At 54.9% G+C, this 56264-nt stretch carries 57 protein-coding genes (2 of these 57 cut by a window edge); 29 read left to right on the forward strand and 28 right to left on the reverse strand.

All coding sequences use genetic code 11. The annotated features are described in order from the left end of the window. Both yhjD and NQ230_RS01585 read right to left on the reverse strand, forming a co-directional pair. Nucleotides 1–769 carry the 5' portion of an inner membrane protein YhjD gene (gene yhjD / locus NQ230_RS01580; protein ID WP_257259665.1) on the reverse strand. Its footprint begins 254 nt before the window's first position, so 769 of the gene's 1023 nt are visible here — the first part of the coding sequence; it begins with the start codon at nucleotides 767–769; the stop codon falls past the left edge of the window. A 52-nt stretch (nucleotides 770–821) separates the two neighbouring features. Next, nucleotides 822–1721, reverse strand: coding sequence for a LysR family transcriptional regulator (locus NQ230_RS01585; RefSeq protein WP_257259666.1), 900 nt, complete (start codon nucleotides 1719–1721; stop codon nucleotides 822–824). A gap of 119 nt (nucleotides 1722–1840) precedes the next feature. On the opposite strand from NQ230_RS01585, the gene NQ230_RS01590 reads away from it, so the two are divergent. Next, nucleotides 1841–2599, forward strand: a complete 759-nt coding sequence (locus NQ230_RS01590) for an SDR family NAD(P)-dependent oxidoreductase (protein WP_257261298.1) — start codon at nucleotides 1841–1843, stop codon at nucleotides 2597–2599. 154 nt (nucleotides 2600–2753) lie between these two features. Further along, the gene (locus tag NQ230_RS01595; RefSeq protein WP_257259668.1) at nucleotides 2754–3353 is read left to right on the forward strand and encodes a helix-turn-helix transcriptional regulator; all 600 of its coding nucleotides are present in this window, start codon (nucleotides 2754–2756) and stop codon (nucleotides 3351–3353) included. Here NQ230_RS01595 and NQ230_RS01600 read toward each other — a convergent pair. After that, nucleotides 3332–3670, reverse strand: coding sequence for a lysozyme (locus NQ230_RS01600; RefSeq protein ID WP_121426172.1), 339 nt, complete (start codon nucleotides 3668–3670; stop codon nucleotides 3332–3334). The two genes, NQ230_RS01595 and NQ230_RS01600, sit on opposite strands and share 22 nt — an antisense overlap. Before the next feature lie 71 nt (nucleotides 3671–3741). Next, nucleotides 3742–4281 (reverse strand): GNAT family N-acetyltransferase, encoded by a 540-nt coding sequence (locus NQ230_RS01605; protein ID WP_257259671.1) that lies wholly within the window; start codon nucleotides 4279–4281, stop codon nucleotides 3742–3744. Between the two features lie 148 nt (nucleotides 4282–4429). On the opposite strand from NQ230_RS01605, the gene NQ230_RS01610 reads away from it, so the two are divergent. After that, nucleotides 4430–6019 carry an STY4199 family HEPN domain-containing protein gene (locus tag NQ230_RS01610; RefSeq protein ID WP_121426170.1) on the forward strand — a complete coding sequence of 530 codons (1590 nt, stop codon included), beginning with the start codon at nucleotides 4430–4432 and terminating at the stop codon, nucleotides 6017–6019. Nucleotides 6020–6126: 107 nt separating this feature from the next. Here NQ230_RS01610 and NQ230_RS01615 read toward each other — a convergent pair whose 3' ends face one another. Further along, nucleotides 6127–7776, reverse strand: a complete 1650-nt coding sequence (locus tag NQ230_RS01615) for an alpha,alpha-trehalase (protein WP_193941759.1) — start codon at nucleotides 7774–7776, stop codon at nucleotides 6127–6129. A 301-nt stretch (nucleotides 7777–8077) separates the two neighbouring features. Then, nucleotides 8078–8758 (reverse strand): helix-turn-helix domain-containing protein, encoded by a 681-nt coding sequence (locus NQ230_RS01620; protein ID WP_257259672.1) that lies wholly within the window; start codon nucleotides 8756–8758, stop codon nucleotides 8078–8080. A 706-nt stretch (nucleotides 8759–9464) separates the two neighbouring features. Here NQ230_RS01620 and NQ230_RS01625 point away from each other — a divergent pair. The 10 genes from NQ230_RS01625 to NQ230_RS01670 all read left to right on the forward strand — a co-directional run bounded on the left by NQ230_RS01625 (nucleotide 9465) and on the right by NQ230_RS01670 (nucleotide 19058). Next, nucleotides 9465–9992, forward strand: a complete 528-nt coding sequence (locus NQ230_RS01625; protein WP_257259673.1) for a fimbrial protein — start codon at nucleotides 9465–9467, stop codon at nucleotides 9990–9992. A 111-nt stretch (nucleotides 9993–10103) separates the two neighbouring features. After that, nucleotides 10104–10640 carry a fimbrial protein gene (locus NQ230_RS01630; protein ID WP_257259675.1) on the forward strand — a complete coding sequence of 179 codons (537 nt, stop codon included), beginning with the start codon at nucleotides 10104–10106 and terminating at the stop codon, nucleotides 10638–10640. A 17-nt stretch (nucleotides 10641–10657) separates the two neighbouring features. Beyond that, a complete protein-coding gene (locus tag NQ230_RS01635) occupies nucleotides 10658–13177 on the forward strand; it encodes an outer membrane usher protein (protein WP_371745450.1) in 2520 nt (839 codons plus the stop codon). Between the two features lie 78 nt (nucleotides 13178–13255). Next, a complete protein-coding gene (locus NQ230_RS01640) occupies nucleotides 13256–14008 on the forward strand; it encodes a fimbria/pilus periplasmic chaperone (protein WP_257259678.1) in 753 nt (250 codons plus the stop codon). Nucleotides 14009–14043: 35 nt separating this feature from the next. Then, entirely contained in the window at nucleotides 14044–14646 is a 603-nt protein-coding gene (locus NQ230_RS01645) for a fimbrial protein (protein WP_257259679.1), read from the forward strand. A gap of 17 nt (nucleotides 14647–14663) precedes the next feature. Next, entirely contained in the window at nucleotides 14664–15218 is a 555-nt protein-coding gene (locus tag NQ230_RS01650; protein WP_257259680.1) for a fimbrial protein, read from the forward strand. A gap of 9 nt (nucleotides 15219–15227) precedes the next feature. Continuing rightward, complete coding sequence (locus NQ230_RS01655) at nucleotides 15228–15740, forward strand: fimbrial protein (protein ID WP_257259681.1); 513 nt, start codon at nucleotides 15228–15230, stop codon at nucleotides 15738–15740. 14 nt (nucleotides 15741–15754) lie between these two features. Then, nucleotides 15755–16300 (forward strand): fimbrial protein, encoded by a 546-nt coding sequence (locus NQ230_RS01660; RefSeq protein ID WP_257259682.1) that lies wholly within the window; start codon nucleotides 15755–15757, stop codon nucleotides 16298–16300. 65 nt (nucleotides 16301–16365) lie between these two features. Beyond that, nucleotides 16366–17301: a fimbrial protein gene (locus tag NQ230_RS01665; protein WP_257259683.1), complete on the forward strand. Its 936-nt coding sequence runs from the start codon at nucleotides 16366–16368 to the stop codon at nucleotides 17299–17301. Nucleotides 17302–17381: 80 nt separating this feature from the next. After that, nucleotides 17382–19058, forward strand: a complete 1677-nt coding sequence (locus tag NQ230_RS01670) for a PglL family O-oligosaccharyltransferase (protein WP_257259684.1) — start codon at nucleotides 17382–17384, stop codon at nucleotides 19056–19058. A 79-nt stretch (nucleotides 19059–19137) separates the two neighbouring features. Here the strand turns inward: NQ230_RS01670 and gorA are convergent, their stop codons facing one another. Next, nucleotides 19138–20490 carry a glutathione-disulfide reductase gene (gene gorA, locus NQ230_RS01675; RefSeq protein ID WP_257259685.1) on the reverse strand — a complete coding sequence of 451 codons (1353 nt, stop codon included), beginning with the start codon at nucleotides 20488–20490 and terminating at the stop codon, nucleotides 19138–19140. A gap of 71 nt (nucleotides 20491–20561) precedes the next feature. Further along, nucleotides 20562–21404 (reverse strand): 23S rRNA (adenine(2030)-N(6))-methyltransferase RlmJ, encoded by an 843-nt coding sequence (locus NQ230_RS01680; RefSeq protein WP_023333753.1) that lies wholly within the window; start codon nucleotides 21402–21404, stop codon nucleotides 20562–20564. A 207-nt stretch (nucleotides 21405–21611) separates the two neighbouring features. On the opposite strand from NQ230_RS01680, the gene prlC reads away from it, so the two are divergent. Continuing rightward, entirely contained in the window at nucleotides 21612–23654 is a 2043-nt protein-coding gene (prlC, locus tag NQ230_RS01685) for an oligopeptidase A (protein WP_257259686.1), read from the forward strand. A 7-nt stretch (nucleotides 23655–23661) separates the two neighbouring features. Beyond that, the gene (rsmJ, locus tag NQ230_RS01690; protein ID WP_032640378.1) at nucleotides 23662–24414 is read left to right on the forward strand and encodes a 16S rRNA (guanine(1516)-N(2))-methyltransferase RsmJ; all 753 of its coding nucleotides are present in this window, start codon (nucleotides 23662–23664) and stop codon (nucleotides 24412–24414) included. A 91-nt stretch (nucleotides 24415–24505) separates the two neighbouring features. Here rsmJ and uspA read toward each other — a convergent pair whose 3' ends face one another. Continuing rightward, nucleotides 24506–24943, reverse strand: coding sequence for a universal stress protein UspA (gene uspA / locus NQ230_RS01695; protein WP_003861223.1), 438 nt, complete (start codon nucleotides 24941–24943; stop codon nucleotides 24506–24508). Between the two features lie 283 nt (nucleotides 24944–25226). Between uspA and uspB the strand changes: the two genes are divergently transcribed. Further along, the gene (uspB, locus tag NQ230_RS01700; protein ID WP_003861224.1) at nucleotides 25227–25562 is read left to right on the forward strand and encodes a universal stress protein UspB; all 336 of its coding nucleotides are present in this window, start codon (nucleotides 25227–25229) and stop codon (nucleotides 25560–25562) included. A gap of 53 nt (nucleotides 25563–25615) precedes the next feature. On the opposite strand, the gene pitA is transcribed toward uspB, so the two are convergent. Then, nucleotides 25616–27115: an inorganic phosphate transporter PitA gene (gene pitA, locus NQ230_RS01705; protein WP_159515083.1), complete on the reverse strand. Its 1500-nt coding sequence runs from the start codon at nucleotides 27113–27115 to the stop codon at nucleotides 25616–25618. Between the two features lie 228 nt (nucleotides 27116–27343). Here pitA and NQ230_RS01710 point away from each other — a divergent pair, with 228 nt between their 5' ends. Next, complete coding sequence (locus NQ230_RS01710; RefSeq protein ID WP_257259688.1) at nucleotides 27344–28540, forward strand: BaiN/RdsA family NAD(P)/FAD-dependent oxidoreductase; 1197 nt, start codon at nucleotides 27344–27346, stop codon at nucleotides 28538–28540. Nucleotides 28541–28572: 32 nt separating this feature from the next. Here NQ230_RS01710 and NQ230_RS01715 read toward each other — a convergent pair whose 3' ends face one another. Together NQ230_RS01715 and NQ230_RS01720 are read right to left on the reverse strand one after the other, a co-directional pair. Then, the gene (locus NQ230_RS01715) at nucleotides 28573–29511 is read right to left on the reverse strand and encodes an NAD(P)-dependent oxidoreductase (protein WP_257261299.1); all 939 of its coding nucleotides are present in this window, start codon (nucleotides 29509–29511) and stop codon (nucleotides 28573–28575) included. Next, nucleotides 29511–30203 carry an RraA family protein gene (locus NQ230_RS01720; RefSeq protein WP_121426163.1) on the reverse strand — a complete coding sequence of 231 codons (693 nt, stop codon included), beginning with the start codon at nucleotides 30201–30203 and terminating at the stop codon, nucleotides 29511–29513. Before NQ230_RS01720 ends, NQ230_RS01715 begins: the two co-directional genes overlap by 1 nt. 169 nt (nucleotides 30204–30372) lie before the next feature. Between NQ230_RS01720 and NQ230_RS01725 the strand changes: the two genes are divergently transcribed. Then, a complete protein-coding gene (locus tag NQ230_RS01725; RefSeq protein ID WP_121426162.1) occupies nucleotides 30373–31110 on the forward strand; it encodes an IclR family transcriptional regulator in 738 nt (245 codons plus the stop codon). Between the two features lie 37 nt (nucleotides 31111–31147). Here NQ230_RS01725 and NQ230_RS01730 read toward each other — a convergent pair whose 3' ends face one another. Beyond that, a complete protein-coding gene (locus tag NQ230_RS01730) occupies nucleotides 31148–32482 on the reverse strand; it encodes an MFS transporter (protein WP_121426161.1) in 1335 nt (444 codons plus the stop codon). 317 nt (nucleotides 32483–32799) lie between these two features. Here NQ230_RS01730 and NQ230_RS01735 point away from each other — a divergent pair, with 317 nt between their 5' ends. After that, nucleotides 32800–33198 (forward strand): potassium channel family protein, encoded by a 399-nt coding sequence (locus NQ230_RS01735; RefSeq protein ID WP_257259691.1) that lies wholly within the window; start codon nucleotides 32800–32802, stop codon nucleotides 33196–33198. 167 nt (nucleotides 33199–33365) lie between these two features. Continuing rightward, nucleotides 33366–34391, forward strand: a complete 1026-nt coding sequence (locus NQ230_RS01740) for a TerC/Alx family metal homeostasis membrane protein (protein ID WP_121426160.1) — start codon at nucleotides 33366–33368, stop codon at nucleotides 34389–34391. An 84-nt stretch (nucleotides 34392–34475) separates the two neighbouring features. On the opposite strand, the gene NQ230_RS01745 is transcribed toward NQ230_RS01740, so the two are convergent. After that, the gene (locus NQ230_RS01745; protein ID WP_023333743.1) at nucleotides 34476–35135 is read right to left on the reverse strand and encodes an HAD family hydrolase; all 660 of its coding nucleotides are present in this window, start codon (nucleotides 35133–35135) and stop codon (nucleotides 34476–34478) included. A gap of 239 nt (nucleotides 35136–35374) precedes the next feature. Here NQ230_RS01745 and NQ230_RS01750 point away from each other — a divergent pair, with 239 nt between their 5' ends. Beyond that, on the forward strand, nucleotides 35375–35902 hold the full coding sequence (locus NQ230_RS01750) for an NlpC/P60 family protein (protein ID WP_121426159.1): 528 nt from the start codon (nucleotides 35375–35377) through the stop codon (nucleotides 35900–35902). Between the two features lie 5 nt (nucleotides 35903–35907). On the opposite strand, the gene NQ230_RS01755 is transcribed toward NQ230_RS01750, so the two are convergent. Together NQ230_RS01755 and NQ230_RS01760 are read right to left on the reverse strand one after the other, a co-directional pair. Then, nucleotides 35908–36702 carry an SDR family NAD(P)-dependent oxidoreductase gene (locus NQ230_RS01755; protein ID WP_047646797.1) on the reverse strand — a complete coding sequence of 265 codons (795 nt, stop codon included), beginning with the start codon at nucleotides 36700–36702 and terminating at the stop codon, nucleotides 35908–35910. 32 nt (nucleotides 36703–36734) lie between these two features. Next, nucleotides 36735–37616: a LysR family transcriptional regulator gene (locus NQ230_RS01760; protein WP_257259703.1), complete on the reverse strand. Its 882-nt coding sequence runs from the start codon at nucleotides 37614–37616 to the stop codon at nucleotides 36735–36737. 99 nt (nucleotides 37617–37715) lie between these two features. Here NQ230_RS01760 and NQ230_RS01765 point away from each other — a divergent pair, with 99 nt between their 5' ends. The 8 genes from NQ230_RS01765 (at nucleotide 37716) to arnF (ending at nucleotide 45921) form a co-directional block, all read left to right on the forward strand. Continuing rightward, nucleotides 37716–38219: a phenolic acid decarboxylase gene (locus tag NQ230_RS01765; RefSeq protein ID WP_008503103.1), complete on the forward strand. Its 504-nt coding sequence runs from the start codon at nucleotides 37716–37718 to the stop codon at nucleotides 38217–38219. A gap of 326 nt (nucleotides 38220–38545) precedes the next feature. After that, nucleotides 38546–39685 (forward strand): UDP-4-amino-4-deoxy-L-arabinose aminotransferase, encoded by a 1140-nt coding sequence (arnB, locus tag NQ230_RS01770; RefSeq protein WP_257259705.1) that lies wholly within the window; start codon nucleotides 38546–38548, stop codon nucleotides 39683–39685. Nucleotide 39686: 1 nt separating this feature from the next. After that, nucleotides 39687–40670: an undecaprenyl-phosphate 4-deoxy-4-formamido-L-arabinose transferase gene (gene arnC, locus NQ230_RS01775; RefSeq protein ID WP_023333737.1), complete on the forward strand. Its 984-nt coding sequence runs from the start codon at nucleotides 39687–39689 to the stop codon at nucleotides 40668–40670. After that, a complete protein-coding gene (gene arnA, locus NQ230_RS01780; protein WP_257259707.1) occupies nucleotides 40667–42649 on the forward strand; it encodes a bifunctional UDP-4-amino-4-deoxy-L-arabinose formyltransferase/UDP-glucuronic acid oxidase ArnA in 1983 nt (660 codons plus the stop codon). The genes arnC and arnA overlap by 4 nt, the downstream gene beginning before the upstream one ends. After that, a complete protein-coding gene (gene arnD, locus NQ230_RS01785) occupies nucleotides 42646–43548 on the forward strand; it encodes a 4-deoxy-4-formamido-L-arabinose-phosphoundecaprenol deformylase (protein ID WP_257259709.1) in 903 nt (300 codons plus the stop codon). Before arnA ends, arnD begins: the two co-directional genes overlap by 4 nt. Further along, complete coding sequence (arnT, locus tag NQ230_RS01790; RefSeq protein ID WP_257259712.1) at nucleotides 43545–45200, forward strand: lipid IV(A) 4-amino-4-deoxy-L-arabinosyltransferase; 1656 nt, start codon at nucleotides 43545–43547, stop codon at nucleotides 45198–45200. Before arnD ends, arnT begins: the two co-directional genes overlap by 4 nt. Then, on the forward strand, nucleotides 45200–45535 hold the full coding sequence (gene arnE, locus NQ230_RS01795; RefSeq protein WP_193941805.1) for a 4-amino-4-deoxy-L-arabinose-phosphoundecaprenol flippase subunit ArnE: 336 nt from the start codon (nucleotides 45200–45202) through the stop codon (nucleotides 45533–45535). Before arnT ends, arnE begins: the two co-directional genes overlap by 1 nt. Beyond that, nucleotides 45532–45921, forward strand: coding sequence for a 4-amino-4-deoxy-L-arabinose-phosphoundecaprenol flippase subunit ArnF (arnF, locus tag NQ230_RS01800; RefSeq protein ID WP_159515079.1), 390 nt, complete (start codon nucleotides 45532–45534; stop codon nucleotides 45919–45921). Before arnE ends, arnF begins: the two co-directional genes overlap by 4 nt. Here arnF and acpT read toward each other — a convergent pair. The 12 genes in view from acpT to NQ230_RS01860 are tightly spaced (at most 3 nt apart) and all read right to left on the reverse strand, a layout consistent with a single transcriptional unit that may run on beyond the window. Then, a complete protein-coding gene (gene acpT, locus NQ230_RS01805; protein WP_257259714.1) occupies nucleotides 45869–46486 on the reverse strand; it encodes a 4'-phosphopantetheinyl transferase AcpT in 618 nt (205 codons plus the stop codon). The genes arnF and acpT overlap by 53 nt on opposite strands. A 2-nt stretch (nucleotides 46487–46488) precedes the next feature. Further along, complete coding sequence (locus NQ230_RS01810; protein WP_121426151.1) at nucleotides 46489–47718, reverse strand: beta-ketoacyl-ACP synthase; 1230 nt, start codon at nucleotides 47716–47718, stop codon at nucleotides 46489–46491. Next, nucleotides 47715–48446, reverse strand: coding sequence for a 3-ketoacyl-ACP reductase FabG2 (locus tag NQ230_RS01815; protein WP_159515077.1), 732 nt, complete (start codon nucleotides 48444–48446; stop codon nucleotides 47715–47717). The genes NQ230_RS01810 and NQ230_RS01815 overlap by 4 nt, the downstream gene beginning before the upstream one ends. Continuing rightward, nucleotides 48443–48916: a hotdog family protein gene (locus NQ230_RS01820; protein WP_193941781.1), complete on the reverse strand. Its 474-nt coding sequence runs from the start codon at nucleotides 48914–48916 to the stop codon at nucleotides 48443–48445. The genes NQ230_RS01815 and NQ230_RS01820 overlap by 4 nt, the downstream gene beginning before the upstream one ends. Then, the gene (locus NQ230_RS01825; RefSeq protein WP_257259719.1) at nucleotides 48913–50082 is read right to left on the reverse strand and encodes a beta-ketoacyl-[acyl-carrier-protein] synthase family protein; all 1170 of its coding nucleotides are present in this window, start codon (nucleotides 50080–50082) and stop codon (nucleotides 48913–48915) included. The genes NQ230_RS01820 and NQ230_RS01825 overlap by 4 nt, the downstream gene beginning before the upstream one ends. Nucleotide 50083: 1 nt before the next feature. Beyond that, the gene (locus tag NQ230_RS01830) at nucleotides 50084–50662 is read right to left on the reverse strand and encodes a DUF3261 domain-containing protein (RefSeq protein WP_193941785.1); all 579 of its coding nucleotides are present in this window, start codon (nucleotides 50660–50662) and stop codon (nucleotides 50084–50086) included. Next, nucleotides 50659–52983, reverse strand: a complete 2325-nt coding sequence (locus NQ230_RS01835; RefSeq protein WP_257259723.1) for an MMPL family transporter — start codon at nucleotides 52981–52983, stop codon at nucleotides 50659–50661. Before NQ230_RS01835 ends, NQ230_RS01830 begins: the two co-directional genes overlap by 4 nt. Then, complete coding sequence (locus tag NQ230_RS01840) at nucleotides 52952–53557, reverse strand: LolA family protein (RefSeq protein ID WP_008503088.1); 606 nt, start codon at nucleotides 53555–53557, stop codon at nucleotides 52952–52954. Before NQ230_RS01840 ends, NQ230_RS01835 begins: the two co-directional genes overlap by 32 nt. Next, nucleotides 53554–53976, reverse strand: a complete 423-nt coding sequence (locus NQ230_RS01845; protein WP_023309526.1) for an acyl-CoA thioesterase — start codon at nucleotides 53974–53976, stop codon at nucleotides 53554–53556. The genes NQ230_RS01840 and NQ230_RS01845 overlap by 4 nt, the downstream gene beginning before the upstream one ends. A 3-nt stretch (nucleotides 53977–53979) precedes the next feature. Next, a complete protein-coding gene (locus NQ230_RS01850) occupies nucleotides 53980–55677 on the reverse strand; it encodes a glycosyltransferase family 2 protein (RefSeq protein ID WP_257259724.1) in 1698 nt (565 codons plus the stop codon). Beyond that, nucleotides 55668–56021 (reverse strand): ApeI family dehydratase, encoded by a 354-nt coding sequence (locus NQ230_RS01855; protein WP_257259726.1) that lies wholly within the window; start codon nucleotides 56019–56021, stop codon nucleotides 55668–55670. Before NQ230_RS01855 ends, NQ230_RS01850 begins: the two co-directional genes overlap by 10 nt. After that, on the reverse strand, nucleotides 56008–56264 hold the final stretch of the coding sequence (locus NQ230_RS01860) for a class I adenylate-forming enzyme family protein (protein ID WP_257259727.1). The gene runs 1105 nt beyond the window's last position; only the last 257 of its 1362 coding nucleotides appear in the window; the start codon falls outside the window, past its right edge; the stop codon is at nucleotides 56008–56010. Before NQ230_RS01860 ends, NQ230_RS01855 begins: the two co-directional genes overlap by 14 nt.

A 56264-nucleotide genomic window follows, 5' to 3' on the forward strand; every position in this document is an offset into this window, starting at 1 on the left:
GCAAGCGCCAGAAGATCCAGAAGAACAGCAGGTAGTTGGCGAAGATGGAAATGGCCAGACCAATGCCGCGCCAGGCGGGCTTCAGCCATTCGATGTAATCAAGGTAAAGCGCGGAGATGATCATCTGCTGCGCCGAGCCCGCCACGGAGGTAATGGAAAGCGTCACGATGAGCGCGACAAGCAGGCCAATCAGCGAAACAAAATCGCGGAGATACTTAACCCAAATTTTCTCCTGGTCCTGCGGCTTACGCTCCCAGACATCGCGCGACTGGGCGCGAATGGCCTCGCGCAGGTTGCCCATCCAGTTAACGCCGGAGTAAAGGGCAATCAGCAAACCGACGATGCCGACGGTGGTACGCTGCTGGACGGCGGTATTAATGGTGCTTTTGAGCGTGCTGGCCAGGGTCGGGTCACTGACGTTATTCAGGATCTTATTGAAGATATCCTGCAGCAGCGTCGGGTGCGACGCGAGCACAAAACCTGCCGCCGCAAACGACACCATCAGGATCGGTATCATCGACAGGAAGGAAAAATAGGTGATGGCGGCACCAAACTGGTTTCCCATGCGGTCATTAAAGCGCTCGGTCGCGCGGATCAGATGCGCAACCATGGGAAACTGCTGAATTCTTGCGGCGATGCCGGTGACGGTCCCCAGCGCTTTGCTGGCGGCACCTGGCGATGTGGCCTCTTCAGGCCCGGTTTCCATCTTTTTGACGGGCTCGTACTCTAAATGTTGGGTGGGTCGTTGCGGGTTGTTTTCCGGCGTCACGCGTTTTTTCCTTTTCGTTGAGCTGGATATGTTTTTGAATTATAGCTTGCGACTAGTCCACGTAAGCTTTTGTGAGTGCAGTTAGCCACTCCATGAACAGATGGACCCGTCGGGAGAGGTTGCGGCGGTGGGGATAAATCAGGGAGACAGGCATCGGTTCGGCCCGGTATTGCGGGAGGATCTCAATCAGTTTCTTCGCGCGCAGCAAATCGCGCACCCCAACCCGCGGAACCTGAATAATGCCCAGCCCGGCGAGGCAGGCGGCCTGGTAAGTTTCCGTGCTGTTGACGGTTAACACCCCGCCCGTTTTTATCCACTGCGTCGCACTGCCGTTATAAAACTCAAAGCCCTGCGGGCGGGTTCCCAGCATCGCGGCGTAGTGGATCACCGCGTGTGAGCCTAAATCGTCCAGGGTCTCCGGGTAGCCAAATCGCTCCAGATAATCCGGGCTGGCGCAGTTAATCACCGACAGCTTGCCCAGCGGACGGGCAATCAGCCCTGAATCCTTGAGCGTGCCGACGCGGACGACGCAATCAAACCCTTCACGGATCACATCCACCAGGCGATCGCTGCTGCTGAGCTCCAGCTCGATACCCGGATACTGCTGTAAAAAAGCAGGCAGTTTAGGGATGACTAAATTTCGAGCAACACTGACGGGCATATCCACGCGCAGACGGCCGCTGATGCTGGAGGGATCGTGCTGAAACATGCCGTCGAGTTCATCAAGGTTTGCCAGCAGATCTTTTGCCCGCTCGTAATAGACCATGCCGTCCTGCGTCAGGCTGACGCGTCGCGTGGTGCGGTGCAATAGCTGGGTGCCAAGCCGGTTTTCCAGAGCCTGAATTTGTCGTGAAACGCTGCCTTTCGGCAGGGTTAATGTTTCGGCCGCGCGGGAAAAACTCTCCAGTTCCGCGACGCGGACGAATAGCTGCATTGCGTGAATTTTATCCATAGAGGAAGCTCATTGTTGTCGCTGCTGAAACAGTGAAGCGCTTTAACCCATCTTTATTGATTTTCTATCACCTAATAAGCTCTTTCTCAATCTCCTTAACAGCCAAAACGAGGTATATGATGAGTGAACGTATCGCATTAGTGACGGGTGGTAGCCGCGGTCTGGGTAAAAACGCTGCGTTAAAGCTGGCGGCAGACGGCACGGGAATCGTCCTGACATATAACCGTAGCCAGCAGGAAGCGCTGGACGTTGTGCATGAAATTCAGCAAAAAGGCGTCAACGCAGCGGCATTACAGCTCAACGTCGGGGATATCACGGGTTTTGATACTTTTGCCCAACAGCTTCAGCAAACCCTTAGGACCGTCTGGCAGCGTGAAACCTTTGACTATTTATTGAACAATGCCGGAACGGGTTTATATGCGCCCTATACCGACACGACGGAAGCCCAGTTTGATGAGGCGCTGAACATTCATTTCAAAGGACCTTTCTTCCTGACCCAGCGCCTGCTGCCGCTGCTTAACGACGGGGGACGGATCCTCAACGTCTCCAGCGGGCTGGCCCGTTTTACCCAGCCGGGCTCAGGAACCTACGCGGCCATGAAGGGGGCGATGGAAGTGCTGACTCGCTATCAGGCGAAGGAGCTGGGCGCGCGCGGGATCGCCGTCAATATCATTGCGCCGGGCGCGATTGAAACCGACTTTGGTGGCGGACGCGTGCGCGACAACGCGGATCTGAATCAGCTGCTGGCCTCGCAGACGGCGCTGGGACGGGTGGGGCTGCCGGACGATATTGGCGATGCCATTGCGGCACTGCTCAGCGATAAACTGGGCTGGATGAATGCGCAACGTATTGAAGTATCAGGCGGTATGTTCCTGTAACGTACGTGCTTAAGGAAATCCTTAAGGCGAATGTGTCCAAATACTGACAGATATAAAGAACACGGGGGATTTGTAACGTCTCCATTCGTTGAGTTTTTTCTTAAACAACCCCTCTGTAGAATCGCCCTTCGCTATTCTCAGAGGGAGAAAAACGATGCGAGTAATCATGTTTGACAGGCATTCACTCTTTATTCACGGAGCGATACACAGCCTTCAGGCGTTAATTCCTGAAATAGATATGACAGGGACCTGTCAGGCGGACGATTTATGGACCCAGGTTTCCGCTTCGCCGTCAGCTATCGTCATGATTGACGGGAATGTCATCCAGGACGACGGGATCGCTTTGCTGGAAGAGATGCTGCAACGCTTTCCGGCGATACGCGTGATTCTGGTTCTGGCGAAAAAAGAGGCCAGATGGGTTGAACAATTGCGGCAGCGAAACATCATGGCCATTATTCCCCGAAATGCCCACCCGGAGCGGTTTTCCGCCGTGCTGGATTCGGTGTCCAGAGGGATGGTCTGTTTTCCCGGAGAGTGGGTCAGACAGCCGTCGTCGCAGGCGTTATCATCCCTGAGCGAGCGTCAGCGCGACGTGCTGAAATTGCTGGCGGCGGGGGAGTCAAACAAAGAGATTGGACGCAATCTCAACATCAGCGCGGCCACGGTAAAAGCGCACCTCGAGGCGCTTTTCCGGCGGCTGGACGTGAAAAACAGAACGCAGGCTGCCCTGTTCTATACCCGTGCAACGGCCTGAAAAATCGCGTTTGGGAGCGAAGGCATCTCGCCGAAGCTGAATATCATCATAACCAGCGCATCATGCTGCTGTTGGGTTAATGGGCGTGTCACGCTTTCCCGCAGCAGCGCCTCACACCGCTGAATATCGTCATGCAGCAAATCTTCTGCCTCGGCAGGCGTGATGGGACCGCGAAAATGCGCCCGATCGCGGAGCACGTGACCATAGCCGATAACCCATAATCCGTTTTCGTCACGATATTTTTCCAGAGAAAGACCCTGATATTTTTTTATTAACGCAATGGCGGCAGAAGATATTTTCAGCGCATGACCTTTCATATTCGTTTCCTCTTAATAGCGATACTGTAGAGGAAACGACGTTCGAGAAATATCCGCCAAATGGCTGTTGATCAGGAATTATTATTCAGGTATTCCTGCTGTAATAAACCAAATAACCAGTCATTTTGCCAGCGACCCGCGAGGTAATAGCTTTCGCGTAATTCACCTTCCAGGCGAAAGCGGGCTTTTTCCAGCAGGCGTCTTGACGCGGTATTCCCCGCGGTGACGGTAGCGGTGAGTCGACGTAAACCGCCCTGATGAAAAGCATAATCGCAAAGCGAGTTCAGGGATTCAAAGCCGTAACCTTTCCCCTGCGCCTCGGGTGCGAAAAGGAAGCCCACTTCGGCACAGTCCTCCTCCCGATGAATATACCCGGTAACGCCCAGCGGGGCCTGGGAGGCGGCGTCACGTACGACGAGACAAAGCCAATGCGCGCTGCCCGGTGACCAGGGCGTCAGGCGCGAATCAAACGCCTCGCGGATGGCTTCGACGGGGCGGTCTTCCGCCACAAAGCGCATGACGTCGGGATGCTGCTGCAGGGACAGAAAAAAGGGCCAGTCTTGTTCCTGCAGGGGCGAACAGGTAAGGCGAGGGGTAATTAAAACCGGCATTCAGATTCTCCTGAAACATTTTAAATGATTTTAGGGTTGTCACTTTATTTCAACAGAAAGTCAGGTATGGTTAACCGCGTATAAATAAAAAGAAAAAGGGCCGTCTCGTGCCCATTCCGGATGTCTTCGTTGTCGCTTAAGGAAAACAATGACTCTCAGCACATCACACCATATTCGCGAACAGTTCGAACACTGTCTGGCGGTCATTCGCCATGCGTCGGTGGAAATTTTGCTTCTTCTGAATGTACATGCTTCTGAGGGCAAAGATCCACGCTGGTTCCTGGAACAACTCGACAGCGCGCGATTAGCTCTGGGCGGCTGGGGAGCCGTTGCGAAAAAACTCAACCTGAATGATGCCGAGATGTCGGAATTTACGCTCCAGCTGCGTCTGCTGCAGCAGCGCGTTCCGCAGTATGAAAGCGGACAGGATGTGAGTGAAAACCAGCTTATTGCGGCGATGCGGTTTGTCACCGCGCTGGAACATCTTCGCCTGCAGCAGCCGCTGTTGACCTACAGCACGGACCTGGCGCCGGGAAGCGAACTTCAGCAGCAGCAGGCGCAAAAGCAAGTACGCGCGATTGAGCTGATGATTAAAGGGCTCATCCAGCAGGCCTGGCCCGATCAGGTGCGGCTGAACAACCATCTTAAGACCCTGTTTAACGCTGACCGCGTGCGGCGCTGGCTGAAGCTTGGCGAGATCAACGATGTCCTGAGCGGCATGATGTTCAGCGAGCTGGCGCAGATGCTGGTGGATAAAAAAGAGTTCAGCCGCTATTACGCCTCGCTGTTCAGCGACCCGTCTATGCTGACGCTGCTGGTTGAACCGCGCAAAACGCTGCAAACCTTCCTCGACGACATTCGACAAATCCGCAACAGCATCACCGTTCAGAAAACGCTAAGCTCGGCGCAAATTCAGCTGTTGGATAACTACTACGCGCAGATCGCGCGGCCCGTTCAGCGCGCGTTTGAAGAGGGGAGAACGCGCGTCAATCCGGCCGGATTTATGGCGGTAGATGCCAGCGAACTGCATACCTTCTGGGAAAAGGCGCAGAAAATGGATCGGGTCACCGGTGGGGATCTATTTGAAGTCCGTGACACCATTGAAAAGCCGACCCAGCGCGCGCCGCGCAGCCCCGAACAACGCGAACAGCTTATTTCCGGTGCGCTATGGGGGGCGGTTGGCGTTATGGTGATTGCCATCGTGGCGGGGGGATTCTGGCTGGTGACCAGCAGCAAACCGCAGCCTGCGACCGCCAGCGCGGCTGAAGCGGCCCCTCCGCAGGAAATGCGCGAGACGCCTTCCTCGCGTGAAACGCTCACGCGCATGGGGGTGACCTGGGACGAGAATAATTTCCGCTCGGCCATCAACCGCAACGATACCCGCGTGACCCTGCTGTTTTTGCAGGGCGGTATGGACTGGAAGCTCTCCTGGACCGAAGAGGCGATGTCGGCAGGCTATGACGATGTGCTGGAGCTGATGTTACGCTACCGGCAGAACATGGTGGAAGAGAAGCCGTGCCGTCGCTTCATCAACACGCTCAGCCACGCCATGTCGAACGGCGAGTCTCTGACCTCGGTACGTAAAGAGTATCTCAAAGCATTCTGCACCGTGCCTGCCGTGGTGAAACGCCAGCAGCACGATCTCGACATGGCCACACGCCGCGCGCAGTCGCAGCCGGATGCCGCTTCGAAAAAATGGCAGTCCATTCAGACTGCCATTTATGAGGTGATTCGCTAAAATTTTTCACCCCTCACCCTAACCCTCTCCCCAAAGGGGAGAGGGAACGTGAACACCCTCGCCCCTTTGGGGAGAGGGCCGGGGTGAGGGGCCAGACCGCACCCCACTTAAGGCTCCCCATACAGCCCAATCAGCCGCCGCACCACGCCGTTCGTCCAGCCGAAACCATCCTGCAGCGGATACTCGCCCCCGCCACCTTCTCGCGGCGTACTGCTGGCGATGTGGTACTTCTCAATCAGCTTGTGATGCGTCTGATAAAAATGGTTCACCGTATGCAGCCAGCTCCAGGCGATCTCATCCCCCAGCGAGTCGTTGCCGTACTGCTTGAACCCCTGAATCGCCATCCACTGCAGCGGCGCCCAGCCGTTGGGTTTATCCCACTGCTCGCCGGTTTCGTACTCGGTGGCCAGAATCCCGCCTGGCGTCAGCAGCCGCGCTTTGACCGCATCAGACAGGCGCTCCGCCTGCTCGTGCGTCGCCATGCCCACGTACAGCGGCACAATGCTGGCTGCCGAGAACAGCGCCAGCTCTTCGCGCCGCCAGTCGTAATCGCGGTAACAGCCGCTCTCCTCGTCCCACAGATAGCGGTTCACCGCCGCGCGGCGATCGTTGGCTTTCTGGCGGAACGTCTCTGCCGTCTCTTTATCCCCTTTCGACGCCGAGATATTGGCAATAGCGCTTTCCAGCTTGAACAGGAAGGCGTTCAGATCGATGGGGATAAACTGCGTCGTACGGATACTGGCGAGCCGCGACGGATCGCGCAGCCAGCGGGACGAATAATCCCAGCCGGACGCCGCACCCGCGCGCAGATCGCGATACACCTCATTAGGTGGACGACCCGAGTGGCGGGCCGTTTCCACGTCCTCAATCCACGATTCGTCGCGCGGGGTATCACGGTCGTCCCAGTAGCGGTTGAGCAGTGAACCGTCCGGCATGCGCACGGCGCTGCGGTACGCCTGGTTAAGCAGCAGCGACTCCGCGCCGTCCATCCAGAAGGCGTACTCCATTTTGAGGTGGTCCAGATAACGTTTCGCACCGCGCACGCCGTCCTCCTCGAACAGCTCCACCATCAGGGCAAAGACCGGCGGCTGCGAGCGGCTGAGATAATAGGTGCGGTTGCCGTTGGGGATATGGCCGTAGCGTTCAATCAGCCAGGCGAAGTTGTCCGCCATACATTTGAGCAGATCGTTACGGCCACTCTCCGCCAGCCCCAGCATGGAGAAATAGGAATCCCAGTAGTAGGTCTCGCTGAATCGCCCGCCGGGGACGATATAGGCCTGCGGCAGCGCCAGCAGAGAAGACCAGGGAATATGATCCTGCGGCTCGCGCGTCAGCACCGGCCACAGGTTATCAATGTGCTCTTTCAGGGAAAGGCCCGGGTCGGAGACATATTCTGTGCCGTACGTTTCCGGCATCCAGAAGTGGTTCTCCACAAACTGGCGCAGGTCGAAATCCCGGTGGCGTCTGACCTTGCGGTAGCGGATCAGGATATCCAGCGGATCCATCTTCGGCGCGCAGTCGGGGAAGGTTTTACTGTCCGCAAACAGCCGGGTCGACTGTACGTGCTCGAACAGTTCAAGATAGCGGTCTGCGGGCGTCAACGCATCGGAGGCAGGTAGCCCCTCGATCATTTCGGGTTCCGGCTCCGCCTCAATCATTTCATCCAGTTTCAACTCGCAGGGATCGGTCTCGTAGCGCAGCTCTTCTGCAATCTCGAACTCGATGTTCTCGGTAGCCTGTAGTTTCTGGTTGAACATGGTGATAGGGACCTCCGGTTGTGTGTTCAAAAGACAGGTTTATCCGGGCGTCTTATAAGCGTAGACATTCGCTTCGGTAGTTGGGGAGGGATATGTGCGGTAGATCACACTAACCGGATGCGATTGAGCATAGAAAAGTAATGCAACTGTATATATTACAATGGCTTAATGATGTATTAACATATGGAAAATTCAGAGTATTCATTACTATTCAAAAAGCCACTGCTTGAGTGGCTCATGAAAAGTGGTTTCACGATGTGATTAATGAAAATATATCAATACGAAACGTTGTTAATCCAACCTAGAATTTTTCCGGCAAACGATGTATCTCCGATAAGAAACCGTAACGCTTCAAGGTAATATAGTTTCCCCGAGAAAGTTCAGAGAGAATGTGCATTACGGTACTCCTTGATAATTTTGTCCGCTCAAGAATGAATCGTGATGCAGAAATGCTTTCGCGCACTTTGTCAGGCTGGTTCATCAAGTCCTGCAGAAGATTGCGAACAATTTGATAAGCGTTTCCAGCGATAATCTGGCTATCTCTTATCATAAGCCTATGCATGACGTAGGAAAAAATGATCACAAGATTACGCCATTGATCTGGATTAGCAGCCATATAAGCTTCAAGATCATCACCTGTAATCCGAATCGCCTCAACGGGAATCTCTGCATAAAAATGCACAGAACTGAAGTTTGAAAAAATCTCTCCCAAACCGATAAACATAGGTGGGTAGACATTTGTTATTGTCGTTCCGTCACCTTTACGTTGGCATGAAAAGTAGCCCGAAGTAATGATGTAACAGACTTTCTGACCCTTATGAATCATGCTCAGTCTCTCTCTGGCTTTTAACTTGACAGGAACGCCTAGCGGAGAGAGATTGTCGAGGAGATGCTTAATCTTTTCGTCAGGATGCTCGAGTGTTTCATCATAAAGGGTGAAAACCTCTACTTTTCTTTTTATTTGTTTCTCTTGATTAGTCATGATGGTGTCCCTGAAGCCAGAGTAGAAATCTTAACTATGCTTAATTCTTGTAAGTATATGTGATAGTTGTCGTTAAGATGAACTAATTGGAGGTCAATATTAACTCTTTTTATATCAATGGCTTATGTTGAATGTTTTGATGCTAAAGAATACGTTTTGATATATAAAAGCAGCTTAAGGCATAGTATGGAACCCATCTATAGAAAACAGTACATGCGAAAAAATGTTGCATTTTCTGTGAAAAAAATTATTCTTTAAAATTAACTAAAACGTCCCCCCAGGGCGTTAATGCTATAAGAAATTATTTTAGTAATCTCAACAAGTTCCGTCAATTAGAACTTCTTTTGTTTTTTGTATTTTAATTCATGTGCATTCATTTTGTATTAAATAAAATGTTAAATTTTTAGCGCAAAACAGTCTTGTCACTCTAATCTACAATGAAATTGTGTATCTACTATCCGAAATCGGACACGCTTTCATTTGCCCTCAATTCTTTCCAGTCATTATAATCCCCCCACTCAAGAATACTTTAATTGAGAAAGAAAATAAGTTGGTAACACTTCGTTGGAGCCAATTTATTTGCTTAATGTGAATCTTACTGTTTCGTACTAAGCATGAGCTTTTGCTTGTTATATTTCAGTGGATTAACTTATAAAGATATTGTTTTTTCAAACAAGATTTTAACGGTAAATTAGGAATTATATACATGAACATGAATAAGATTGTTCTGGCGGTAGCTATGGCTTCTACTTTTGCAATGGGCGCAGTTCAAGCAAAAGATGAGGGGCATGGTACTGTGACCTTCACGGGTTCAATTATTGATGCACCATGCTCCATCACGCCTGATAGTAGCGATCAGACGGTTGATCTGGGCGAAGTGTCTAATGTTGCCCTTAAGGATGGTGGGACGTCTAATCCGCAGCCATTCGCGATCAAATTAGAGCAGTGTGATACCACCACTTTAAAATCTGTTAAGGCAACCTTTACCGGTGCTCCGTCTGCAGGTAACCCAAAACTGCTGGGTATTACGGGTACTGCAAAAGGCGCTTCCATTGCGATTACAAACGGCTCCGGTCAGATCATCACACTGGGAACTGCCTCTCCAGCTCAGACTCTGCAGGACGGAAATAACACTCTGGAATTCTCTGCGTATCTCCAGGGTGATGGTGCATCAGCAACAATTGTCCCAGGCAGCTTCCAGTCTGTTGCGGACTTCACCCTGTCTTACCAGTAATCAGTTGATGTTTTTTTAATTTCCTGATTGTTGCCTGATACCGTCCTGAAGTCATGTGAATGAAATGAGGGACGGTTTATTACAAAAATCACTGTTGCGGCAGGAAAAAACATGAATAAGAACCGCAATTTCACTTCTTCCTTTCGCAGTACTTTGGGTATTTTTTTTCTTTCATTTTTATTCTCTGCCCAGGCTGAGGCAAATCTCCCTACGCAGGAATATGGAAGAATTAGCGTTGAAGGCAGCATTATCGATTCGTCTTGTGCAATAGCCACTGAAGATCGTGAGCAAACCATTGATATGAATGCATCAACGCTTGGAGAAATTATTCATCAAGGTAGTGGGCAGCCATTCCCTTTTTCGCTTCATCTTGTGAATTGTAATTTTACAAATAGAGAGTTGTTCCAAACGACTTTTGAGGGTGATTCGGAGGATGGATTATTTACAGTTAAAGGAGCGTCTGGAATTGGTATACAAATTTCTGATACGCAAGGCCATATTGCTAAGCCGGGGGAACCGCTACCTGAAGGAACATTAGTGTCTGGTGCACAAACGCTTGATTATACACTCCGTGTGGTCGGGAACCATCATCAGCTAGACGTCGGTGAGTACTATTCCGTTTTGCGTTTTAAAGTGGATTATTTCTGAAGATGGCTCGTTTAAAAATGACCAACATACGTCGTAATAAATGTTGTAATACATTTGTATTAACACCTAAACCTGTTGCAGTTTGCATTCTGCTGGCGGTGTCTTTTTTTCGCCCGGTTTTCGCTGAAGATACGATTGAATTTAATACGGACGTTCTGGATGTAAAAGAACGCTCCCGTATTGATTTAACCCAATTTTCCCAGGCAGGTTACCTGATGCCAGGGCAATATCAGTTAACTGTACGACTAAATAAATCTGAGCTTCCTGAGCAGAGTATTGAATTCCTCGCGCCAGAAAACGATCCAAAAGGGAGCGTGGCGTGTTTGACACCAGAACTGATCAAGCAGTTCGGTCTTAAAAGTTCTGTGCTGAGTGAGGTCAAATGGTGGCATAACAATCAATGCCTTGATATTTCAACCCTGGAAGGGCTGACGATCCGCCCAGATCTGGGTAGCAGTACGTTATATATAAACATGCCACAGGCTTATCTCGAATATACCTCTGAAAATTGGGACCCGCCTTCCAGTTGGGATAATGGGATCCCGGGCGTATTATTTGACTATAACCTGAACGCAATGTCCTCAAAAGGACAAGATGTCGGTCGCGACAATAACGTAAGCGGTAACGGAACGACGGGTGCGAACCTGGGTCCATGGCGTGTTCGCGCTGACTGGCAGGCTCGTTATGATCAAACGGGAGGCCAAACCGGCGGTACGCAGCAAAGTTGGGACTGGAGCCGCTATTATGCCTATCGTGCAATTACGGCTTTAAGGGCAAAGTTGACTCTCGGTGAAAGCTATCTGGATTCATCAATGTTCGACAGCTTTCGCTTTAACGGTGCCAGCCTGTCGACGGATGATAATCAGCTGCCACCCAATCTCAGGGGATATGCACCGGAAGTCACTGGCATTGCCAAAACCAATGCTAAGGTCACTGTCAGTCAGCAGGGCCGGGTGATCTATGAGACAACTGTTGCGGCGGGGCCGTTTCGTATTCAGGATTTGAATGCCGCTGTTTCGGGTAAGCTGGACGTTAAAGTCGAAGAACAAGATGGCAGCGTGCGAATGTTTCAGGTTGAGACCGCAAGTATACCTTACCTGACTCGCCCTGGCCTCGTTCGCTACAAAGTTTCAGCGGGCAAGCCGTTGGATTATGAGCATCATCAGGAAGGTCCAGAATTTGCTACAGGGGAATTCTCTTGGGGTATTAATAACGGATGGTCCATGTATGGGGGGAGCCTACTTGCGGGGGATTATAATTCCCTGGCTGTAGGCCTCGGTCGTGACCTGTTGGCATTGGGGGCGTTATCTTTTGATATTACGCAATCCAGAGCGGTACTGCCGGGACAGGAGACCAAAAGCGGTGCGTCATATCGCTTGAGTTATTCAAAACGTTTTGATGAATACGATAGTGAGGTGACATTCGCGGGGTATCGGTTCTCGCAGCGTAATTATATGAGTATGTCGCAGTATTTAGACGAGCGTTATCACGATGGTCTAAACTCGGGACTTAATAAAGAGCTGTATACCATTACGTTTAACAAGCAGATTCGTCCGATCAACCTTAGCGCTTATCTCAATTATAGCCATCAGACGTATTGGGACCGTGAAGCAAGTGATACCTGGAATCTGTCATTATCAGACTATTTTGACGTAGGTAACTTTAAGAATGTGAGTGTAAGCCTGTCGGCGTATAGAACGGTTTATGACGGTTCGAAAGATGATGGTATGTACTTAAGCCTGTCACTACCGTGGGGAGAGCACGGTACGATCAGTTATAATGGTCAATCCAGCGGTGGGGAAAATACTCATACGGTTGGCTATTATGACCGTATTGACAGTAATAATACCTATCGTATGAATGTAGGAACATCTTCGAATGGTACGGGAACCGGAAACGGTTATTTTACGCATGACGGTGACCTGGCCAGCATGACCATGAACGCGAGCGTAACCGGAAACAGCGACAGCGCATTTGGCCTTTCCCTTCAGGGAGGGGTGACCGGAACGTCTCAGGGAGTGGCGCTTCATCGTGTAAATGTGATCGGTGGAACGCGAATGATGGTCGACACGGACGGCGTGAGTGACGTGCCTGTAAGCGGATATGGTGCGATCACCCACTCAAATCATTTCGGTAAAGCCGTCGTGAGTGATATTAGCAGTTATTATCGCAGCACAATTAACGTTGATATGGATAATCTTCCTGATGATATAGATGCAACCCGCTCTGTTGTTCAGGGAACACTCACGGAAGGGGCGATTGGCTATCGCAAGTTTGGCATTTTGGCCGGACAGAAAGCGATGGCGATTATTAAATTAGCGGATGGCTCAACTCCACCGTTTGGCGCAGAAGTCCGTAATAAGGGCGGTGCACAAACGGGCATTATCGGAGATGATGGCAGCGTTTGGCTGTCCGGGATCCGCCCTGAAGAAATAATGGATGTAAGTTGGGATGGTGGGGTTCAATGTAAAATAACACTACCTTCCCGGCTTCCAGCGTTAGACAAGAAGTTATTACTTCCGTGTCAACGGCGATAAATGGAATAGTCGCAGGGGAAATATTCTCCATAAAATCTTAACTATCTCATTATCCATTTTAAAATAAGTGAATTATCCATGAAAATGAACAAACATTGTCTGACGCTCATGATGAGTGCTCTTTCTCTGATTATGCTGGTACAGGAGGCTAATGCCGCGATTGCATTAGACCGTACACGTGTAATATTTAATGGTGATAAATCATCAATGGTTGTCACTATTACTAATCAAAATAAATCATTGCCTTATTTGGCCCAGGCCTGGGTAGAAGATGCTGAGGGTAATAAAATAGAATCCCCTCTTATGGCACTCCCTCCTTTACAGCGAGTGGAGCCAGGAGCAAAAGGTCAGGTAAAAATTCAGTCAATGGGTGATGCTGTTAAATTACCGCAAGATCGTGAATCATTGTTTTATTTTAACGTGCGTGAAATTCCTCCAAAAAGCTCAAAGCCTAACACGCTTCAGCTTGCGTTGCAGACGCGAGTTAAGCTGTTTTATCGTCCGAGCGCTATTGTTATTGAACACGGTACTGAAAATGATGCCTTCAAAAAAATTACGTTAACAAAAAGCGGTAATGGATATCAAATCAACAACCCCTCCACCCATTTCGTGACTATTGTCGCGGCATCAGCAACCGAAAATGGAAAAGACGTCAGTAGTTTTAAACCGATTATGGTATCGCCAAAAGATAACGCCCAGATGAGCGTTAATGCTGCCGAACTCGGAACGCACCCTGTCTTGTCGTTTATCAACGATTTTGGTGGTCGACCTCAGGCTACATTCAGCTGCAATGGCAATACCTGCAGCGTGTCAGCTGTAAAAGCTGGATAACTTCAAAAGCGCCCGTTTCAGCCATGGAGGAAAGGATGACAAAAGAACGATACCGTAAAGGATGCATGGATGCATTTATACAGGGGGTGCTGATTGTTGTATTCGTCATGCTGTGGTCTCAGCACTGTAAGGCTGAAAACAATAACATGGCTGGCGAATTACATATTCATGGTTTTCTTTTGGTCGGGGCCTGTCATCTTGATATGCAATCTCTTTTCCAGGAGGTGAATCTGGGCACTATCTCGAAAGGTATATTGCAGAAACCGGGTGATGCCGGGGAACCCGTGCATTTCAGCTTGGGTTTTAGAAATTGTGATCAGACGGGAGGGCGGCAAACAAACCGTTATACCGGCGTGACAAAAAGGGATGAGACTCATCCTGTCGTTAGCGTGAGTTTTGTGGCCCCAACAGACCCGGATACGGCGCACTTGATTGCCGTTCAGGGAATCAAAGGGATCGCGTTGATGATTAACGATAACACTGGACGGCAAATTGTTCCGGGCATTGCAGGCGTTCCTGTTTTTCTGGCTCCCGCAGATAATGCGCTAAATTACACTGTCAAGATTGTGCGTACATCTTCGCCGCTTGAGACCGGTGATTTTCGGGCAGTAGCCGATTTTAAAGTGAGCTATAACTGACGGTCGAAATAAAAAATATGTTCAATACATTGAAAGTGAACGTCTCTCTTTGGATTGCGGCTTTAGCCTTTATTATGTTATCGCCAGCCGCTTTCAGTGCAAGTGGAGATAAGGCTCAGATTAATATTGATATCACGGGCACATTAGTCGCGACCGGTTCATGTACTTTTGATCAAGGCGGCACGCTCAGCATTAACTTTGGTAGCATAGAGCTCAAAAAGAACCGAGACAATACGTTGACATTATTTGGCGATTATAAAAAACCTCTCACAAGTGACTTTTCATGCACTGGTGATTCATCTGGCTTATTGCAGATGAAATTTGACTCATCATCCGGGAGCTATGAGACTTATAACGGAAAAAATGTTCTGGGTACGGACAAAGGTGTGATTGGGATTGAATTATTGGTAAATGGCAATCCACAAAGTATGGCTGAATGGTTTGATGTTGATACGGAGAACCAACCCACGCTTCAGGCCCAAATTGTACAGGTCAGCGCTGAAAACACGTCAAATGTGAAAACCGATGATACCTTCTCCGCATCGGGTACGTTAACGTTGGCCTTTAATTAAGAGTTTGTCATGAAAAATTACCTGTTTACGTCAAAAATTGCTTGTGCATCTATTTTATGTTTCCTGCAGGCAAACACTTTCGCTGCGCAGACAGGTGATAGTGTGGAGTTTAAGTTTAGCGGCACGTTTATAGTCAGTACATCCTGCTCAATTAATAATGATAAAACGATCTCCGTTCCATTTGGTAACGTCGGTATAAAAAAAGTCGATGGAACACATTATGAAATGCCAATACCCTTTTCAGCTGAATGTGAGGGGGCCGCTGATAGTGATTCTGTCCGATTTACGATATCGGGGACGCCTGAGAACTTTGATAATGCAGCGGTTACAACAAATGTTTCAGGCCTCGGTATACAGATTCGATCAAATGGCACACCGGTGCAGCTAAATAAAACAGTCAATACCACTCTAGGCGCGTTGTCGACTTTGTCGTTAACAGCGGTGCCTGTAAAAGACCCTTCCGTAGAGTTGAGCGAACAAAGCTTTACGGCTACAGCGACGATAACTGCAGAGTACCTGTGAAAGGTATTTTAATTATGAACGACCATAAAATGGTATTTCCAAAAATACAAAGTGTAGTAGTAATACTTACTTTGTTTATTATCTCTTTTTATAACTCTGCTTCAGAAAATAATCTGCAATTTGATGGTGCTTTGGTGAGTGAACCTTGTAATCTTGATCCAAACACAACGGATATTGTTGTTGACTTCAAGAGCATTGTTGCAAAATCGCTATATAAATATAACAGAAGCTCGAGTGAAGTCTTCACCATCAATCTGACTGATTGCGATACGTCAATGAGCAACATGGTGAGCTTTACATTTAAGGGGGCAGAAGATCAGGCTCTGCCAGGCTTGCTTGCCGTTAACGGTACCGCCAAAGGCATTGCTATTGGTCTGGAATATGAAGATGGAACAATGTTATCGCTCAATCAACCGACGACTCAACAAGCGTTATCCGATGGTGTGAGCCAGTTTACCTTTAGGGCCTATGTTGCAGGTGAACCCGAAGCGGTTCAGAAGGAAAGCATGATTATGGGGCAGTTCAATGCAACGGCTACTTTTGAAATGGAATATCAATAAACGAGTAGCAGGAATATTTTTCTCGCTAAATCACTTTTAATGTTACAGATTCCAGGACCGTTGAAATGCGACTCTTATCTTTTGTGTTTTTATTCTTACTCTCTTCCTTAAGTGCTCACGCAGGTATGATGGGTATTATTGGTTTAACAAAAATACCCAGTGGATCGCCAGGTTGGGTTACTGATTCAAGTGGGTGCAGCGTACCTGAAACCACGAGCACAATGCCTAATGTTGAGCCATCGGTTAACCCAACGCTTTGTACCTTCAATCAGCCTGTGCCCTGGGCGGACAATCTTTATATATTACGCACGGATCTCCCATTCAAAATAAATATGGTCGTTTGTGATTTGGTGGCTTGTACACGCGCAGGTAGCGGAACGTATGTTTATACAAACAGCTCGTATTATTTCACCCAGGACAAAACCATAGGAGCCCAGAACCCTAATTTTGGTGGGACCTCCGCACGCTATAATCTAGGTTATCATACTACACTTTGCTATATCATTGAGGATCCAGGAAAAGCAACGGTTGGTGGTCCTGCAAGTACCGGCCCTTGGTGTCCGGATGTTACTCCGCTTCCTCCGAATCCACCCACTGCATCATGCACGCTAAATGATGGAAATAATCTCAGTGTAAGTTTAGGTACTATCGAGAGAGATACATTGCCAACGGTGCCGGGAACCGGGAAAAACAAGCATTATCAGATTCCGGTCGAGTGCAAAAATGCCGATCAAGTCATGATGAATATGCAGGTAACCTACACACCTATTACCATCGGAGGAAGTGATGTTATATCTTCCAGCGCAAACGGCTTAGGCGTTTATGTGACATACAATAATTCAACAATATCCCCCAGAGATGTTATACCGGTAACATTTACGTCCGGTTCTAATATACTGGATTTGGCATTCGGTGCAGTACGCGATCCTGATGTCGAGACCAAGAATATACCAACAGGTACATTTTCTGCCAGTGCGGTGTTGGTTTTGACAATGCTCTGATGTTATCTGATTTATTATAAGAGTAGCTTGTTAGTAAATGGCTGCTTTATGAGATATTTTAATTATTGATGTGTAACTAAATGAACCTGTATCGGCCTGGCTTATCCCGCGTCAGCGGTGTGACATTCTTTTTTATTTTGCTTAATGTGATTGTTTTAATCCCTCTCCCTAACATGGGGGGGCAAGGGTTAAAATTGCCTATAAATCTTTTATGCTGGTCATTTATTGGGGTTATTATCTTTTGGGTAATGCTAACAAGTAAATCGGAGAGAATAAATCTGCCTAAAGGTTTTTATCTGATCTTTTTTGGTACGACATTTTGGTCAATTCCTTTGGTCTTCACTCCTCATCGCGCATGGCGGATTGATTCTGCGCCACATGTTATGGCCCTCTGGGGATTAATATTTTTATGGCTAATGTTGAGTCAAATAAAATTGACCAGACAGCAGGGGCGGCGATGGTTAAAGGTAATTGTTATATCGGCCTTTGCCCAGGCCGGGTATGGCTTACTGCAAGCATTTCACCAGTTGGACAGTGTATTTGTTGGAGTCAGACCTTACGGCAGTTTCCAGCAGGTTAATGTTTTATCCTCCTTTTTAGCTACTGGCGCATCAGCCCTCTTTTGGCTAATAATAACAGCGGATAATAAGCGCCGGCATTTGACTATTTTTTCATCATTGATGCTTTTTACTTTAGCGTTTGTTCTATATCTTGCACAGAGTAGAGCCGGGATGATAGGCTTTGTCAGCGCCATTATCATTTTAACCGTTACTAATAAAAAACCCATCCGAACATACTTTGTTCCATTGTTTGTGATTTTTTCTGGCTTTATCATTGCTTATTTATGGCAACATAATTATTTCCAGTTTTTAGGCGTGACTGTGCCCGATGGTTTGGATATTTTTGATAAAACTGGCAGTAATAATCAACGCGCGGCTATATTAAAAAATACTCTCTTAATGATTATCGCCCATCCTCTTATGGGAGTTGGCTATGGTGGTTTTGAAAAAAGTTTCGCTGACATGGCCTTATTACAGGGTGGGCCATTTATTAGTGAGTCTCTGACACATCCTCATAATGAGTTGCTTTATGCATGGTCAGAGGGCGGTCTGCTTGCAATCTTAGGCATTGTAATTATTATTTTTGCCATGATTTCACTGCGTTATAAATCCAGTAAGAATGGAAAATGGGCTGGTATTGCACTACTTACACCGATTGCAGTACATATGAATCTGGAATATCCCCTTTATCAGTCTGTTTTCCATTCAATAATTATCATTTTTATTTTTTGTATATTTACTGTAAATGAGGGAGATGAAGCTAAGTTTAACTCTTCTCCGCAAAGCCTATGGCGATACGTTGGCGCATTGTATGGGTGTTTTCTGATTTTGTTCATGGTAAGTGGACTGATTACAGAGATCCGTATGACGAAAATAGAGCAACTCAATCTTCAGCCATTTATATTTTCGTCTGATTCACTGGATAGTCTTCCAAATACATTGAGTCAGCGTTCAAGGTTGGACTATGATGAACATATCTCATTACTTTTAAAGTACAATATCACGCATGATAAAGCGTATTTACTCGACTTTATGACGTGGTCCGACGAATACCTTAATATTCATAATGACGCAAATGTCTATGCAAGTAAAATTGCTATTTCCTACGCCTTAAATCAACATGACAAGACAAATGAAATATGTAACAGAGCGGTAGTGTTGTTTCCTTCCCATCACTTTGAACAGTGCAAAAAGTAGCTTTCAGTTGAAAGAAAGTATTGTACTGCCTAAATAAAAAAAGCTGGCTTAAAGCCAGCTTTTTTATGTTCATCGCGTATTAACGCATGGTCACAAATTCTTCCGCGGCCGTCGGGTGGATTGCCACCGTATTGTCGAAGTCTTTCTTCGTTGCGCCCATCTTCAGCGCCACGGCGAAGCCCTGCAGGATCTCATCCATGCCGAAGCCGATGCCGTGGATACCGACAATCTTCTCGTCCGGGCCCACGCAGACCAGCTTCATGCGGCACGGCTGGCGGTGAGAGGTGACGGCGGTGTACATCGCGGTGAATGCTGATTTATACACTTTCACCTGGTCGTCGCCATACTGCTCGCGCGCCTGCGGCTCGGTTAAGCCGACGGTGCCGATTGGCGGGTGGCTGAAGACTACGGTTGGGATAAGGTTGTAATCCAGATGCTCGTCCGGCTTGTTGTTGAACAGGCGCTCAGAGAGACGACGACCTGCCGCAACGGCCACCGGCGTCAGCTCAACCGCTCCGGTATTATCGCCGACCGCATAAATGCCCGGTACGCTGGTGTTCTGGAATTTATCGACGACGATATAGCCTTTTTCGTCGGTTTTCACGCCGGTCACGCCGAGGTTGAAGTTATCGTTCGCTGGTTCACGACCAATCGCCCAGATCAGGCAGTCGACGGTCTGGCTGCGGCCATCTTCCAGCTCAAGCGTCAGGCTGCCGTCCGCATTTTTCACCACCGATTTTGGTACGGCGTTGGTGTGCAGGGTCGGGCCTTCGGTGTTCATCACTTCAACCAACGTGTCGACGATCAGCGGGTCAAAGCTGCGCAGCGGCGCATGTTTACGCACGAACAGGTGCGCTTCTGCGCCCAGGCCGTTAATCACGCCAGCCAGTTCTACGGCAATGTAACCCGCGCCCACGATGGCGACGCGTTTAGGCAGGGCAGGCAGCTCAAAGAAACCGTCGGAGTCGATACCGTATTCTGCACCTGGAATATTAGGGTGGCTCGGACGGCCGCCGGTGGCGATCAGGATGTGATCGGCGGTGATCGTCTCACCGTTCACTTCGATCGTTTTCGCGTCCACAAAGCGGGCGAAGCCGTGGATGACGTCAACGTTATTTTTACCCAGCACGTTGTCGTACGAGGTGTGAATACGGTCGATGTAGGCGGTACGGCTGGCGATCAGCTTGTCCCAGTCGAAGTGGTTGATGGTGGTGTCAAAGCCGTAGTCCGGGCCATACATATGGATAGCTTCACGGATCTGCGCCGCATGCCACATCACTTTCTTCGGTACACAACCCACGTTCACGCAGGTGCCGCCCAGCGCTTTGGCTTCAATCAGCGCGCACTTCTGGCCGTACATGGCCGCACGGTTGATGGAGGCGATGCCGCCGCTGCCGCCGCCGATTGCGATGTAGTCATAATGCTTAGTCATAGCTTTTGTCCTTAATCGTGAATTGCCGCGATTGTATACCTGAAATCAATAGTTTCCACCGATGGCTGCGATTACTCCGGCACGATCCAACTGACGGTGGCGTGGCCTGTACCCGCTGGCACCAGCGTTTTATGCAGCCACGGCAGCACGTTGTTCATCTGCGCTTCGAGCTTCCACGGCGGGTTGATCACAATCATCCCGGAGGCGGTCATACCGCGCTGATCGCTGTCCGGACGAACTGCCAGCTCAATCTGCAGGATTTTGCGGATGCCGGTCGCTTCCAGGTCTTTGATCATGCGTTTGATTTGCGCGCGCAGCACCACCGGATACCACAGGGCGTATGTCCCGGTGGCGAAGCGTTTGTAGCCTTCGTGGATACCGGTCACCACCGCCTGATAGTCGGTTTTGATTTCGTACGGCGGGTCGATCAGCACCAGGCCGCGACGGGAAACCGGCGGCAGCTTGGCTTTCAGCTGCTGGTATCCGTCGGATTTTTCCACGCGGGCGCGGCTGTCTTTCTGGAATTCAGAACGCAGCAGCGGGAAGTCGCTCGGATGCAGCTCGGTCAGCTGGAGGCTGTCCTGCTCGCGCAGCAGCTGGCGTGCAATCAGCGGCGAGCCCGGGTAGTAGCGCAGCTGGCCGTTGCGGTTGAAGTGATTCACCACGCCGATGTACGGCTCCAGCTCGGCAGGCAGATCGTCCTGCTGCCAGATGCGGGCAATCCCTTCCAGATATTCACCGGTACGCTCGGCATGCTCGCCGCTCAGCTGATAACGGCCCGCGCCCGCGTGCGTGTCCAGATAGAGAAACGGCTTCTCTTTCTCTTTGAGCGATTCGATGATCAGGCTCTGAACGGTGTGTTTAAGGACGTCGGCGTGGTTGCCTGCGTGGAAGCTGTGGCGATAACTGAGCATGGGTAATGATATTCCGCTGAATTGACGATTTGCCACAGTTTACAGCAGAACGGCGCAGATTACCCGTAGGCCCGGCAAGCGCAGCGCCACCGGGCGCTTTTCCGCCACGTCTGGCATTGAAATCCTCTACACTTAACCCCATTCTAGATCCCATATGCACAGCGCCGGATGCGCGCTTCATTCACCTATTTCAACAGGACAGCGTTTATGACCAATCCATTACTGACGCCTTTTTCGTTGCCGCCGTTTTCTAAAATCCTCCCTGAGCATGTGGTTCCAGCCGTTACGCAATCGCTGGACAACTGCCGCGCGGCGGTAGAAAGCGTGGTAGCGCAGGGCGCGCCGTACACCTGGGAAAATCTGTGTCAGCCGCTGGCCGAAGTGGACGACGTGCTGGGGCGTATCTTCTCCCCGGTGAGCCACCTGAACTCGGTAAAAAACAGTCCGGAACTGCGCGAAGCCTACGAACAGACCCTGCCGCTGCTCTCTGAGTACAGCACCTGGGTCGGCCAGCACGAAGGTCTCTACAAAGCCTACCGCGACCTGCGCGACGGCGACCATTATGCCGAACTGAACACGGCGCAGAAAAAATCGGTCGATAACGCCCTGCGTGACTTTGAGCTGTCCGGTATCGGTTTGCCAAAAGAGAAGCAGACCCGCTACGGTGAAATTGCCGCGCGCCTGTCCGAACTGGGCAACCAGTACAGCAACAACGTGCTCGACGCCACCATGGGCTGGACGAAGCTGATTACCGACGAAGCGGAGCTGGCGGGTATGCCGGAAAGCGCGCTGGCAGCGGCAAAAGCCCAGGCCGAGGCGAAAGAGCAGGACGGTTTCCTGTTAACGCTGGATATCCCGAGCTATCTGCCGGTGATGACCTACTGCGACAACCAGGCCCTGCGCGAAGAGATGTACCGCGCGTACAGCACCCGCGCCTCCGATCAGGGGCCGAATGCCGGTAAGTGGGACAACAGCCCGGTGATGGCGGAAATCCTTGCTCTGCGTCACGAGCTGGCACAGCTGCTGGGCTTCGAAAACTACGCCGATAAATCCCTCGCCACCAAAATGGCGGAAAACCCGCAGCAGGTACTCGACTTCCTGACCGATCTGGCGAAACGCGCCCGTCCTCAGGGGGAGAAAGAGCTGGCCCAGCTGCGCGCCTTCGCAAAAGCGGAGTTCGGCGTGGACGAGCTGCAGCCGTGGGATATCGCGTACTACAGCGAAAAACAGAAGCAGCACCTTTACAGCATCAGCGACGAGCAGCTGCGCCCGTACTTCCCGGAAAACAAAGCCGTTAACGGCCTGTTCGAGGTGGTAAAACGCATCTATGGCATCACCGCCAAAGAGCGTACCGATATCGACGTCTGGCATCCGGACGTGCGCTTCTTCGAGCTGTATGACGAGAAAAACGAACTGCGCGGCAGCTTCTACCTCGATCTTTACGCGCGTGAGAACAAGCGCGGCGGGGCGTGGATGGATGACTGCGTTGGCCAGATGCGTAAAGCCGACGGTTCTCTGCAGAAGCCGGTCGCCTACCTGACCTGTAACTTTAACCGTCCGGTGAACGGCAAACCGGCGCTGTTCACCCACGACGAGGTGATCACCCTGTTCCACGAGTTCGGTCACGGTCTGCACCATATGCTGACCTGCATCGAAACCGCAGGCGTGGCCGGTATCAGCGGGGTGCCGTGGGATGCGGTCGAGCTGCCAAGCCAGTTTATGGAAAACTGGTGCTGGGAGCCGGACGCGCTGGCGTTTATCTCCGGCCACTATGAGACCGGCGAACCGCTGCCGAAAGCGCTGCTGGATAAAATGCTGGCGGCGAAAAACTACCAGGCGGCGATGTTCATCCTGCGTCAGCTGGAGTTCGGCCTGTTCGACTTCCGTCTGCACGCGGAGTTTAGCCCGGAGCAGGGTGCGAAAATCCTTGAAACCCTCGCCGAGATTAAAAAGCAGGTTGCCGTTATTCCAGGACCAACCTGGGGCCGCTTCCCGCATGCGTTCAGCCATATCTTCGCAGGCGGCTACGCGGCGGGTTACTACAGCTACCTGTGGGCCGACGTGCTGGCGGCAGATGCCTTCTCTCGCTTCGAAGAAGAGGGGATCTTCAACCGCGAAACCGGCCAGTCGTTCCTCGATAACATCCTGACCCGCGGCGGGTCTGAAGAGCCAATGGTGCTGTTCAAACGCTTCCGCGGCCGCGAGCCGCAACTGGATGCGATGCTTGAGCATTACGGGATCAAAGGCTGATTGTTACGTGAAGATCTGCTTAGTAGATGAAACAGGCGCCGGAGACGGCGCCTTATCTGTTCTGGCGGCCCGCTGGGGGCTGGAGCACGATGAAGAAAACCTGATGGCGCTGGTGATGACGACAGCGCACCTTGAATTACGCAAGCGCGACGAACCGAAGCTCGGCGGGATTTTTGTCGATTTTGTCGGCGGCGCGATGGCGCACCGGCGCAAGTTCGGCGGCGGTCGCGGCGAGGCGGTGGCTAAAGCGGTCGGCATCAAGGGGAGCTACCTCCCGGACGTGGTCGATGCCACGGCGGGGCTGGGGCGTGATGCCTTTGTGCTGGCGTCTGTCGGCTGTCACGTGCGAATGCTGGAGCGTAATCCGGTGGTCGCTGCGCTGCTCGACGACGGGCTAGCGCGGGGCTATGCGGACCCGGAAATCGGCCCGTGGCTGCAGGAACGACTACAGCTGATCCACGCCTCTAGCCTGACGGCGCTGACCGACATCACCCCGCGTCCGCAGGTGGTCTATCTCGACCCTATGTTCCCGCATAAGCAGAAAAGCGCGCTGGTGAAGAAAGAGATGCGGGTGTTTCAGTCGCTGGTGGGGCCGGATTTAGATGCCGATGGCCTGCTGGAGCCGGCTCGTCAGCTCGCGACGAAGCGGGTGGTGGTAAAGCGCCCGGACTATGCGCCGCCGCTGGCGGACGTTGCCACGACCAATGCGGTGACCACTAAAGGGCACCGGTTTGATATTTATTCGGGAACGCCAGAATAAAAAAGCCGGGTGGCGGCTTCGCCTTACCCGGCCTACGTTCAGTGCCATTTGTAGGCCCGGTAAGCGTTAGCGTCACCGGGCTTTTTTGCACTTACTCGTCTTCTTCGTCACGCAGTGGAACAATCAGCATATCCACGTGAACGGTGTTAATCAGCTGGCGCGCTGAAGACATCAGCTTGCTCCAGAAGTCCTGATGGTGACCGCACACCACCAGGTCCATGTCGTATTTCTTGATCGCATCAACCAGTACCTGACCCAGGTCGCCGCTGCCGCTCAGGGTTTCGGTGATCGGATAACCCGCGTTGGTGGAGAGCTCGCTCAGAGCGTGGTGAGTCTCTTCGGAAATGCGTTTCTGCATATCGCCAAGATTCACGTCGATCAGACCGGTGTAGAGGTCGGAGTAATTCACGTCAACGTGGATCAGCGAAACTTTCGCGTTGTAGGGACGTGCCATGGATACCGCTTTATCAACCAGCACTTTGCTCTCCGGGGAGAGGTCTACCGCGATGAGAATGTGTTTGTAAGCCATAGTGTTACTCCTTCCTTAAGTTATCGATGACTAAATGGGAAAGCCGTCGTCTGATGCTTTCATTACGGCCCAGTTAAACATATTTTTCAAGCTTTGGTGTTGATAACGATTAACCTTGTGGCAAAAAAATTAACGGATCTCCTACACTATTAAATGAGCCGTTCGGATATTAAAACGCGAACCGGATCGACTTTTGGTCATTCTTTCACTGAACTGTCTGTCAGGGCATTGGGGTGCGGTAGCTCAGGAGCCTTGCTTCGTGGGCGGACGCCGGGGAGGATGTATGATTAGCACCGTCGCATTGTTTTGGGCGTTATGCGTGGTTTGCATAGTGAATATGGCGCGCTACTTCTCATCGTTACGTGCGCTGTTAGTGGTACTTCGTGGTTGCGATCCGTTGCTTTATCAGTATGTGGACGGTGGAGGGTTCTTCACCTCGCATGGACAGCCCAGCAAGCAGATGCGTCTGGTGGGATACATCTACTACCAGCGCTACCGCGATCATCACGATGAAGAGTTTATTCGTCGCTGCGAGCGCCTGCGTCGTCAGTTCATTTTGACCAGCGCCCTGTGCGGGCTGGTCGTAGTCAGTATGATTGCATTGATGATTTGGCACTGAGCATAAAAAAAGCGGGTCAGTTTCCTGACCCGCTTTTTGTCGCCTTCAACCGATTAAATCAGCTTCAGCGAAATCCAGTACAAACCGCCAGACAGCAGGATAGAGGCCGGAAGGGTGAACACCCAGGCCATCAGAATGTTGGTCACGGTTTTGCGCTGCAGACCGCCGCCGTCAACAATCATGGTACCTGCCACGGACGAGGAGAGTACGTGGGTAGTTGAGACCGGCATACCGGTATAGCTTGCCAGACCGATAGAAACCGCCGCCGTCATCTGCGCGGACATACCCTGCGCATAGGTCATGCCTTTCTTACCGATCTTCTCGCCGATGGTGGTCGCCACACGACGCCAGCCAATCATTGTACCGATACCCAGTGCCAGCGCGACGGCCATGATGATCCAGATTGGCGCGTACTCGATGGTGTTGAGCATATCGCCTTTCAGTTTCTTCAGGAGACGCTGGTCGTCAGCATTCACGTCAGGCAGCTTCGCCACTTTATCCGTCACATCAGAAATGCACAGCATGATGCGACGCAGCTGACCACGCTGCTCAACGGTCAGTTTGTCATAGCTTTCGATATTGCCCAGCATGCCTTTCGCACGTTCCAGCGCGTTAATCGCGTTTGCCGGATGGCAGTGGAACTCGCCAGGCGCAGTCGCGGCACCGGCTTCCGGAGAAGGGATTAGCTGGTCAACGCCGGTCGCCTTCTTCAGCAGTTCGGGATGCTGCTGGAAGTAGGTTTCGACGTTGTTGACCGCATCGCGGGTACGGGTGATTTCGTAGCCAGAGGCATTCATGTTGACCACGAACCCTGCCGGTGCAACGCCAATCAGTACCAGCATTACCAGACCAATGCCTTTCTGACCATCGTTCGCGCCGTGTGAGAAAGCCACGCCGATAGCGGAAATGATCAGGGCAATACGCGTCCAGAATGGCGGCTTTTTCTTGCCGTCTTTCTTTTCACGCTCTGCCGGCGTCAGGTGAATACGGGAGCGTTTTTTGGTATTGCTCCAGTAACGACGCAGGATGAAGATCAGCCCGCCAGCCACCACCAGACCCACGATAGGGGAGACGATGAGTGAGGCGAAGATCCCCAGTACTTTCGGGATATTTAACGCATCAACAACCGAGGTACCGGTCATGAGGGCATTCGTTAACCCGATACCGATAATCGCGCCGATGAGTGTGTGAGAACTGGATGCAGGCAGACCGAAATACCAGGTACCGAGGTTCCAGATAATCGCAGCAAGCAGCATTGAGAACACCATAGCAAGGCCATGGCCAGAACTAACGTTAAGCAGCAGATCCGTTGGCAGCATATGCACAATGGCATACGCAACGCTCAGTCCGCCCAGGAGGACACCAAAAAAGTTAAATACCGCCGCCATAACAACCGCAAGCTGCGATCGCATTGCGCGAGTGTAAATAACCGTCGCTACTGCGTTTGCAGTGTCGTGGAAGCCGTTGATCGCTTCGTAAAACAGTACAAAAACCAGAGCAAGCAATAATAAAAGCCCGGTATGTAAATCCAGGCCGGCAAACAAATGTAGCATAGGACGTTACGCCATTTTGAGGACATGAACGCGGCGCATTATCCAGGACAAATGCACGGCGGGCAAAGTGAAATATAGACTTTTTTTGACATACCACCTGATTTGAGAAAAGTGCCTGAAAGGATATTCTTTAAATTTCAATGGAATGGCTTTGTAATATCTTTTTACGCTGGTGTGACCACAGAGGAAACTTTACAATCCGCGGCAGTTAACAAAGAGGGTTTTGACGTGGAAAGGTTTGATGCCGTGGTAATTGGCGCCGGTGCGGCGGGTATGTTTTGTGCGGCAATGGCCGGACAGGCGGGTCGTCGCGTGCTGCTGCTGGATAACGGTAAAAAGCCAGGCCGTAAGATCCTGATGTCCGGCGGCGGGCGCTGCAACTTCACTAATCTGTATGTTGAACCCGCGGCCTATTTGAGCCAAAACCGTCATTTTTGTAAATCTGCGCTGGCGCGTTACACCCAGTGGGATTTTATCGACCTGGTGGGTAAGCACGGCATCGCATGGCATGAAAAGACGCTGGGGCAGCTGTTCTGCGACGACTCCGCGCAGCAGATTGTCGATATGCTGGTGGCCGAGTGCGAGAAGGGCGGCGTCGTCATGCGCCTGCGCACGGAAGTGCTGGAGGTCGCCCGCGACGACCAGGGCTACACGCTGCAGCTCAACGGTGAAACCGTCAGCGCAGACAGCCTGGTGATCGCCAGCGGCGGCCTGTCCATGCCCGGGCTGGGCGCCTCCCCGTTTGGCTATAAGATTGCCGAACAGTTTGGCCTGAAAGTCTTGCCCACGCGCGCCGGTCTGGTGCCGTTTACGCTGCATAAACCGCTTCTGGAACAGCTTCAGACGCTGTCTGGTGTGTCCGTTCCCTCGGTCATTACCGCCGAAGACGGCACGGTGTTCCGTGAAAATCTGCTCTTTACCCATCGCGGCCTCTCCGGCCCGGCGGTACTGCAAATCTCCAGCTACTGGCAGCCGGGGGAATTCGTCACGGTTAACCTGCTCCCGGACTGCGATCTCGACGCGTTTCTTAACGAGCAGCGTAACGCGCACCCGAATCAAAGCCTGAAAAATACCCTGGCAATGCAGCTGCCAAAACGTCTGGTGGAATGTTTGCAGGTGCTGGGGCAGATCCCGGATGTGTCGCTCAAGCAGCTTAACAGCCGCGAGCAGGAGGTGCTGGTTGAGACGCTGACAGCCTGGCGCGTTCAGCCAAACGGAACCGAAGGCTACCGCACGGCGGAGGTGACGCTGGGCGGGGTCGACACGAATGAGCTCTCGTCCCGCACCATGGAAGCGCGCAACGTGCCGGGGCTCTATTTTATTGGCGAAGTGATGGATGTGACCGGCTGGCTCGGCGGGTACAACTTCCAGTGGGCATGGGCAAGTGCCTGGGCGTGTGCTCAGGCGCTGGCAGAAGACAAGTGACATAAGATTGCTGCCACTCGTCGCGGCTGGCTTTACGGACCGACGGTGGTGACGTCCGTCACGGCCAGAATATTGCTCGCGGCCACGGTCCCCATCTTGATATATGACGCTGCGGTAACGCCGCCAATATGCGGTGAAATAACCACGTTTTCTACGGACTGCCAGAGGTGCGGCGCCGTCAGCGGCTCGTGGGTAAAGCTGTCCAGCGCGGCGCTGTGCAGCGTGCCATCCCTGAGCGCCGCCAGTAACGACTCATTGTGGATCAGTCCGCCGCGTGCCGTATTCACCAGAATGGCGTTCCGCTTGCAGTGTGCGAGCGTCTGGCTATTGATCATCCCCCGATTCTCATCGGTCAGCGGACAATGCAAAGAGATGACATCAGAACGGGAAAGAAGGCCGGTTAGCGTTTCTGTGCGCTCGCACAGGGCAGGCATGGACTTCGCGTAAGGATCGTAAGCCAGCACCTTCATGCCGAAGGCGTGACCAATATGTGCCACGCGCGAGCCGATAGCACCCAATCCGATGAGACCTAGCGTTAAGCCCTCCAGTTCAATAGATTTATGCGTCGCCTTATCCCAGTGCCCATCCCGCAGCCGCTTGTCCAGAGGCACCACGGACTTTGCGCAGGCGAGGATCAGCGCCCAGGTATGTTCAGCCACTGCTGCCGCGTTTGCGCCTGGCGCAGCCCGGACGGCGATGTTGCGCTCGGCTGCTGCCGTCTGGTCTATCACATCGATCCCGCTTCCGTGCTTGGAAATAACCTGCAGAGCCGGGGCGGCATCCATGACTTTCGCGGTGATCTTGCCGTAACGAACCAGAATCGCCACAGGATTGTGTCGTTCACACAGCGCGATCAATTCATCTTCTGTGGGCTGGCGGCCCGCAAATACCACTTCAAAGCCCTGCAACATCACCATGGCCTGCTCTGCCAGGTCGCTACCGGTAACCAGAACGACGTCTTTGCCTCCCATCACAGCGTCTCCCCGTCAGCTAACATGCCTGCCTTACGAAGCGCGTCATCAAGCCAGTGTGGACGTAAATCGCCCTCACGGATGGCGGCAAGACGTCGGGTCTCCATCTCCAGCTTTCCTTTTGCCAGAGCGATAACCTCCTGAACCTCATCGCGCGGGATGACGACCACGCCGTCGATATCCGCGACAACCAGGTCTCCGGCCTGAACCGTCGCCCCGGCGACTGAAATGGGATGATTCACCCGGCCAGAAATTAACTTTGTCGGGCCGCAGGGGTTCAGACCGGCAGAAAAAACGGGGTAGTGACCTTTGCTCAGGGTGTCGGCGTCACGTACAGCCCCGTCAATAATGATGCCCGCAATGCCGCTCGCCTGAGCCTGAGTGGCCATGATTTCCCCAAGCAGCGCGCAGCTCAGGTCGCCTTTGCCATCGACGACCAGGACATCGCCGGGCTGCGCCACCGCCATCGCGGCATGGATCGCCAGATTATCCCCCGGACGGACTTCAACGGTGATGGCCGGACCCGCAACGGACATGTGTGGGGCCAGCGGTTTGATGCGGCCATGAAGCGTACCGCGGCGACCGGCCACGTCGGCCAGAATAGCTGCCTGATACTCGGCAGCCCGACGAACGTCCTCGGCAGAAACGCGCTCGAAATGGCGATTAATCGGTTTTTTATCAGTAACGGACATAAATGCCTCCATATTGTTTTACTAAGTACAATGCAGGTGTACAGTGCAAAACAACTATAGCGGTGTTGCTTTCCTTTTAGCCAGATCCGAGGTGGCGTTTGTGATGTAAACACGAAGTGACTCACAAAATTTGAGGTACACTCACTGCCGGGCTAACAAGGAGATAACGATGGGGAATGAAGGCGTTGTAGCGGTTGAAAAAGCGCTGGCTTTACTGGATTGCTTCCGTCCTGGGGATGAGAGCCTGACGCTGACCGCGCTGGCACAGCTATCGGGTTATCACAAAACCACGGTTTACCGCTTGATGAATTCTCTTGAACGGATGAATTACGTCGTCAGGCATGAAGACGGCAATTATGCGCTGGGCCCACGTCTGCTTTACCTCGGCAAGCTGTATGAACAATCTTTCCATCTTTCCCGGGTGGTTCAGCCAGAGCTTCAGGCCTTGTCCCTGGCGTCTCAGGAGAGTGCCAGCTGGTATGTACTGGAGGGAGGGCAGCGGCTTTGCCTGTTTCGCGCTGAAGCGTCGCATGGCCTGCGACACAGCAATCTTCCCGGCAGCCAGTTCCCGCTCGATAGTTCGGCCATCAGTAAGGTATTACGCCATTGGGGGCTCAATGAGAGCCTGCCGGAGGGAGACGCTGAACTTCCATTCTACACGTCAGGCGCGCGCGATCCCCACACCGCTGCGTTTGCGATGCCTGTCTTCGGCGTTCACGACAAGCTGGTTGCGGCGTTAGCCCTGACCGGCCCCATCTCACGGCTGACGGAAGATCGCCGTGAGAAGGAGATAGGTCAGTTGATGAAGGCAGCTGCAAGCCGCCTGTCTCAGAAAATGGGAGCCAGTAAGCCCTTCTGTCAGCAGTTCTTTGGTGAAACGAGCGATACGGCGGAAGAAAATCTTTAAACGCAGAAGCGGGACAAATGTCCCGCTTCTGTCATCGTTAATGCGTGACCTGTTTTTCGTGTAGCTGAGCGCGGCGGGCCTGCCGTCCCATAATGAGCACCGCGATACCCCCGGCCACGCACAGCGCGGCCAGCGGAAGCATAGCCAGCGTGTAGCTGCCCGTCCGCTCATTGATAATGCCGTACGCGTTTACCATCACCGCCCCGCCAATCAGGTTTGCGATGGCGCCAATCGCGGCCAGTCCCGCCGCCGCTGAGGTACTGCTCATCCAACCGGACGCCAGCGCCCAGAAAGGCCCTTTCATTGAATAAGCGCCTATCAGCATAATGCTGAGGATAACGATCGTGGCAGACAGCGAGACGCTTACAAAGGCGGCGAATACGCCTGCGGCAATCATGAATAGCGTGAGTGCGGTATGCCAGCGGCGTTCATTGGTACGATCGGAATTCCGTCCCCATACAATCATAAGAACAGATGCCAGACCGTAAGGAATAGCGTTAAGCAGACCTGTCTCAAGGTTATCGAGATGGAAGGATTTCAGCAGTTGAGGAGACCAGACGCTGATGGTGGTGCCCGCGGACGACGCGCCCGCGTAAATCAGCGCCATCAGCCAGATCTGGCGATGCTTCAGCAGCTGCCACGTGGTCTGGTGTCCAATGTTCTTTTGCTGGCTACGCTCGGTTTCCAGCGTGGTTTCCAGCCATTGTTTCTGTTCTCTGCTAAGCCAGTTCGCCTGATGAGGGCGATCCCGGAGAATAAACCAGGCCGCAATACCCAGCAGTACAGCAGGTAAGCCTTCAATAATGAACAGCAGATGCCAGCCGCGAAGACCCAGCCAGCCATCCAGTGACAGTATCAACCCGGAAAGCGGGGAGCCGATGAAGTTAGCGAGCGGGATGGCGACCATAAAGGACGCAATAATGCGTGCGCGGTAGCGGGAGGGGATCCACCAGGTCAGATACAGCACGACGCCCGGGAAGAAGCCCGCCTCTGCAGCACCGAGAAGAAAACGGACGATATAGAGCGACGTAGTGTTCTGCACCAGGGCCATACACATGGAGACGATGCCCCAACTGATCATAATGCGCGGGATCCACAGCCGGGCGCCGACTTTCTGCATGGCCAGGTTGCTGGGTACCTCAAACAAAAAATAGGCCACGAAATAAAGACTACTGGCGAAGCCAAACGCGGCTTTGCTGAGGCCAAGGTCCTCATTCATCTGCAGCGAAGCCATGCCGATATTCCCGCGATCGATAATGGAGACCAGGTAACTGACAATCAGAAACGGGAGAATACGCCAGATCACCTTCCGCATCGTCTCTCTTTCTATGTCCTCGGTGGCGGTCGCGTCGTTACGTAAATGTTCTGTCATTGTGTCCTCGCAGGGTTTGTTCTTTGTTTTATTAGGTACAACTTAGTTTTATTAAACAAAACCACTATAGCGACGGCGCGTGATTTTTATCCAGTTAATGGAAGGTTTAAATGATGTAAATAAGAGGTGACTCACAGATAGTGCGCTTCAGATATATTGCTCACAGCAGGCGAACCAGCCGCTAAGAGGGGATTCTGTAAAGGAAATAATCACGCAGCGCAATTATTGCACCAACTTTTCCACTCCGTTCAACTAAGCTTCGACCTGGCGCTCCGCCGCGTTCGCGGGGCCTTATTCCTTTTGGTCGAGCACGCTTCATGCAGCTACTCAGTATTATTATTTTGCTTACCCTCACCGTGGTGGTCCATTCGCTGTGGATGTTTGGCGTTTTAAAATTCATTAAATTAGAAGTCGATTCTGCGGTACGCATCGTGTTACGCAACGTCGGTATCGTCATCTCCATGATCTTCGCCCACCTCCTTGAGGCCGGACTGTTTGCTGCGTTTTATTTTGTCATCGACGCGTTTAATGACTGGAACACCAGCTTCTACTTTTCGCTGGTGAGCTACGCGACGGTAGGATACGGCGACGTCACGCTACCCCAGCACTGGCGGCTCATCGGGGGCGTAGAAGGGCTGGTAGGCGCGTTGATGGTGGGCTGGTCCGTGGCGGTTCTGGTGGCGGTGTTGCAGCGTTTGCGCGGCATGAGCGCCTAAAACGGCAGATGCACAATCCCCGTCGGGTAAGGTAAAGTACCCCTCCTTGCGCGGCCAGAAGGCTGCGATTTTGAGGGCGAAGAGGCTGATTAACGGCCCGCCCTTTTCTGTTCCTGGTTTACGCCAGTTTGCATGGTGTTGTGTTTTGTCTGCCAAAAGGGTTTTGTATGTCTGCTGCTCATCTCGGTTTCCCGACGGAAACCGTTGTTGTCTTTGTGGTGATGGCCGTTGGGGCGATGTTTATCGACCTCTTTATGCACCGTCACGATAAACCTGTCTCGCTGAAAAGCGCGGCGATGTGGTCCATTTTCTGGGTCATGATGGCGATGGCCTTCGCCGGATTCCTCTATGTTCATCACGGCGCCGAGATGGCGAGCCTGTTCCTCACCGGCTATGCGCTGGAAGAGGTGCTCTCCGTCGATAACCTGTTTGTGATGATGGCGATTTTCGCCTGGTTCGGCGTGCCGGATAAGTACCGTCACCGCGTGCTTTACTGGGGCGTTCTGGGGGCGATTGTCTTCCGCGGCATCTTTGTGGCGATTGGGACAAGCCTGTTGAGTCTGGGGCCTTACGTAGAAGTGATCTTCGCGCTGGTCGTCGGCTGGACGGCGGTGATGATGCTCAAACGCAATGAAGAGAGTGACGAAGTGGAAGATTACTCGGGTCATCTCGCCTATCGTCTGGTGAAGCGTTTCTATCCGGTCTGGCCGAAAATCAGCAGCAACGCCTTTATTCTGACGCAGAAAGAGGTGGATGCGGAGCTCGAAAAACCGGAAAACCAGGACGTGACGGTGGGTCGCGTGAAGAAGGCGAAGCGCTATGCGACGCCGCTGCTGCTTTGCGTGGCCGTCGTCGAGCTCTCTGACGTGATGTTCGCGTTTGACTCCGTGCCGGCCATTATTGCCGTGAGCCGCGAACCGCTGATTATCTACAGCGCCATGATGTTCGCCATTCTCGGCCTGCGTACGCTTTACTTCGTGCTGGAAGCGCTGAAGCAGTATCTGGTGCACCTCGAGAAAGCCGTGGTGCTGCTGCTGTTCTTCGTGGCGTTCAAGCTGGGGTTAAATGCCACCGACCACTTCTGGCATCACGGTTACAGCATTGGCGCGACGGCCAGCCTGTTTGTGGTATTAGGCGTGCTGGCGCTGGGGATTATTGCGAGCGTGATGTTCCCGGGGAAACGTGAGGCCTGATACACCGCCCGGTGGCGCTTCGCTTACCGGGCCTACTGTTCGAATGTAGGCCGGGTAAGGCGCAGCCGCCACCCGGCAAAAAGGCTACTTGATGGGTGAATTCCGGCGCTTGCGCGGGTGATGGAAGTGCCGCCAGTGCGGATCCTGCGCCGCCGCCAGCAGCTCGTGGTCGCCGCGGGTATCTCCCCAGGCGCGCAGGTGATAGGCGTTCAGATCGCCATACACTTTTTCCAGCCTTGCCACCTTCTGGGCGCAGCGGCAGTTATTGCCCGTGATGCGCCCTGTCAGCTTGCCGTCTTTCACTTCCAGCTGCGTGCCAATCAGCTTAATGCCGAGCTTATCAGCCCACGGCTGGAGCACCAGCGCCGGGGACGCGGAACAGATGGTCACCTCCGCACCGGAGTTCACCTCAGCCGCCACTGCCAGAACCCCTTCGGGGCGCATCAGCTTGTTCCAGTATTTTTCGCAAAAGGCTTCCGCCTGCTGGCGCAGCCAGTGTTCATCCACGCCCGTCAGGAACGTTTTAATCAGCACTTCCTTCAGCTCATCGCGCGTCAGCTTGCGGCGCACGCAGTGGAGCGTGGGCAGCGCCATACGCACCAGGCGGCCCGCGAAGTAACGTTTACCGAAGGCAAAACGCAGGAAAGGAATAAAGCTGTCGTGGTGCGTTAATGTCCCGTCAAAGTCAAAGACAGAGAGCACGCTGGATTTTGCCACCGTCTCGTCGGCAATCATATTGGTCATAAATACGTCTTAGCTGAAATACACATTCTGCGGATCAGTTTACCTGCTTTAGCTGGACAGTCCTTATATCGCCACCATTTTTTTCTCGATCTTGCGATCTCAAAGTGAGTCCATTTTTGGCCTCGATAAGGATTGGTGAAAAAACGAACTGTCTATATTATCGCCACATCGCAAGATATTTCGGGGAACCATTGGGCCCCACAGGTAAGGAAAAACTCACTCACTACTTCTTTCTTGATATGACTCTTAGATCGCTTATTTCAATCCTCACGTTAAGTTTTGCTTCGTTTTCCGCGTTCAGCTTTCAACTCCCAGCGTCGATGCTATCGATGAACAGTGAGCTGGCAGTATCACCGGCGAAATCTGCGCTGCTGCATCAGGAAACAGGTCCGCTGCGCTCGCGTATTCTCGATCAATACCAGAAGTGGAAAGGCACCCAGTACCGGTGGGGCGGAACCACGCATCGCGGGGTGGATTGCTCCGCGCTCGTGCAGCACCTGTTCACCGATGCGGCGCATCTTAATTTGCCGCGCACGACGAGTGAACAGATCCATCGCGGCGTGCAGGTCGCGCAATACCGTCTGAGAGCCGGCGATCTGGTCTTCTTCCAGACCGGCCCGAACCGCAAGCACGTCGGCGTTTATATTGGCAATAGCCAGTTTATTCATGCCTCAAGCAGCCAGGGGGTAACGGTCTCAACCCTGACTGATGATTACTGGCAGGCGCACTTCATTACCGCCCGTCGGGTTGCAGGCAGTGCGGCCTGACACCGTCAGATGATGTCATCCACGACGCCGCCGTCGACGCGAAGCGCCGCGCCCGAGGTGGCGGAGGCCTGTGGCGAACAGACATAAATCACCATATTGGCCACCTCTTCAACCGTGGCCGCGCGCTGGATAACCGAGCTGGGGCGGTTGGCCATCACAAACTCTTTTGCCAGCTGCTCCAGCGATTTGCCGGTTTTTTCGATTTCATCTTTCATCATCTCTGCGAAACCGTCTGACATCGTCGGGCCTGGCAGTACGCTGTTGACCGTCACGCCGCTTCCCGCCACGAACTTCGCCAGCCCGCGCGCCAGCGAGAGCTGCGCCGTTTTGGTCACGCCGTAGTGGATCATATCCGCCGGGATATTGCAGGCCGACTCGGAGGAGATAAACACCACGCGTCCCCAGCCTTTCTGCACCATACCCGGCAGCAGGGCGCGGGACAGACGCACGCCGGACATCACGTTGGTCTGCCAGTAACGTTCCCAGGTCTCATCGTCGGTGGCATAGAAATCCTGCGGACCGTAAATCCCGGCGTTGTTGACCAGGATATCGACGTTATTCGCCACCTTCAGAAGCGATTCGACCCCTTCCGCCGTGCTGAGATCGGCAATTGCGGCGCGCACCTGCACGCCCGGCACCACCTGCTGTAGCTGCTGAATGCCTTTATTCACCGATTCCGTGCTGCGGCCATTGACGATCACTTCCGCACCGCTTTCTGCCAGACCTCTGGCAATGGCGAACCCGATCCCGCCGGTTGAGGCGGTCACCAGCGCCACTTTCCCCGCAAAGTCGATTTTCATCATCTGCTCCTTATCGTTTAAACGTTCGGACCTTAAAGCGTAGCAGGTGAGGATGACGGCTCCTGGCTAAAAAGGCGCAACAGCGTCTCAACCTGCTCATCAAGCGGGGCGAGGGAGCGCTTTACAATCAGGTGAAGCGGCGTTGCTCTGCGCGCGCCGTGGCTCAGCGGCAGACGTTTCAGTACGCCTTGATCCAGCTGGGTCTGGATGCGTTCCTCTGGCAGCCAGCCGTAGCCGACCTGAGAGACGACGGCCTCTATGGCGGCATCGATGGTGGAGAAGGTCCACGATTCACCGGCAGCATGCGCGGCGGGCTGGCTGTCCGCAATCTGGATAAGCGGCCACGGGCGCAGCATCTCATCATTTAGCGGCGCGTCGAGGTGAAAGAGGGGATGCTGGTGATGGGCCACGGCAACAAAGTCGATATTCATCAGCCATTCGCCGAGCCCGGTAATGTCCTGGCGGCGGGTTAAGATCATCACATCGGCTTCGTCGTTAATGGCGTCGGCGCGGGTATTTTCCAGCACCTCGGTGAGTCGTACCTGGGTTTGCGGATACTGCTGCTGGAACTGACGCAGGATGGCGAACAGGCGGCGGCGCGGGAAAATGGAGTCCACGACCAGATCCAACCGCGTGCGCATCCCGTTGCGAAGGGTCGCTGCGCGCGTCTCAACGTACGAAAACGCTTTCAGCAGCGGTTTAACCTGGTTGAGAAGCAGTTCTCCCGCCGGGGTTAACACCGCCCGTCGCCCCTCCGGGACCAGCAGCGCCACGCCCAGCCGCTCCTGCAGCAGCGACAGGTTATAGCTCACCGAGGACTGGCTGCGGTGGGTTTCTTCCGCGGCTTTGGCAAAGCTGCCCGCTTCCACGACTCGTTCCAGTAAAGACCATTGTTCCAGCGTCGTCTTGTGCATGATTTATCTAAAATTTGGATGAATTTGATTAAAACATAGCGTTATTCATTCATTTTTTGAAGGGGTACGATCGTCTCATCAAAACAAAGGAGACATCTTATGAACACCTTCGACAAACACGACTTAAGCGGCTTCGTTGGCAAACACCTTGTTTATACTTACGATAACGGCTGGAACTACGAGATTTATGTAAAAAATGAGACCACGCTTGATTACCGTATTCACAGCGGTCTCGTGGCCAACCGTTGGGTGAAAGATCAGCAGGCTTACATCGTGCGGGTAGGGGAAAGCATCTATAAAATTTCCTGGACCGAGCCAACCGGTACCGACGTCAGCCTGATTGTGAACCTGGGCGACAAACTGTTCCACGGCACCATCTTCTTCCCACGCTGGGTAATGAACAACCCGGAAAAAACCGTCTGCTTCCAGAACGACCATATTCCGCTGATGAATAGCTATCGCGATGCGGGCCCGGCGTATCCAACGGAAGTGATTGATGAGTTTGCCACGATCACCTTCGTGCGCGACTGCGGTGCAAATAATGAAAGCGTTATCGCCTGCGCGGCCAGTGAATTACCGAAAAACTTTCCAGATAACCTGTAATAAGCGCGACAATTAACTAAAAAGAAAAGTTCCCGGCTATTTCATATTATTTTGAAATAGCCGGGATTTTTTTTGTTTGTTGAGGATTGGTTTAAAGCAATTCATTTCAAAATGTTGCGAAAGATCACATTAAAAATATTTAATAGTAATTTAACTTGTTGTTTTTCAACTAACTGCTAGTTGTCTTATAACGTTGCAAACGTTGTCTTAATTTTTCCCTAAGGAAAGAGAGCTACTTTGATATAAGTTTATGGTTCGTTGAAATAAACGGGCTGGCATTTGGTTAATATCAAAAACATGCCATTTATATTGCAAGGAAATTAATAATGAGTGATTTTCTGCCTTTTTCGCGGCCGTCGATGGGCGCTGAGGAAATTGCGGCGCTTCAGGACGTTTTGATGTCGGGCTGGATCACCACGGGGCCTAAGAATCAGGAACTTGAAGAGGCATTCTGTCAACTTACCGGTAATCAGCATGCGATTGCCGTCTGTTCAGCCACCGCAGGTATGCACGTCACGCTGATGGCGCTGGATATTGGCCCGGGCGATGAAGTTATTACCCCTTCCCAGACCTGGGTCTCCACGCTGAATATGATCGTACTGCTGGGCGCCACGCCGGTCATGATCGATGTGGACAAAGATACATTAATGGTGACACCAGAAGCCGTTGAAGCCGCCATTACCCCACGTACCAAAGCCATTATTCCCGTTCATTATGCCGGCGCGCCGTGTGAAATCGACGCCATTCATGCCATCGGTGAACGTCACGGTATTCCGGTTATTGAAGATGCGGCCCATGCCGCTGGAACCTACTACAAGAACCGTCATGTGGGCTGGAAAGGAACGGCGATTTTTTCCTTCCACGCCATTAAAAATATGACCTGCGCGGAAGGTGGCTTAGTCGTCACGGATAATGCCCAGCTGGCACAGAGGATCCGCAGCCTGAAATTCCATGGTCTGGGCGTAGATGCCTATGACCGCCAGACGCACGGTCGTGCGCCGCAGGCGGAAGTGATCGCGCCGGGCTATAAATACAACCTGGCGGACATCAACGCCGCGCTGGCGCTGGTGCAGTTAGGCAAGCTGAAAGAGGCCAACAGGCGCCGCCAGGAAATCGCCGAACGCTACCTGCGGGAGCTTGCCGATACGCCGTTCCAGCCGCTCACCATTCCGTCATGGCCGCACGTGCACGCCTGGCACCTGTTTATTATTCGCGTTGATGAAGCGCGCTGTGGAATTTCCCGCGACAACCTGATGGCGGTGCTGAAAGAGAAAGGCATCGGTACCGGCCTCCACTTCCGCGCGGCGCACACCCAAAAATACTACCGCGAGCGTTTTCCTGATGTATCGCTCCCGAATTCTGAATGGAATAGCGCGCGTATTTGTTCCCTCCCTCTTTTCCCGGATATGACTCATGACGACACAACCCGTGTCATTACCGCACTCCATCAGCTTGCAGGACATTGATATGTTCAGTGCACCGCCCGTACAAAAAGTTTCCGTGGTCATCCCGGTTTATAACGAGCAGGAGAGCCTGCCCGAACTGATCCGCCGTACAACGGCCGCCTGCGACACGATGGGCAAGGCTTACGAAATTCTGCTGGTGGATGACGGCAGTAGCGATAATTCCGCGCTGATGCTGACCGAGGCCGCGCAGGCTGAAGGCAGCCACATTGTGGCCGTGCTGCTCAACCGCAACTACGGCCAGCACTCGGCGATTATGGCGGGGTTTAGCCACGTCACGGGCGATCTGATCATCACCCTGGACGCTGACCTGCAAAACCCGCCGGAAGAGATCCCGCGCCTGGTCGCCAAAGCCGATGAAGGCTATGACGTGGTTGGCACCGTTCGCCAGAACCGTCAGGACAGCCTGTTCCGCAAGCTGGCCTCACGCACGATTAACCGACTGATTCAGCGCACGACCGGCAAAGCGATGGGCGATTACGGCTGCATGCTGCGCGCCTACCGCCGCCATATTGTCGACGCCATGCTGCATTGCCATGAGCGCAGCACCTTTATTCCGATCCTCGCCAACACCTTTGCCCGTAAGGCAACGGAAATTCCGGTTCTGCACGCCGAGCGCGAGCACGGGGAATCGAAGTACAGCTTTATGCGTCTCATCAACCTGATGTATGACCTCATCACCTGCCTGACCACCACACCGCTGCGTCTGCTGAGCGTTTTCGGCAGCATCATCGCCGTGGCCGGGTTTGCGCTGTCCGTCCTGCTGGTGGTACTGCGACTGGTCTTTGGCCCGCAGTGGGCGGCGGAAGGTGTCTTCATGCTCTTTGCCGTGCTGTTTATGTTCATCGGCGCCCAGTTTGTCGGGATGGGCCTTCTCGGTGAATACATTGGCCGTATTTATAACGATGTTCGCGCGCGTCCGCGCTACTTTATTCAACGTGTTGTCCGTCAGGAACACAAAGCATCTCAAGAGGAAATTCACCCATGAAAGCTGTTGTATTTGCCTATCACGATATGGGGTGCACGGGCACGCTGGCCCTGCTGGAAGCGGGCTATGACATTGCGGCAATCTTTACCCATCCGGACACGGCCGGAGAGAATAACTTTTTCGGCTCTGTGGCGCGTATCGCCGCCGAGCGTGGGATCCCGGTTTACGCGCCGGACGACGTAAACCACCCGCTGTGGGTGGATCGCATCCGCGCGCTCGCGCCTGACGTAATCTTCTCGTTCTACTATCGCAACCTGCTTTCCGACGAGATCTTAGGTCTGGCCGCAAAAGGCGCCTTTAATCTTCACGGTTCTCTGCTGCCCGCCTACCGCGGCCGCGCTCCGCTGAACTGGGTGCTGGTGAACGGTGAAACGGAAACGGGCGTGACGCTGCACCGCATGGTGCGCCGCGCTGACGCGGGCGCTATCGTGGCACAGCAGAAGGTCGCTATTGATGCGGACGAAACGGCGCTGCAGCTGCATCAAAAGCTGAATGCAACGGCGCAGACGCTGCTGCGTGATGCCCTTCCAGGCATCCTCAACGGCACCTTCAGCGAGACCGCGCAGGATGAGAGCAAGGCAAGCAGCTTTGGCCGCCGCACGCCGGAAGATGGTCGTCTGGACTGGAACAAGCCCGCCCGCCAGCTGCACAACCTGGTGCGCGCCGTGACCGACCCGTGGCCGGGCGCGTACAGCTTTGCTGGCGTAAGCAAATTTATCGTCTGGAAATCCCGCGTGCGTGACGATATTCCGGCTGCCAAACCGGGCACCGTTGTCTCTGTCTCCCCGCTGATTGTAAGCTGCGGCGAGCAGGCGCTGGAGATCGTCACCGGACAAACCGACAACGGCCTGTACGTTCAGGGCACGCAGCTGGCGCAGTCTCTGGGTCTGGTGGCCGGGGCGCTGATCACCAGCGCCCCGGTTGTTGCCATCAAACGCCGTACCCGCGTGCTGATCCTCGGCGTGAACGGTTTTATCGGTAACCACCTGACTGAACGTCTGCTCAAAGACGATAACTATGAAATCTACGGTCTGGATATCGGCTCTGACGCCATCAGCCGTTTCCTCAACAACCCGCGTTTCCACTTCGTGGAAGGGGACATCAGCATCCATTCCGAGTGGATCGAATACCACATTAAAAAATGCGACGTGGTGCTGCCGCTGGTCGCCATTGCCACCCCGATTGAGTACACCCGTAACCCGCTTCGCGTGTTCGAGCTGGACTTCGAAGAGAACCTGAAGATCATCCGCGACTGCGTGAAATACGACAAGCGCATCATCTTCCCGTCCACGTCTGAAGTGTACGGTATGTGTACCGATAAGAACTTCGATGAAGACACCTCCAACCTGGTGGTCGGGCCGATCAACAAACAGCGCTGGATTTACTCCGTCTCCAAACAGCTGCTGGACCGCGTGATTTGGGCCTACGGTGAGAAAGAAGGCCTGCGCTTTACCCTGTTCCGTCCGTTCAACTGGATGGGCCCGCGTCTGGATAACCTGAACGCGGCGCGTATCGGCAGCTCCCGTGCGATCACCCAGCTGATCCTGAACCTGGTGGAAGGCTCGCCAATTAAGCTTATCGAAGGCGGGAAACAGAAACGCTGCTTTACCGATATCAGCGACGGTATCGAAGCGCTGTTCCGCATCATCGAAAACAAAGATAACCGCTGCAACGGTGAAATCATCAACATCGGTAACCCGGACAACGAAGCGAGCATTCGCGAGCTGGCCGAGATGCTGCTGGCCAGCTTTGAGCGTCATCCGCTGCGCGATAAATTCCCGCCGTTTGCCGGTTTCCGCGAAGTGGAAAGCAGCAGCTACTATGGTAAGGGCTACCAGGACGTTGAGCACCGTAAGCCAAGCATTCGCAACGCGAAGCGCTGCCTGAACTGGACGCCGACGGTGAAGATGGAGCAGACCATTGATGAGACGCTCGATTTCTTCCTGCGCACCGTGGAGCTGTCGGAACAGGACTCATGAAAAAAGTCGGTTTACGCATTGATGTCGACACCTTCAGGGGAACGCGTGACGGCGTACCCAAACTGCTGGAACTGCTGAGCAAGCACGGTGTGCGTTCCAGCATTTTCTTCAGCGTGGGGCCTGACAACATGGGACGCCATTTATGGCGTCTGGTTAAACCGGCATTTCTGTTCAAAATGCTGCGCTCGCGCGCAGCATCCCTCTACGGCTGGGATATTTTGCTGGCCGGCACCGCCTGGCCCGGCAGACGCATCGGCGCGGGTAATGAAGCCGTTATCCGTGAGGCGGCCCGGCTACATGAGGTCGGCCTGCATGCCTGGGATCATCATGCCTGGCAAGCCTGGGCGGGCGTCTGGGATATCCCGCGTCTGTCCCGTGAGGTCGAGCGTGGGATGCTGGAGCTGGAGGCCATTACCGGCCAGCCCGTGCGCTGCTCCGCCGTGGCGGGATGGCGTGCGGATCAGCGCGTCGTTAAAGCCAAAGAAGCCTTCGCGTTTCGCTACAACAGCGATTGCCGCGGAATCGGGCCCTTTTTGCCGCTGTTAGGCGAAAATCGCTACGGTACCGTGCAAATTCCGGTCACGCTTCCCACCTGGGATGAAGTGGTCGGACGCGAGGTGAAGGCTGATGAGTTCAATCGCTACATTCTGGACCGCATCCATCGTGACGCCGGTACGCCGGTGTATACCATCCATGCCGAAGTGGAAGGGATTGCGTATCAGCATGATTTCGATGAGCTGCTGACGATGGCCGCTCAGGAGGGCATTGAATTCTGCCCGTTGAGCGAGCTGCTGCCGGACGACCTCAGCACCCTGCCGGTGGGCAAAGTCGTACGCAATGAAATGGCTGGCCGGGAAGGCTGGCTTGGCTATCAACAAACCGTGAGTCCGGTCCCATGAAAACAGCCCGTTATGGCTTAGCGCTTCTCGCACTGTTTATCGTTTACTACCTCATTCCGGTCGATATTCGTCTGCTCTGGCAGCCTGATGAAACGCGCTATGCGGAAATCAGCCGCGAAATGCTGGCATCCGGAGACTGGGTTGTCCCGCATTTTATGGGGCTGCGTTATTTTGAAAAACCGATTGCTGGCTACTGGATCAACAGCATCGGGCAGTTGCTGTTCGGGCACACCAACCTCGCCGTGCGCGCCGGGTCCATATTCTCCACCGGGTTAGCGGCGCTGCTGGTCATCTGGATGGCCTGGCGTCTCTGGCGAGATAAGCGGACAGCCATTTTCTCCGGTCTTATCTTCCTGACCCTGTTCCTGGTGTATGGCATCGGCACGTATGCGGTGCTGGATCCTATCATCACCCTGTGGCTGGTGGCGGCGATGTGCAGCTTCTGGCTGGCGTCACAGGCCCAAACCGTTGCCGGAAAAGCGGGTGGCTATGTGCTGCTTGGGCTGGCCTGCGGGATGGGGGTGATGACCAAAGGCTTCCTGGCGCTGGCGGTACCGGTGATTGGCGTGCTGCCGTGGGTAATTGCCCAGAAGCGCTGGAAAGAGGTGCTGATTTTGGGCTGGCTCGCGATCCTGAGCTGCGTGCTGATTGTTCTGCCATGGGGGCTGGCTATTGCGCAGCGTGAGCCTGACTTCTGGCGTTACTTCTTCTGGGTTGAGCATATTCAGCGTTTTGCCCAGAGCGACGCGCAGCACAAAGCCCCGTTCTGGTACTACATACCGTTCCTGATCGCGGGCAGCCTGCCGTGGCTGGCGCTTTTGCCCGGTGCGTTTCGCCTCGGCTGGAATGACCGACAAAACGCGGGTGGCGGGTTCTATCTGCTGGGTTGGGTGGTGATGCCGCTGCTGTTCTTCAGCATCGCCAAAGGCAAGCTGCCGACCTATATCCTGCCGTGCTTTGCCCCGCTGGCTATCCTGATGGCCCGCTATGCCTGCCTCGCGGCGGAGAAAGGTGCCAAAGCGTTACGCATTAACGGCGGGATTAACCTGGCGTTTGGCGTTATCGGCGTGGTGGCGGCGCTGGTGGTCTCGCCGTGGGGACTGTCGAAGCATCCGGTCTGGACGTCGGTTGAACTGTATAAAGTCTTCTGTGCGGTGGTGGCGTTCCTTATCTGGGCGGCGGTAGGCTGGTTTACGCTCAGGCAGAGCCAGCAGCGCTGGTGGCTGGCGGCACTGTGCCCCGCAGGGCTGGCGCTGCTGATTGGTTTTGCCATTCCTAACCTGGTGGTGGATTCCAAACAGCCGCAGTCGCTGGTGGATACCGTGCGCGAGCCGCTGCAGGAGAGTCGATTCGTGCTGGCCAATAACGTTGGCGTGGCCGCGGGCCTGGCGTGGGAGCTGAAGCGCAGTGACATCACCCTGTTTGGTCAGAGCGGCGAACTGCGCTACGGGCTGGATTACCCCGATGTGAAAGATCGTTTTGTCAGTGAGGACGACTTCGCGCAGTGGCTGGCAACGCATCGCCAGCAGGGCCGCGTGTCGCTGGTGATGCTGCTCTCAAAACGCGACGATATTTCACAGGCGAATTTACCGCAGCCGGACAATCTCTATATTCAGGGGCGTCTGGCCGTGCTGGAGTATCTGCCGAAGTGATGACCTGGATCTGGCTGATACTGGCAAGCCTGCTCAGCTGCGCGGGGCAGCTGTGCCAGAAACAAGCCACCCGTCCGGCGAAAGCCGGGCGGCGTGGGGCGCATATCGCGCTGTGGCTGGGTCTGGCACTGCTTGCGCTGGGCAGCGGGATGCTGGTCTGGCTGGTGGTGCTGCAACGGCTGCCCGTCGGCGTCGCCTATCCTATGCTGAGCCTCAATTTTGTCTGGGTGACGCTGGCGGCGAAGGCGTTCTGGCGTGAGAACGTCGCGCCGCATCACTGGCTGGGGGTAGGGTTCATCATTATTGGGATTATTGTGCTAGGAGGGAGCCTGTGAAAGGCGCGTTCTGGGCCTTATGCAGCGTGCTGTTAGTCAGCGCGGCGCAGCTGTTGCTGCGCGAGGCCATGCAGGCACTGCCACCGGTCAGTGAGATCCAGGTGTTTGTTTCCGCGCTGTGGCACTTCTCGTCCGGCACCGGTGCGCTGATGCTGGGGTTGATGGGGTACGTGGCCTCGATGGGCTGCTGGTATCTGGCGCTGCACCGTATGGCGCTCAGCAAAGCCTATGCCCTGCTGAGCCTCAGCTATATTCTGGTGTGGGGCGCCGCGATCCTGCTGCCGGGCTGGGAGGAGCGCTTCTCCTGGCACGGGCTGGTGGGCGTCGGGTTTATTATTCTGGGTGTGTTAGTGATTTTTCTGCCCCGAACGTCCCAACGTGAATAATCGACTCGTGGGTCAGGGTATAAGGGGTCGATGTGCAGACGGCAAGGCTCAGCGATCCGACCTGTAGCTGACTTACCGCGTGCGTCTGCGCGGTGCTGTCGATGCTGACAATCTGCCAGGCGCTGCCGCCACGCTGTTTCACAATCGCTTCTTTCCGCGTCCAGATGCGCCAGAACGCGGAAAGTCGTTCCTCGGGCGCTTCACGCTCCAGCTCATGATGCTCGGTCATGCTGAATACCGCATTAGCCAGCGCCTGCCAGTTCTTCCTCGGGCGAATCACTTCGATATCACAGCCGACTTCGCCTTCATCGCTCATCAGCAGGGCGATATCGTCACCGCTGTGGCTCAGGTTGAACCACAGCGGATCCCCCTTCGCAAAGGCCGGTTTGCCCTGCTCGCCGTAAATGATGTCGGGGAGCGGGCGAGGGGATAACGTTCTGGCGAGCAGCGTCCTCCCGGCCAGCCAGGAGGCCTGTCGGGCGCCCTGAGGTGCCCTGTCTGCGAGCGTTGACGCCAGCGGGTCCGCGCAAAGAGTGGAGATTTTTCCCAGTACAAACTGGTACATAGTTACGCCCAGCGTTTAATGATAATCGAGGTGTTGATGCCGCCAAACGCGAAGTTATTGCTCTGCAGATACTCGCAGTCAATCTGACGGGCTTCTCCCATAATATAATCTAAAGCACCGCATTGCTCATCCGGCTGCGTTAAATTGAGCGTCGGGGCAAACCAGCCTTCACGCATCATCTGCAAACTCATCCACGCTTCCAGCGCGCCGCAAGCCCCTAACGTATGGCCAAAATAGCTCTTCAGCGAGGAAACCGGCACGTTGTCACCATAGATAGCCGCGGTGGCCAGGCTTTCGGCGATATCACCGCGATCGGTGGCGGTACCGTGTGCGGAGATATACCCCATATCCAGGGCGCTTAATCCCGCCATGGCCAGCGACTGCTCCATGCAAATCTGCATGGTTTCACGCTGAGGCTGGGTGATATGGGCCGCGTCACAGTTAGTGGCAAAGCCCACGATTTCGCCGTAGATCGTGGCCCCGCGCGCTTTGGCATGCTCCAGTTCTTCGAGGATCAGGGTACCCGCACCTTCCCCAATCACCAGGCCATCGCGCTGCGTATCAAATGGCGATGGGGTGTGTTTAGGCGCGTCATTGCGCTGGCTGGTGGCGAACAGCGTATCAAATACCGCCGCTTCAGATGGACACAGCTCCTCCGCGCCCCCCGCGACCATCACGGTCTGATACCCGTGGCGAATCGCCTCCCAGGCGTAGCCAATCGCCTGGCTGCCGGAGGTACAGGCGCTCGACGTCGGGATGACGCGGCCGCGTAACCCAAAGAACAGGCCAGTATTCACCGCGGTCGTGTGCGGCATCATCTGGACGTAGGTTGTCCCGGTGATGTTATTGGTGTGCTTTTCGGTGAGCATGGTCGCGAATTCGCTGACCGGTCCGGTACTGCCCGTGGATGAGCCATAGGCGATACCCGTTTGCCCGTTGGTGAGCACCGCTTCGCCAATCAGTCCCGCCTGCTCCAGCGCCAGCTCGGTGGCGCGGGTCGACATCAACGACACGCGGCCCATGGCGCGAATGCGCTTGCGGGTATAGTGTTCCGGCAGCGTGAAATCGTCGATCGGCGCGCCCAGCAGGGTGTGCAGGCCATCATACACCTGCCATTCCGGCATTTTACGCACCGCGTTTTCATACGCCAGCAGCCTGCTGGAAACGGATTGCCAGTTTTCGCCAAAGGCGGTCACGCCGCCCATGCCCGTAATCACCACGCGACGCGTCATAGCATTCCTCCGTTAATGGAAATGACCTGGCGGGTGACGTACCCCGCAATATCTGACATCAGATAGCTTGCCAGCCCGGCGACTTCCTCAGCCTGGCCCATACGTTTCATTGGAATGATGGACATCGCCTCTTTCAGCGCGGCCTCTTCCATCTCAATCATGCCGGTATCAATCAGCCCCGGGGCAATACAGTTCACGGTGATTTTGCGTTTTGCCAGCTCGATCGCCAGCGCTTTGGTGGCGCCGATAATGCCCGCTTTCGCCGCGCTGTAGTTCACCTGACCGCGGTTGCCCATCACGCCGGACACGGACGATAAGGTGATAATGCGCCCCCCTTTACGGGTGCCAATCATCGGCATAACGCAGGGGTGAATGACGTTATAAAAACTGTCGAGATTGGTGTGGATAACGCTGTCCCAGTCGTCTTCACTCAGTGCCGGAAAGGCGCCGTCGCGCGTAATCCCGGCGTTACTGACCACGCCATACCATGCGCCATGGGCTTCAATTTCCTGCTCCAGCACCTCGCGGCACTGTTCGCGGTTGCCCACATCAAAGGCGAGTAAACGACCGTTGCCACCCGCCTGCGTGATGGCGTCCAGCGTCTCCTGCGCGCCTGCGGCATCACGATGGTAATGCACGCCTACGGTAAACCCGTCGGCGGCAAGCTGGCGGGCGATGGCGCGCCCTATGCCTTTGCTGGCCCCTGTGACCAGTACGGAACGACTCATGCGTTAGATCCCTGATTAAAAAGCGATGTTAATTCTTCTGCGCTCGGCTGGAAGGTGTTGACCCGGCCCGTGGCCAGCGTCTCTTCATCTGCGGAAATCGCGCATTCAAAACTGCCGAAGCGTTCGTCCTGCATCAGCAGTTTTACGGTGATGTCCAGCGTCAGCCCCTGCGTAAAACGCCCGCTGGCGCAGATCAGCTCGCGCGCGCCGAGCACCATGCCCAGCGCAATATGATCCTGCCCCTGCTGCTGGCGATGCCAGCCCGACCAGACGCCGACGGTCTGCGCCATCAGCTCGAGCGCGTACCAGCCCGGCAGGTCGCCATCGGCATTCAGAAACGGTGCCAGGACGCTTTGCCTGTTGACCGCGACGCGGCAAACCGCCGTGTCGTCCGTGACGCACTCAACGGACGCCAGCAGCATCATTGGCGCATCGTGCGGCAAATAGTCGACGGGTAATAAGTAGCTCATGACGCTCTCCCCAGCAGAATACTGGCGTTATTGCCGCCAAACGCGAACGAGTTAGACAAAATGAACGGCTTTTTCAGGGCGGCGCGCTGGTGCAGCAGGCCGCACGGCGCCAGCGTGTCGTCCGGTGCGTAGCGGGCGAAGTCCTGCGGCGGCAAGGGCAGATCGCGCGTCAGGATCAGCCAGCTCAGGGCCGCTTCGGTAATACCGGCAGCGCCCAACGTATGGCCGGTAAGGTGTTTGGTTGAGCTGCAGGGCACGCTTTCCCCGAAGAGATCGTGTACCACCTGCGATTCAATCTGATCGTTGAGCGGCGTGGCCGTGCCGTGCAGGTTGATGTAGCCGATATCTTGCGGCTGCATGCCCGCTTCGTTAAGCGCCTGAGCGATAGCCCTTATCGCCCCTTCGCCCTGCGGATGCGGAGCGGAAATATGGTAAGCATCGCTGGATTCGCCCGTCCCGAGCAGCGCCACGTCGGCGGGCTCACGGCTCAGCACCATCAGCGCGGCGGCTTCACCGATGGTGATCCCCCGACGGTCGCGGCCGAACGGCTCGCAGAGCGTAGGGGAGAAGGATTCAAGGCTGTTAAAACCGTTGACGGGCATTCGGCTCAGGGTATCTGCTCCGCCGACAATGGCGATATCCACCAGCCCGGCTTCGATCAGGCGCTTGCCGCCGATCATCGCCCGCGCGCTGGAAGAGCAGGCCGTCGAGATCGTATAGGCCGGGCCTTCGAGCTGAAGCCAGTTGGCAAGGAAGCGGGACGGATCGCCCAGCTCCTGCTGCGGATACTGCCAGGGCGTGCTGGTCTCGCCGTCGGTCATGCGCCTAACGTGCTCATCGCCTTCATCCAGCCCGGAGGTGCTGGTTCCCAGCACCACGGCCACGCGGTCTCGGCCGACGCGGGCGATGGCCTCGTCAACGGTCGACTGAATCTGTGCCAGCGCGGCCAGCAGCAGCTGGTTGTTGCGGGTGCGGTGTGCGGACAAGGTGTCCGGGATGGTCGGCAGCTCGCCTTCCACGCCGCCCAGTACGGCTTCGGGTGAACCCTGCAGCCAGCCGGTCCGGGCGTGCATCCCCGGCGCCACGCCAGCCGTCAGGTTCTCGGCAATCTCGTCAGGCGAGTTGCCCAGCGCGTTGACCATGCCAACAGCGGAAATATAAATCATCTCAGTCACCCAGATATTGAATGGTGATGTGGTATTTGAATACGTGCTGCTCGATGCTGATCGGTTCGCGCTTGCCCTTGCGCTGCAGGTAGACAATCTCCGTCACCAGCTTGCCGCTGGCGTTGCGCAGCTCGCGTCGATCGCCATTGTCCGTTAACGTCCAGCCCTTGGGCAACTGTGGCTGCCAGGCGCTAATCGGCCAGTGGCTGAGCATCACGTCGGCCAGCACCTGGCTGGCTGGCGGCAGCTGCGGCACGACGATCGACTGCTCGGTATGAATACCGGTCTCATCGTACGTCGCCAGGAACAGGCGAATGCCCACGGAAGAGAGCCCGGCCAGCGTCACCTTATGCGCATCCGCGTTGAGCATCACCAGCAGAGACTGCGTTTGTCCGTTAAAGCTGCCGGTCAGCAGCTGTTGGGAGCTGACCGCCGGGCTAATGCCGGGTGGCGGGAGCGTAACTTTAGTTCCCGGCTGGAGCCAGGCCTGGGGACGCGTCTCTTTGGTATCGGTCGAATGGCTGCAGCCTGCCAGCAGCAGCGCCGCGGCCAGCGCGGCGGCGCGGTAAAAAGCGTTCATTTACGTTTTCTCTCTTTCTTATCCGGCATCGCCAGCGGAGCCAGCAGGAAGGCGGTAAAAATACCGCTCACCAGCACGATACCAAAGCTGCTGATGGCCTGGGTGGCGCTGAAGACGAGCATGCCCAGCGTGAGCAGCGTGGTCATCATGGCCAGCGTAATCGCCAGCATTGAGGTCAGCGGCGTACCGCGCGGGTTGCTGAAAAACAGCGTGTAGTTAATGCCGATGCCGAGCACCAGAACCAGCGCCAGCAGTGAAAACAGGTTCACCGGGTGGCCCGTTGCGGCCAGGACCGCCAGCCCGCAGCTCAGCGACAGCACGGACGGCACCAGGCTTATCAGCCCTTTACGCCAGCCGAGGCGCAGCATTGCCCCGCAGGCAATCACCGCCAGCGCGGCAAACAGTAGCCCCGTCAGCAGCGTGCGATAGAGGGCAAACAGGCTGTCAAAGCTGGCTTTGCGATCGACCCAGACGACGCCGTCATGGCGCGCGGCAAGTTCACCGAGATGCGCGCTATTTTTCGCGCCGTCCACCGGCACTAGCACGCCGCTTTCCCCGTCGGGCAGGGTCAGCCAGAGCAGACGCCAGCCTTCGCTGGCCGGGCTTTTCAGCCACGCGTCCACGCTGACCGGCATGGCGTCGAGATTCGGGGATACGGCGTTAAGCCCGGCGCTTTTCAGCACGTTCGTTACCGCAGGGGCAGCGTCGCGCAGCAGCGTAAGATCGCTTTTCTGGCGGGCCAGCGAGTTCAGCGGCAGGGTACGCCAGCGGACAATCTCTCCCGCTTTTTGCGCCTGTGCGAGCGCCGGGGTAAAGGCTTCCAGACGCTCCAGCGTTTGCTGAGGCGAGGCGCCATGAACCACAAACCATTTCTGATCGACGCTCTGTCCGGTCAGGGCGGTAATGGCCTTCTCCTGCGCCAGAATATCCTTCGGCAGGGCCTGCAGCTGGGCGATGTCGTCGTCCACCCTCAGGGTGCTCATCCCCACGGCGGAGAGCAGCGCCAGCGCGACGGGCAGACCAACGGACAGTTTTTTATTGCGTCGCCAGGCGGCCAGCCAGCGCAGCATCAGGACCATCAGCGGGACCGGGCGCACCGGTAAACCCCGGCACAGCCACGGATGCCAGAAAATCACCGTCAGGCAGGAGGCGCTCAGCCCCACGGCGGCGAATACCGCCATCTGGCGGATCCCGGGGAAGGGGGCCAGCATCATTATCAGGTAGGCGGCGACGGTCGTCAGCAGCGCCAGCAGCAGCGCATTGCGCACTTTCGCCAGGCTTTGCCAGGGAGAGTGCTCCGCGCCGTGTACCATCCGTTCGGTCAGGTAGTAGAGCGTATAGTCGGCTGAAATACCGATGATGCTCATGCTCATCACCAGCGTCATCAGGTGCAGTTCGCCAAAGAGCAGCAGCGTCACCACCGTGCCCGCCAGCGCGCCGATGGCAATCGAGAGCACGCTCAGCAGCAGCGGGCGCAGAGAGCGGAATACCGCCACGATGAGCAGGAACACGCCAAGCAGGGTGGCGATGCCCAGCGTCGAGACGTCGCGTTTGGCCTGCTGGCTGGCGTAATCGCTGTAGAATACCGTCCCGCGCGAAAGCAGCTGTGCCTGAGGGTAACGAGCTTTTAGCGTCTCCTGCAGCGCGTTAAGCGTCGTCACCAGCCGGTGGGTCTGCTGCATATCAAATGACGATCCTGCCAGCTCGCCGTGAAGCAGATACCAGTAGTTTCCCGCCTCATCTTTTGTGACCAGCCAGCCGTCCATCAGCCGCAGCTTCTGGCCGTTTTGCGCCAGAGCGAGCTGGGAGCCGCGCATCAGCATCAGGGGATCGTTTTGCAGCTCTTTGCCGCTGACGCCGGAAAAGGCCGAATAGAGCTGAGATAAAATCCACTGCGCCTGTGCTTCTCCGCCGTTTTGCAGGCGGGCGCGGGTGGCGGGATCGATCAGGCCATTTCGGTGCTGCCAGAAGAATTCTCCCCAGGCCTTTTGCCCGGCGGCGTCCATCGGGCCTTTGACCTTGCTGAGCGCGTCGCTGCTTTGCAGCAGCGCCAGCCACTGCTGCGCCACGTGCGGATCCGGCTCTTTGCCGGGGCTGACCAGCCAGACCAGCTGGCGGTCGAGACGCTGCATAAATCCGTCGTTGAGCGCTGGCGGGATCGCCCCCAGCGTCTGTTTCGGCAGCATGGCCAGCACGCTGCTGTTCAGACGCGCGCCGGGCAGCAGCGACAGCAGCACGCCCAGCAGAATCAGGCATAGCGTGGCCCACAGCAGCGCCGGGCGCAGGGATTTACGGTGCGGCAAAGCGTTGGCGTTCGTCATCGGTCAGGCTGGCGGGCGTCAGTTGGTGGCGTGAAAGAGCGATATCGGTCCGGTCGCCCTGTTTGTCGTTGAGACGAATCGTCTCCAGATAGGTCGCGCCGCCCAGATCGAGGGTGGCGAAAATCTTGTCCAGCGGCGTCGTTTTTGGCGTGAGCACCAGCGACCAGCGGCCCGCGCCCAGGTCTTTAAAATCGATGCGGAAGTTCTCTTCAAGCACCTTGCGGTCGGCCTGGAACAGGGCCCGCAGAAGATGGTTGAACTGGAACATCTGCGGATTATTGTCGGCAGTGATGGTCTGCGGCGGCTGGCCGTTAATTGCCTGAACCATCCGCTTGTCATCCAGCAGGAGCGTCATCGGAAACGGCGCTTTTTGATCCCACAGCAGGCCGCTGTCGCGGGCGATCAGCATCTCGCCCTGCGAGCGCAGCGGCTGCGGCATATCTTTTATCGTGCGAACCTGTTCGAAGTGCGCGCGCACCACGGGCTGCTCGGTGAAGCGCTGCTGCAGTTCATCCAGCGTCACGGCGCTGACCAGCGGGCTGACGATCAGCGCCAGCAAAGGCAACCATTTCATGGCGTCACTCCCATTCGTTCAAACAGTATTGCCGGGCTCACAAAGCACATTTCGCGGGTAGCTTCTTCTACCGCCACCTGGATGGTGTAACCGGTGGTGGTGCGTTTGCCGGTCTGCGCATCGAAAATTTGATAGGCAATGCGCAGGCGGTTTTCATACTCTTCAACGTGCGCGCGGACGCGAATACGCTGCTCAAAGGTCACCGCATCGCGGTATTTCACCCGGGTGTCGACGACGGGCCAGACGTAGCCGGAGGCCTTCATCTGGCGATAGCCATAGTCAAACTGATTGAGCAGCGCCTCGCGGGCGATCTCAAAGTAGCGGAAATAGTTGCCGTGCCAGACCACGCCCATCATATCGACGTCGTGGAACGGAACGGTGATCTCAACTTCAGTCGTAAAGCGGGGATCGGTCAGCACCCTTTACTCCTTCTCTCTGGACTCTGGCAGATGCCAGAAATCGAAAAAATTAAACCAGTCGAGCGGCGACATGAGGGCGTAATGCTCCAGCCGCTGCGCGTAGCGATCGACGGTATCCTGCAGCGCCTGCTGGCGTTCACCGCGCGGCAGGCGCAGCGGGTCGGCAAACGGTTCGCAGTGAAGGGTGAGCTTCCCCTGCTGGCGCAGGGCAAAAATCAGCACCACCGGGCAGCGCAGGATGGAGGCCAGGATAAACGGCCCCTGGGGGAACGGCGCAGGCTGGCCCATGAACGGGCTCCAGATCACGCGCCACTCGCCGCCACGCTGCGGATTCACCGCGATGCGATCGCCCACAATGGCGACCCACTCTCCGCGCTCAAGCTTCTCTTTGATAGCAATCGCGGTGTCCGGGCCGATGTCGGTAACCGACATCAAGTTCACGCTGGCCTGGGGCGCCATTTCGCTCATAATTTGCTTAAAGCGCTGGGCGTTTTCGCTGAAGATCAGAGCGTTGATGATCTTGCTGTCTTCCAGCTGAGCCAGCGCCCGGCAGGCTTCTACGTCGCCAAGGTGCGAGGCGAGCAGGAGCTTGCCCTGCGGCGCCGCGATATCCAGCGCTTCGCTCGCGCCGGGGGCAAAGACCACGTCGCGATCAAACTTCAGCTCACCGCGCCAGCTGGCGACTTTATCCAGCATCGCATTGCCGAAGCGCATAAAATGGAAAAAGCTGTTGATGTTGAGCCGTGAGGGAACAGGCATGTTCCGCTGACGCAGCTCTTGCTTCACGCGCGCAATCCACTGCCGCGAGGCCTGCCGCGCCGGACGCGCGATAAGCCAGTACACGCCGATTACCGGCCACAGCAGCACGGTAAAAGCACGCCGACCCAGCAGTTCCCAGACGCGCAGCATCAGGCGCATCCCCCACAGACCCTTGACCTCGTCCTGCTGCGCCCAGTGCTGGCGGCGTCGACGGAAAAGCAGGCCGGGCATGCGGGGCAGCATGCCGAAGAACAGCCGGGTATGCATCAGGGAGATCCGCACGTTATCTTTTAACGCGTCGAAGTGGGACAGCCCGTCCTGCGGATAGGTGACGCGGGTGGGCAGAAAGACGCTGGTGTTGCCCTGCCAGTAGAGACGGACCATCACTTCGGTGTCAAAGTCCATCCGTTTGCCGAGCGTTTCACGCGCTGCCAGCCGCAGCGTGGGCGCGACCGGGTAGACCCTAAAGCCGCACATGCTGTCTTTAAGCTGCAGGGATAAGGTCTCAATCCACACCCAGACGTGGGTTACCCAGCGACCGTAGAGTCGCGAGCGTGGAATGGAATCATCGTAAATGGGCTGGCCGGAAATCAGCGCGTCCGGGTGGCGCTCTGCCAGCGCCAGCAGTTTGGGAATATCTTCGATGGCGTGTTGACCGTCCGCGTCCACCTGCACGGCGTGGGTAAAGCCCGCGCGCGCGCATTCCTCCAGCCCCCTGATGACCGCGGTACCTTTCCCGGCGTTTTGCGCCAGACGGATCAGCGTCATCTGCGGCTGCTCCGCCGCCAGGCATTCGAGCTCCTGACGGGTGATCGCTTCGCTGCCGTCATCCACCACCAGGCACGGCAGGCCGAACGGTGCGAGACGCGACAGCACGCTGGCGATCATGGCGCCGTGGTTGTAGCACGGGATCAGTACGCAGGGGCGAAAGATCACTGACATAGACGGATTTTTCCGCTGCTGGCGGTATGGCGTTCCGCCCCGGCGTGACGCTGGTAGCTGAAGGTCAGCATCTCACGTTCGGCATGCCACTCAAGCACCAGCGTCACCGTGGTTTCCGGCAGCAGAGGCGCCTGGAACTTCACGTTTTGAATGCTGTGAAAGCGGTAGCCCGGTGCCAGTAAGGTCGTGGCGTAGTGCATCACCCAGTCAAGCTGCGCAACGCCGGGCAGCAGCGGCTGTACGGCAAAATGGCCCTGGAACCAGAACAGCGCCGCGTCGAGATGCAAAATGATTTCCAGCTTCTCCGGCTGTGTCTGGTGGCGCTCAATTTCATGAATTTTCATGAAATAACTCCTCTAACTGCGCATAGACACGCTTGTTCATACTGTTTACCGGCATTTCATCGACAATGCGCCAGTAGCGCGGAACGGCGACCGGCTCAAGCCACGGCAGCAGGGCGCGACGCCAGGCGAACTCCTGCGCTTTTTTATCCTGCATATACCCGCGCTGACGAACCGCTTCGTCCAGGACCAGCAGCGCGCCAATCCCCTGACGGCCTCCGCGCGTGACCGGCAGTACAGCCGCTT

It is taken from the genome of Enterobacter asburiae (genome assembly GCF_024599655.1).
Taxonomy (GTDB): Bacteria; Pseudomonadota; Gammaproteobacteria; order Enterobacterales; family Enterobacteriaceae; genus Enterobacter; species Enterobacter asburiae_D.

Excerpts from the sequence above, each read along its gene's own strand:
- NQ230_RS01720 (WP_121426163.1), bottom strand. The coding sequence starts at position 30,203 with ATGTCCGTTACTGATAAAAAACCGATTAATCGCCATTTCGAGCGCGTT.
- NQ230_RS01625 (WP_257259673.1), top strand. The coding sequence starts at position 9,465 with ATGAACATGAATAAGATTGTTCTGGCGGTAGCTATGGCTTCTACTTTT.
- NQ230_RS01650 (WP_257259680.1), top strand. The coding sequence starts at position 14,664 with ATGTTCAATACATTGAAAGTGAACGTCTCTCTTTGGATTGCGGCTTTA.
- NQ230_RS01760 (WP_257259703.1), bottom strand. The coding sequence starts at position 37,616 with ATGCACAAGACGACGCTGGAACAATGGTCTTTACTGGAACGAGTCGTG.
- arnC (WP_023333737.1), top strand. The coding sequence starts at position 39,687 with ATGTTCAGTGCACCGCCCGTACAAAAAGTTTCCGTGGTCATCCCGGTT.
- NQ230_RS01680 (WP_023333753.1), bottom strand. The coding sequence starts at position 21,404 with ATGCTCAGTTATCGCCACAGCTTCCACGCAGGCAACCACGCCGACGTC.
- NQ230_RS01820 (WP_193941781.1), bottom strand. The coding sequence starts at position 48,916 with ATGAGCTACTTATTACCCGTCGACTATTTGCCGCACGATGCGCCAATG.
- NQ230_RS01640 (WP_257259678.1), top strand. The coding sequence starts at position 13,256 with ATGAAAATGAACAAACATTGTCTGACGCTCATGATGAGTGCTCTTTCT.
- NQ230_RS01670 (WP_257259684.1), top strand. The coding sequence starts at position 17,382 with ATGAACCTGTATCGGCCTGGCTTATCCCGCGTCAGCGGTGTGACATTC.
- NQ230_RS01830 (WP_193941785.1), bottom strand. The coding sequence starts at position 50,662 with ATGAACGCTTTTTACCGCGCCGCCGCGCTGGCCGCGGCGCTGCTGCTG.
- prlC (WP_257259686.1), top strand. The coding sequence starts at position 21,612 with ATGACCAATCCATTACTGACGCCTTTTTCGTTGCCGCCGTTTTCTAAA.
- NQ230_RS01630 (WP_257259675.1), top strand. The coding sequence starts at position 10,104 with ATGAATAAGAACCGCAATTTCACTTCTTCCTTTCGCAGTACTTTGGGT.
- NQ230_RS01610 (WP_121426170.1), top strand. The coding sequence starts at position 4,430 with ATGACTCTCAGCACATCACACCATATTCGCGAACAGTTCGAACACTGT.
- NQ230_RS01725 (WP_121426162.1), top strand. The coding sequence starts at position 30,373 with ATGGGGAATGAAGGCGTTGTAGCGGTTGAAAAAGCGCTGGCTTTACTG.
- arnB (WP_257259705.1), top strand. The coding sequence starts at position 38,546 with ATGAGTGATTTTCTGCCTTTTTCGCGGCCGTCGATGGGCGCTGAGGAA.
- NQ230_RS01745 (WP_023333743.1), bottom strand. The coding sequence starts at position 35,135 with ATGACCAATATGATTGCCGACGAGACGGTGGCAAAATCCAGCGTGCTC.
- NQ230_RS01620 (WP_257259672.1), bottom strand. The coding sequence starts at position 8,758 with ATGACTAATCAAGAGAAACAAATAAAAAGAAAAGTAGAGGTTTTCACC.
- NQ230_RS01635 (WP_371745450.1), top strand. The coding sequence starts at position 10,658 with ATGACCAACATACGTCGTAATAAATGTTGTAATACATTTGTATTAACA.
- NQ230_RS01655 (WP_257259681.1), top strand. The coding sequence starts at position 15,228 with ATGAAAAATTACCTGTTTACGTCAAAAATTGCTTGTGCATCTATTTTA.
- NQ230_RS01595 (WP_257259668.1), top strand. The coding sequence starts at position 2,754 with ATGCGAGTAATCATGTTTGACAGGCATTCACTCTTTATTCACGGAGCG.
- NQ230_RS01660 (WP_257259682.1), top strand. The coding sequence starts at position 15,755 with ATGAACGACCATAAAATGGTATTTCCAAAAATACAAAGTGTAGTAGTA.
- uspB (WP_003861224.1), top strand. The coding sequence starts at position 25,227 with ATGATTAGCACCGTCGCATTGTTTTGGGCGTTATGCGTGGTTTGCATA.
- NQ230_RS01815 (WP_159515077.1), bottom strand. The coding sequence starts at position 48,446 with ATGAGTCGTTCCGTACTGGTCACAGGGGCCAGCAAAGGCATAGGGCGC.
- NQ230_RS01765 (WP_008503103.1), top strand. The coding sequence starts at position 37,716 with ATGAACACCTTCGACAAACACGACTTAAGCGGCTTCGTTGGCAAACAC.
- NQ230_RS01835 (WP_257259723.1), bottom strand. The coding sequence starts at position 52,983 with ATGACGAACGCCAACGCTTTGCCGCACCGTAAATCCCTGCGCCCGGCG.
- arnD (WP_257259709.1), top strand. The coding sequence starts at position 42,646 with ATGAAAAAAGTCGGTTTACGCATTGATGTCGACACCTTCAGGGGAACG.
- gorA (WP_257259685.1), bottom strand. The coding sequence starts at position 20,490 with ATGACTAAGCATTATGACTACATCGCAATCGGCGGCGGCAGCGGCGGC.
- NQ230_RS01850 (WP_257259724.1), bottom strand. The coding sequence starts at position 55,677 with ATGTCAGTGATCTTTCGCCCCTGCGTACTGATCCCGTGCTACAACCAC.
- NQ230_RS01645 (WP_257259679.1), top strand. The coding sequence starts at position 14,044 with ATGACAAAAGAACGATACCGTAAAGGATGCATGGATGCATTTATACAG.
- NQ230_RS01605 (WP_257259671.1), bottom strand. The coding sequence starts at position 4,281 with ATGCCGGTTTTAATTACCCCTCGCCTTACCTGTTCGCCCCTGCAGGAA.
- NQ230_RS01740 (WP_121426160.1), top strand. The coding sequence starts at position 33,366 with ATGTCTGCTGCTCATCTCGGTTTCCCGACGGAAACCGTTGTTGTCTTT.
- NQ230_RS01840 (WP_008503088.1), bottom strand. The coding sequence starts at position 53,557 with ATGAAATGGTTGCCTTTGCTGGCGCTGATCGTCAGCCCGCTGGTCAGC.
- pitA (WP_159515083.1), bottom strand. The coding sequence starts at position 27,115 with ATGCTACATTTGTTTGCCGGCCTGGATTTACATACCGGGCTTTTATTA.
- arnE (WP_193941805.1), top strand. The coding sequence starts at position 45,200 with ATGACCTGGATCTGGCTGATACTGGCAAGCCTGCTCAGCTGCGCGGGG.
- NQ230_RS01715 (WP_257261299.1), bottom strand. The coding sequence starts at position 29,511 with ATGGGAGGCAAAGACGTCGTTCTGGTTACCGGTAGCGACCTGGCAGAG.
- NQ230_RS01810 (WP_121426151.1), bottom strand. The coding sequence starts at position 47,718 with ATGACGCGTCGCGTGGTGATTACGGGCATGGGCGGCGTGACCGCCTTT.
- NQ230_RS01735 (WP_257259691.1), top strand. The coding sequence starts at position 32,800 with ATGCAGCTACTCAGTATTATTATTTTGCTTACCCTCACCGTGGTGGTC.
- NQ230_RS01730 (WP_121426161.1), bottom strand. The coding sequence starts at position 32,482 with ATGACAGAACATTTACGTAACGACGCGACCGCCACCGAGGACATAGAA.
- uspA (WP_003861223.1), bottom strand. The coding sequence starts at position 24,943 with ATGGCTTACAAACACATTCTCATCGCGGTAGACCTCTCCCCGGAGAGC.
- NQ230_RS01585 (WP_257259666.1), bottom strand. The coding sequence starts at position 1,721 with ATGGATAAAATTCACGCAATGCAGCTATTCGTCCGCGTCGCGGAACTG.
- NQ230_RS01615 (WP_193941759.1), bottom strand. The coding sequence starts at position 7,776 with ATGTTCAACCAGAAACTACAGGCTACCGAGAACATCGAGTTCGAGATT.
- arnT (WP_257259712.1), top strand. The coding sequence starts at position 43,545 with ATGAAAACAGCCCGTTATGGCTTAGCGCTTCTCGCACTGTTTATCGTT.
- NQ230_RS01665 (WP_257259683.1), top strand. The coding sequence starts at position 16,366 with ATGCGACTCTTATCTTTTGTGTTTTTATTCTTACTCTCTTCCTTAAGT.
- NQ230_RS01825 (WP_257259719.1), bottom strand. The coding sequence starts at position 50,082 with ATGATTTATATTTCCGCTGTTGGCATGGTCAACGCGCTGGGCAACTCG.
- NQ230_RS01750 (WP_121426159.1), top strand. The coding sequence starts at position 35,375 with ATGACTCTTAGATCGCTTATTTCAATCCTCACGTTAAGTTTTGCTTCG.
- NQ230_RS01590 (WP_257261298.1), top strand. The coding sequence starts at position 1,841 with ATGAGTGAACGTATCGCATTAGTGACGGGTGGTAGCCGCGGTCTGGGT.
- acpT (WP_257259714.1), bottom strand. The coding sequence starts at position 46,486 with ATGTACCAGTTTGTACTGGGAAAAATCTCCACTCTTTGCGCGGACCCG.
- NQ230_RS01755 (WP_047646797.1), bottom strand. The coding sequence starts at position 36,702 with ATGAAAATCGACTTTGCGGGGAAAGTGGCGCTGGTGACCGCCTCAACC.
- arnA (WP_257259707.1), top strand. The coding sequence starts at position 40,667 with ATGAAAGCTGTTGTATTTGCCTATCACGATATGGGGTGCACGGGCACG.
- NQ230_RS01855 (WP_257259726.1), bottom strand. The coding sequence starts at position 56,021 with ATGAAAATTCATGAAATTGAGCGCCACCAGACACAGCCGGAGAAGCTG.
- NQ230_RS01600 (WP_121426172.1), bottom strand. The coding sequence starts at position 3,670 with ATGAAAGGTCATGCGCTGAAAATATCTTCTGCCGCCATTGCGTTAATA.